We start from the raw sequence: 52,314 nt of genomic DNA on the forward strand, positions 1-52,314 counted from the left end.
GGAGGTGGGACGACGAAATCGAATTCTAACGAATTACCGATTTCTGTCCCACTCTTTCTCATAAACGATTCATTTGATGAGTTCCTTTAGTCATCAGACTCTGCAAATACTTGAGTGGCTTTGACTGCTTTCTTCCACCCCTTGTACAATTTCTCTTTGGGAGCTTCATCCATCTTGGGTTCAAAGATTTGGGCTGCTCCATGAAGAGATTTTAATTCATCTAAGTCCTTCCAATAGCCTACTGTCAGACCTGCTAGAAAGGCTGCCCCTAAAGCCGTCGTCTCCAAGTTTTTGGCACGAGCAATTGCAATTCCAAGAATATCTGCCTGAAACTGCATTAAGTAATCATTTTTCGCTGCTCCTCCGTCTACTTTTAGGACAGGGATAGGAGTTTTGGCATCTACCTGCATGGTGTCGATGATATCGCGAACTTGATAGGCAATGGATTGAAGGGTTGCTTTGATAAAGTCTTCCTTGGTCGTTCCTCGGGTAAGTCCAAAGACAGAACCACGCGCCTCTTGATTCCAGTATGGGGCTCCAAGACCCGTAAAGGCAGGGACAACATAGATTTCATCCTGGTTCTGAGACTTCAGAGCATAGGCCTCGGATTCAGGTGAATGATCGATCATACGCAGACCGTCACGGAGCCACTGAATAGCACTTCCAGCGATAAAGATCGATCCTTCAAGGGCATAGTAGACCTTGCCATTGATCCCATAACCAATCGTCGTTAGCAAGTTATTTTCTGATAACTGCATCTCTTCACCCGTATTCATAATGATGAAAGATCCAGTTCCATAGGTATTTTTGACCATACCAGGTTCAAAGGCCAATTGGCCAAAGAGGGCAGCTTGCTGGTCTCCTGCCATCCCTGCAATCGGCACTTGTCCACCGTAGAAATGGAAAGGCGCTGTCTTGCCATAAATCTCAGAGTTTGAACGCACCTCAGGAAGCATGGCTTTAGGAATGTTGAGGATTTCTAAGATTTCATCGTCCCATTTTAGTTCCTTGATATTGTAGAGCATGGTACGAGCAGCATTGGAATAGTCTGTCACATGGGCTGCTCCATCCGTCAGCTTCCAGACCAGCCAAGTATCAATGGTCCCAAAGAGCAATTCTCCTTTTTCCGCACGCTCTTGTGCTCCTTTAACATGATCCAAAATCCAACGAACTTTAGTTGCTGAAAAGTAAGCATCGATGACCAAACCTGTCTTTTGGTGGAAGGTTTCTACATAGCCTTGGTCTTTGAGCTCTTCAGCCAGTGGAGCAGTTTGCCGTGATTGCCAGACAATAGCATTGTAAATGGGAAGGCCCGTATTCTTATCCCAAACAACTGTCGTTTCCCGTTGATTGGTAATGCCGATCGCCTCGATTTGATTGGGCTTGATGCCACTTTCAATAAAGACTTCAGCGATCACCGACTGTACAGAGTTCCAAATCTCATTAGCATTGTGCTCCACCCAACCAGCCTGCGGAAAAATCTGAGTGAATTCCTTTTGACTAGAGCTAACTTGCTCGCCTTTTTTGTTAAAAATGATGGCCCGCGAACTAGTGGTTCCCTGGTCAATCGCCATGATATAGGTTTCTGGTGACATAAACTGTCCTCCTAAATTAGGTATTTAAACATCTTGTTCTTTCATAAACTAGTATACTCTATTTCATTTAGGATTTGTATCCATTTTTTTAATAAATTACAGTCTAAATTTTCCTTCTGCTTCTAACTCTATCAGATCAAATTAAAAGAGCCCTAAGGCTCTTCCTAGTATTTCACATGCTTATCAAGATCTGCTTTAATCCAACCGCTTTAAGAATTCCATGGTCGGACTGTTCTGGTAAAGCTCTTTTAGAGGAATCTTCTGATAGACAGCTATTTCGTCCGCAGTCACACCGTAACGAATTAATAGATCATAAATACGATTTAAATCATGACGTAATTCATCCGTAATGAGGACATTATCGCTCGTTTCTTTTCTTTTCCAATAATAAGATGGCAGAACTTCCTTGGTTTCTATTAAAATAGTTTGCAATAAAGTTCCCCCATGACTATCCTTCTGAGAGATATCTGCTCCAAGTTCTAACATTTTTTTAAAAACCTTGAAGGATTGGTCAGCCTTTTCCTTAGACGAATACATCTCATATTGACCATTCCAACGTTTGATCATGCGCCTGCAGTCAAATACAGCTCTTCCACCAGCAGTTTGGATGACCGGTTGACAGAATGGATTTAGCTCTGTAGGTTCTTCAATAAAGTTAAGATCTGCCCCTCTATCAATGAGTAAGTCCGCAATATCTAAATGTCCCGATTTAATAGCGACTTGAAGGAGGGATTGGCCTTGATCTCTTTTAGGTTTGTCACCCGAAATAGCATTGACTTCTTCAGGCTTTTTATCCAATATCTGACGGATTCCCTCTATATCTCCTCTTCGCAATAACTGAAAGGTTTTTTGCATGGTCTTTCCCCCTTAAATGATCGATAATCCTATCTCTGAGTTCTTCTTTAAACTAATTATATCATTTTACAGACTCCTATATGATGGAATGTGTCATTAGCTAAAAAGGTTTGATTATATCACCAAATAAAAAAACCTCTCACCGAAATTGGATGAGAGGTCAAACTCCATTTCTATGATTTTCGTATAGCCACTAGCCAAGAGGCTAGCAGGATTTCGAAAATAACTAGAAGGATAATCTGAGGAATAGAACTCTGAACCAGCATAAGGACAGCCAGACTATCGATCAGCATGTGAGCGAGGATACAAGGAACAGCACCTTTCGAGTACTCCTTGAGCGCTCCAAATAGGAAGGTATTCCCTAAAATCATCAGGTAAAAGATGAGATAGTTGGACGAACCTGCTGTAATCCAAGGGAGTTGATAAATAGGGATATGCCAGAGGAACCAGACAATGGAAAGAAGCATCATTTTAGGTATAAAGTGCTTACTAAAGGAAAGATGATCTTGTAAAAACCAACGCCACCCGACTTCTTCCAAACCGCCATATAATAAGGTCCAGGGGAAATAAAGGAAGAAGGCCAAGAGGGAGTTCCCAGTAAAGCGAACGTTCATAAGCAGGATGGAGATCCCATAATAGATGACGGGGATGAAGAATGCTAGGATCCATGACAGAGGACTTTCTTTTTGAAGAAAAACCTTTTTGAAAAAATCACCCAAGGATTTGACTTCACCCAGGACAAGAGAAAAGACCGCCGCAGTAATCAGGGGAATACAGTTCATTAGGATAAACAGTAGCGAGGCATCCATACTCCTCCCATCTGGAAAACACCAAAGGATCACTTGGCCTACTAGAAAGGTAGCTAGGAGGGCAGTCAGTGCATACCAGATAGAGACTGATTGTTTTGAAATAGATTTGCTCATTTTTCCTCCTTTAGAGTTACAGACTTCTTTCTTGCAATCATGATTGCTAAACTAATAATAAAAAATTTACTGACTAGAGATAGCCATCCATCTTCATTCACTAGAATCTGAGACAAGGAATTAATACAGGCATGAGTCATGACACAGATCCATAAATTTTTCGTTTTATGATACAAGGCCGATAAGATAAAACAGTTAGTTAGCAGTCCAACTAGAAACGGAAACAACTGAATGACAGCTAAAGAACCATCAATGTAAAAGTAAAAAAGATGCCAGCTAGACCAAGCTAAAAAGGTGATCAAAGTAGCTAAAAGATAAGGTATTCTTTCTTCCAAAGTTGGTTGAAAGAAATAACGCCAGCCAATTTCTTCAACTCCACCAAAAAGAAGAGCCTTGAAAAAAAGCACTACTGGCAAGACCAACGATTGAGTGGTGATCTGACCACCAAAGATAAAAGGGAAAAAGTCGAACAGCAAGAAAATGAGCACTAAACAATAATTTGCTAAACTGTCTTTGACTTGAAAAAAATCTTTTAGAACTTGTTTGAAACTAGATTGATGGTAACTAATGCTTGCAAGACTGCCCCACAAAGCTGATGACAAGCCACCTACAATAATAGCGATGATCCCAAATGGTGATGTAAAATCAACCTTGACTCCTCCTGCTCTTAAAAAACAAACCAGAAGGCTGACTCCTAATACTTGACCAAAGGTCCCTAACAAATACATAGATAGGGCTTGCTTTCTATTCATTCGTGATTCCTTTTTCTTTCAATTAATTTCCAGTGCTATCTACCTTAAACCCATACTTACCTGCATTTCGTTTGAGCTTCTCCACTAGCTCTTCATTCCGCTTACTTTTTCCAAAAAAGAAGGGAACGGTCTTTCCATTTCTGAGTTCAATATAGAAAGCATAGCGAGCCCCGCCACCAGATCGTCCACGAAAAATTACATACGTGATTCGCTTGATCTCTTTCAGTGGGATCATTCGCCGACTGAAACACAGAGCGACATGGATATAGAAGATTCCACGGTTAATATGGAAGGGAGCAAAGAAGGGACCACCACTACGTTTCACGATTGCCCTTCTTCTCAGGTAAAGTAGAAGACTGAAAAAGAGCAAGAAAACGAGCACATATAGAATCGGAGCATACTCCATTATCTTTCTGTATTCTAACACGCTGTCTTTCATCCTCTACTTCATCTCAACCCATTTTTCATTATCCATGATAAAGGGCTTAGCCAGACCTTCGCCTGTGTAGTCTTGGTACTTGGTCTCCAAGTATTTGTAGACATCTTCCTTGGTCGCAAACTTGATGGCTTGATAGGGTTCTTCAAAGGTCAGCTTTTCGACAAAGAGATAGCCGTCCTTGGCAGGAACTAAAACGCCGACATGGCCGACAAAAAGGGTATTTCCATCCAGGTTATCATGAACGATAACAGAAAGCATGCGCGCATTTTCATTGAACTTGAAATGAGCAAAATACTCTTCCATCTTCTTGGCATGGACCTTGACATCCGTTGTAGCCTCTGTCGGAACCCGTGAATACAGAATGTTAAAGGCTTCCTTGTCTGCCTCATCAAAGACTTTCCCTTTGTCAATGGCATCATTGTCCACGAATAAAAGTTCACTATCCGCTTTCATCTTAGGAATCTCTATGCGATTCTTCAGAAGAGTATAGCTATTGATCCGGCAGTTGGTCCCTACGAAATCGCCCTTCTGCTTGGTCCACAAGTCACTAATTTTTTCGACATTGTAATCTGTTTTCTTGAAGGTGCTGAAGTCACCCGTCAAGCCGACCGAGCCAACAATGCTATCGTAATCCGTTACTAAACCCAAAAATTTATCTACACTGTCCTTATCCAAATAAGCAGACAAAAGACTCCGCACTTCTTCGACACTTGCTTTGCTGTTGAGGTTGCTGTAGCTTCCCTTGTAGCGCTCCTTATCTGAACTAGATTTCTGTACAGTGGAACTTGCCTGCTTTTCCTTGGATTGCTTTTGGTTGCTACTACAAGCCACTAAAGCAAAGATCGCCAAGGCACAGCTAGTAAGGAGCATGAATTTTTTAGATGGTTTCATAAACTGGTTCCTTCTCTATTGATTAAAATGTTTGTTCTATAAATTTTTCATATCGATAATCCTTTTCCTCTATTATAGTTTAAAACTAGCTTTGCTCCAACTATTTTTTACGAAATGAGAAAAGTTTATAAGTAACAAAAAAGAGCTGGCAGACTGTCCAGCTCTTTAATATGTTACAAAAATCAAAATTAAAATTATCGTTTAATCAGACCAATCTATTTTGGCATGTTCTATTGCGTACTCCGCTTCCTCTTGAGTAAACTTTCTTATTTCAACAAGTTTTTCTAATAATCTTTCTTTCGAATAGTTGCCACCGCTTCCAAAAGATTCCACTGCTTTAACAGCTTCCTCTTTCCAATCAAAATGACCTTGCTCCACAGCATAGTCAGCCTCTTCTTGAGTAAATAGATCAAATTTTATAAGTTGATCAACTAACTTTTCTTTTGAATAATGATACATTTGATATGATTTTGCTTTTAAAAGTGCTTGCTCTTTCCAGTCTATATTAAGCTTATCGATAGCATACAGGGAAGCATCTTCTGAATACCTGTCATTCTTAGTAAGATCATTTTTAATTTGCTGCATCGATAAAGGAGATTTCTTTAAAAATTCTTTAGCTGTTGCATATGCACTTGTATATTCTGCATCTAGTAAAGGTAAAGGATAAACTCTTTTCTTAAACATATTCATTAATGATTCTAAATCATCCTTATTTTTTTTGTCACTTGAAGAAGCGTATTCTTGTTTTGATGATTCAAAATCATCCTTATTTCCATCAGTTGAAGAAGAGTATTTTTGTACAGGTTTAGTCAGCTGTGATCCTGAACGTGAATTTATCCATTTATTATAACTTATTTGATACTCAATTGCCATCAAAGCTAACATTCCTACCATCAATCCAAACATCGTAAAAATAAATATAACAAATTTTTTCATAATGAATACCTTTGCTTGTTTTTCTCCAATGGAATCTTTCATCCTCTTGAACTACTTTCATTAGTATTATATCATGAAATATTCTTCTTTTTTATTAACTAATGTAAAAGTCTTCATACTAGTAAACAAAAAAGCGACTGCAATAGTTCAACTGCAATCACTCGTTCATTTGTGAGATAAAAAATAACAAAGTGTTATAAAAGATTATTTGATCTTGTGTTTGTTCATCTTTTCTTCAAAAATGCCAGTCATAATTTTGCGGAGCTCTTCCCCTTCTTTTTCAGGAAGGTCTCCTTGGCGTTTGGCCACGGCATAAAGTTCAGGGTATTGCTTGGCTACACGCTCAACTGTCTTGGTCGTCGCATGCCCTCTAACAAAGAAAGGAATGCGTTTGATCCATTCTTGCGGTACAAGAGCAAGCAACTTCTTACCCGCTTCCTTATCAGAAATCTCAGCTGTACTCAAACCTTGGTTGATTTGTTCCTGTTCTTTTTCTGTAAAGTTCTAAAAGTTAAAAATGTTTTTATTGACAAATTTGTTTGTAATGGAAGAATATTTAGATAAAAACATATCACTATTATATTTTAGTCATCCTATTATATTTTAGTCATCCCAATCTATTTTGGCATGTTCTATTGCGTACTCCGCTTCCTCTTGAGTAAATTTTCTATTTTCAACAAGTATTTCTAATATCTTTTCTTTCGAAATTTTGCTACCGTTTGCATAAGATTCCGCTTCTTTCACAGCGTTCTCCTTCCAATCGAAATGAACTTGTTCTGCAGCATAGTCAGCCTCTTTTTGAGTAAATAAATCATCATTTACAAGTTGCCAAACTAACATTTCTTTTGAAAAATGAAATATTTGAAGTGATTTTGCTTTTAAAACAGCTTGCTCTTTCCAGTCTATATTAAGTTTATTCATAGCGTACTGGCAAGCATCCTCTGAATACCACCTTGTTAGATCTTGTTCAATTTTCTGTTTCGATAAATGAGAATTTTCTGACAAAACGAGAGCTTTTACATATGCATCTGTAGATTTATTTGAATTTTTATAATCATAATACTTCGTACTAGAACTTGAAGTCTTACTAGAACTTGAAGAAGAGTATTTTTTATAATCATAATAATTCGTACTAGAATTTGAAGAAGAGTATTCTTGTACAGGATAAGTTATCTTTGATCCTGAACGTGAATTTTTCCATTCATTATAACTTCTTTGATAACTATATACCATAATAGCTATCCATCCTACGAACAATCCAAACACCGAAAAAATAAATATCAAAAATCTTTTCATAGTGAATACCTTTACTTGTTTTCTCCAATGGAATACTTGATTCCTCTTGAACTACATTCATTAGTATTATACCATGAAATATTGTTCATTTTTATTTACTAGTGTAAAAGTCTTCATACTAGTGAATAAAAAAAGCGACTGCAATATTTCAACTGCAATCACTCGTTCAATTATGTGATAAAAAAATAACAAAGTATTATATAAGATTATTTAATCTTGTGTTTGTTCATCTTTTCTTCAAAGACTTCTGTCATGATGACACGCAATTCTTCCCGTTCTTTTTCAGGAAGGTCTCCTTGGCGCTTGGCCACGGCATAGAGTTCAGGATAGCGCATAGCCACACGTTCAATCGTCTTTGTTGTCGCATGCCCTCTGACAAAGAAAGGAATGCGCTTGATCCATTCTTGAGGTACAAGAGCAAGCAACTTCTTCGCCGCTTCTTTATCAGAAATCTCAGCTGTACTCAAACCTTGGTTGATTTGTTCTTGTTCTTTTTCTGTAAAATCTTTTAATTCCATAGTAAATTCCTCATTTGTTTATCTTAGGACACATTATACACCTATGTAGGATAAAGTACAACTAAAGGAACTGAAAAATAGAGCAAGGGCAAGTCATCCCTCACTCTATCTTTTAGTCGTTAAATCTTATGAAGTATAGTTATCTTCCATTTATTGTGGAGCATCTCCTTTTTGTTTTAAGTAATAGTTACTTGCCTCCGTTAGTTTTTTATAATAATGATCGTAACTCTTACTAAATTGTCTAATCAGCGGAATAGCGAGTTCATAGTAGTGATGGTTAATCAAAAATTTTTTCAGTTGATCTTGAATGTGTTTCATTGGACTTGTTTTGTAATCATCACTGTTCAAATAACGATCATAGATAGAAATCGTGTCCTTATGTTCATTATGCCACTTTTCATAATTTTCTACCGAAGCTATCTTAGCTTCATTAACTTCTTTTAAGGTCTTCATATTAAAACTAGAACTCAGTTCATCAACATAATCCTGTTCTTCTCTGCTTAACTCAAAGGTTGGAAGGCTATCTAAATACTGAATATACTTCTTAAATGCTTCTTCTCCACCTTTTGACAAGGGCTCCTGTAAAAAAGGTTGATAGGCAGCAAATAAGCATTGCCCCAAGTATCCTGGAAATGCTCTTTCGAGTCTCTTATAAATGGAATCCTCAGCTTCGATGACCGCAAGTTTTTCATTGATCAGATCCGTGTCTGCACCTTTTATATAGAGATCAAACACTACTTTCCGTTTCTCATCACTTTCTAGTTCTTGCTCTTTTCTTCTGAGAATACTAGATGCAGTAGCCCCATCTGACTTCAGACAGTCCTTTATTTCTGTTATGCTTAGCCCTAATTTTTTAAACAAGGCAATCTTATTCAGAATCTCCACATCCTTTTCCGAATATTCCCTATACCCATTTTCTAGTCTTCGAGGATGAATAAAACCTTTTTCTTCATAGTATTCTAGTGCTTTTCGAGTTAAACCTGTTATTCTTTGAATATCATTTCTTAACATAATCTTGCACCCCCTTAACTATATGATACTCCTGTCCCCAAGGTACATGTCAACCTTTACCTTATAAACAGAAGACAATCATTTTTCTAATCTCTTTTATCTCTTATTATAACAAGGTTCCACGAATATATCTGTCATAAAAAAAGAAAAACAGCCAACCATTGGGTTAACTGCTAAAAAAAGTTATCAAGTTAATTATTAGAAGAATCAGCGTTCAATTTCATTTTAAATCGTACTTCCAGTCTTCTCCATCTTGGTAGTAGAAAAATTCAGACAGGTCTTCTTCAAGGAAAATACGAAGCATATCTTCCATATCTAAGGAGAGGTCTAGATTTGGCAATTCTTTCAGGTCCTCCCACCAGACTTCCCCCTCTTCAGAGGATATTAGGTCTCCTTCAAACTTTTCTGTCTTATAAAAGAGAACTACATATCGAATACCGTCTTCTACCCAATTTTTCATTCCACACATCTGGGGAGAAGTAATCCTTAAGCCAGTTTCTTCCTTCACTTCACGGATTACTGCTTCCGTAAATGATTCTCCCGCTTCGACATGACCACCAGGAAAGGTTATGCCTGGCCAATCTTCTTTTTTACGATCAATAACAAGAACTCTATCGCCGTCTCTTACCATACAAAGATTTGTAAACTCAACAGTCTCATTCATACAGATACTCCCTAACTATGTTTGTCTTTTTCTTTAAGGATAGGATAAACAATCTCTACCCTATTCTTCTTTTAGTTGCACTTGCGTATGGGCTAGCAAGTCTCCTAGATGCCTCTTATCTTTCCGAAACATCGTCATTACCAGTAACACAACAGCGAGGAGAGTCGCCGAAATAGAGAGGATAATGGATAATCCATCAAAATTACTATAGAAGCCATGAATCGTGCCCATATGACCGAGTTGCCAAGGTAAAAATTTGATGATGTTTCTGATCAAACTAGCTTGCACTGTTTTTTTCTGGTAGACCAGCTCAAGTCCCGCTTTTGCCTTTCCAAAACTCCCATTTTTTGCATAATCCAAGAATGTGAACAGGAGCGTGATTGGCAAAACAGAGGTGAAAAATACAAGCCACTGTGACTGAATTTCTGTAAACTCTGGGACACCATTAAAAAAGATGATGTAAATAAGCATCGAACCTAAAAACAGAAGAACTAGGTAAGCTAAAATGAAAAGATAATCGAACAGAAATTCCATCATTCTTTTTTTAAACGAAATAGGATTGATTGCTAATATCTTCATCACTGTCTCCCCCTTTCTCATCTCCTATTATAATATAAGGGCACAAATAAAGAAACCATTTATAAAACAAGACTGAAATACCTAAATTCCAGTCTTCTTTCTTACTAATCTTCTCTATAAATAACAAAGCCATTTGGCTGAATGATCAAGCGATCATCAGAAATGCTTCCAAGACTGATCAGATCTGCCTGTCCTCTTTCTAAGACAACGTCTTTCTTCGACTGGTTAAAGTAGGCTTTGAGCATGTTACCTTCATGCTGCCATTCTACTGCCACCACATCCGGCTCAACCTCTGCTAGACTCACTTTACCATGTTGGATCAACTCAGCTACTTCTTTTCGGAGCTGGATCAATTCCTTCATAAAGTTGAGCATGTCATTGTCCGCTGATACGCGCTCCCATGGCATGACACGGCGGCAATCTGGGTCTGGACCACCGATGAGGGCTAGCTCCGTTCCATAATAAATACATGGCGTACCCCGTTGTAGATGGAGGAAGGCGAGAGCAGACTTGACAGACTGTAGATCGCCTTTGGCCGTCGTCAAAATGCGCTCTGTATCATGGGAGTCCAAGAGGTTAAACATGACCTCAGAGATTTGTTGCCTATAGTACATGGACTGGCTATTGATTTCCCAAATGAAGCGTTGCGTCTCCTTATGCCCCCGCAGGAAATAATCCTTGATACTTTCAGAGAGGGGATAGTTCATCACCGCATGGAACTCATCGCCCTTGAGCCAAGGTTGGGACGAATGCCAGATTTCCCCAAGGATATAGAGATCCGGCTTCTTGGCCAAGACCGCCTTACGGAAATCCCGCCAGAATTGATGGTCAATTTCATTGGCCACATCCAGTCGCCAAGCATCAATATCAAACTCTTCAATCCAGTAAGTCGCCACCTTCAAGAGATAGGCCTTCACCTCAGGATTAGCCGTATTGAGCTTAGGCATATAGCCTGCAAAGGCAAAAGTATGGTAAGACAAGTCGCGACTATTCCACAGATTTTCTGAGGAGACAGGAAACTCCTTAATATGGAACCAGTCCTTGTAAATCGAATCCTCCCCGTATTTGACCACATCCTGCCATTGGGGTGAATCATAGCCAATATGGTTAAAGACGGCATCCAGCATAATCTTCATCCCACGCGCATGGGCCTCTTTCACTAGCTGGCGGAAGGTCTCCTTATCTCCAAAATGTCGATCAATTTCAAAATAATCAATGGTATCGTATTTGTGGTTGCTTGGAGATTCAAAAATCGGGCAAAGGTAGAGCCCTGTAATTCCTAACTCCTGCAAGTAGTCCAGATGATCGATGATCCCTTGCAAATCACCACCAAAGAAATCCAATACTTGAGGAGCAATAGAGGCATCCCAAGGACGAACACCTTCTGGTGAAATGGCTGGATTCCCATTGGCAAAGCGCTCAGGAAAAATCTGATACCAAACCGTCTGCGCCACCCAGTCCGGTACAGCACACCCATCAATCTCATGGATAAAAGGAAGCTTAAAACCGTTCATGACGAAGTCCAGGTTCTCCTTGTTGTAGGCTGCCACACCCCGATCTCCGTACAAGACCTTATCTCCTTTTGTATCTTCTAATTCAAAGAGGTACTGGATCCTTGCATGGTGGACAGATACCGACACTTGCCAATAATCAAAGAGGTCGTCTGTCGTCACCTTGTCCATTTCCTTAGTTGCCTCATAAAGATCCTCTATAAAAATAAAGGGATCCCCATAGTGCAAGACAATCCGTTTGATATCCTCTTTCTTGGTCCGGATGCGAATGTGAAGCTGGCCGTCCTTATAAAGATAGGCGTACTCCGATTCAGGCCGGTGGTAAATCGCTGTTAATTCCATCTGTCTCGTCTCCTACTTTCCTTTCTTTTCATCATTTACCAATTTATGCAAACGATTACACAAAACTCATTCTAGTATACTACTTTATAAAAACGTTTGCAAGATTCTGAGAGATTATTTTAGACTACTCACTTTTTAAGATTGTAATGCCACACAAAAAGCCCAGTATTTGGGCTTTCTCATCATCTAAATGACTGATCCTCATTCCTTACTTGTATGCCGCTTTCCAAGGCTTAGCGCTTGCTCTTCTGACATCTGAACCACCTTAGAAAAATTGGTATTGCGAGGCATACTGTCCAAAGAGTACCAATAAACCTCTGCACTTCCATTTCTGGCCACATAAACAACTGGAGCCAGTTGACGAGTTGGCTCTGTAGGTTCTACAGGTTGAACGGGCTGTGCAGGTACTGCTGGCTGACTCGGTTGAGGGGCTTGACTTGGTTGCGTCTCTACAGAAGGACTAGCAGGTTGTGGTTGACTACTTGGTTCTGTTGGCACCAAGGATGGAGTCGCTGTCCCCTTCAGATAGTCAATGGTCGCATTCTTGGAATAATTCTCCAAGGTAACAGTGGTGATCCCATAAGCATCTACCGACTCTTTGGAACTACTTAAATTGATTGGTAGAAGGTTGCCATCTCGATCAATTCCTACATATTGCAAGGTCACCTGCCGAGGAATCAATTCATCCCCCGTATAGACAGGCGTTACCTTATAATCCAGCCAATAATTGGGGTGGGTGGCCAGCCAGCTATCGAGCCGTTTCTCGTAGTAGAGCATGCCTTCCACATTGCTATCTGCTGTCCCTTTATAATTCCCCGTATTGGTCCAAGCAGTTAGCGGAACCAGATTTTTCCCTTCATTGGTCAGTCCACTAAATTGATAGCCAATCAGATGCCCTCTATGGAACAGCCAGGCCTTCTTTCCCTTGTTTCCATATGCAATCTTATAATTGTGCCAGCCAACCGGATTATAGTTGAGACGTGGTTCTCTTTTCTTCTTTGGCTCATCCTTGTCCTGAAGCTGAATATGGGCTGAGGTCGCACGACCTAAATGATCAAAATCCCCCAGTACGAGCTGCTTACTGCCATTAAAAGGCAGTAGATGAAGACTCTGGTAATCAAGTCCAGTTTGCTCAGATTGAGCCCCTTGAACAAAAGCCAAGGACATAAAAACCGAGACCATCGCAACAATAACATTTTTAAAAAACCGTTTTGTAACCATGATTGAAACTCCCACATTTCTATCTAGTGATATTATAGCAGAAAAAGCGGTTACAGACATAGAAGATAGATAATTTCTTCTCCTATTTCAATTATATGTTTTTAATGAGTTTATTCTCACTTTAATATTCTTTAGTATATAAAATACGGACTATTATTTAAATACATAAAATAATACACAGCTTTCTTAAATCAACTTATATTCATACCACTCTTCATCTACTTTCTGAAATCCCAAAGCCAAAAACATTCTTTGACTTTGAGTATTAAAAGGATAAATTTGAGCAGTTACCTTAACCATTTCTTTCTCTTTGGCCATCTGTATCATTTCAGAAATACACCGTCTTCCGATCTGTAAATTCTGATACTCTTTGCTGATCACTATAGAAAGCTCTGAATTATCTTGAAGAGTCACATCTCCAACTAACACTCCCTCATATTGGATATAAAAGCAAGAACCATGTGAAATTAGATAATCATACATTTTATGAAGTTTTGTTAGATTGTAAATCTGATCAGTATTATCCACTTGTTTGCAAATCTCACTATCTTGATACCAAAGAAGGGAGATGTCATCATTCCTATAATAAGGAATAAGCGTTATCTGATCGTCTACTATTCTATTCATCCTTATTTTTCCTTATTTCTATTTAGACGCTTCTTCCGATACTTCAATATTCCCCATCAACCAATTGTACATCTTTTTGCCCTTGTCTTTATAAGGGTTAGGAGGAAACAAGGTGAAAGGGGGGATGCTGGCATCTGGGAAGAATAGTTCTACGCTTATCGTTCGCTCGCGATTATGATTGACGTAGGCTGTAAAATAGATATGGTAATGTCCACTCACATCACCACCATTATCATACTCGCCCCTAGCAGTATTTGGTAATAAGGTCACAGATTCTATGTCCTGCTTTTCCTGGGCTAAGTGTGCGATGATCTCACTCTTAATAGCAGCCTCATGATTTCTGACGAAATTCCCATCATCACTGTATCCAGGATGCTCACTAAGAGAATAGAAAACAATGACCATCAGAAAGGGGAGAGAAATTAAAAAAATGATTAGCTTATTGGATTTTAACATGGGGGTTCCTCATTCATTTTTCTTTTGAAAGCTCCTCAATTTTAATCAAAGATAAGGTTTTATAGTACTCTGGGATTTGTGGCATTCTCATGATCACAAAACCGAACCACGATATAAGGCCATTCACAATCAATAATGCCCCTTCAGTTCCATTATTAGTTCCGATAAAAAAACTCAAACAAACAATATTGGCCACTACTGTGATATACCAATCGATCATTCGTTTCCCTTTTGGTTCAAAAACAAGACAGTATGATTTGCTATCTTTAGGAATTCTCGAGTCAAATGTCCGTTTGGCACGTTTTCCATACCAAACCGCCATTAGATAGGATAAAAGCATAGAGAAAGCAAATATACCTAATTTCAAAATAATTTGTTGACTGACTCCCCAGCTGATAAACGCCTTTTTCATGAACCTATAGGAAATACCGACCAGTGGTTGAACCATAATGGCTATTGTAGATGTTCCTAACCGAGTTTTAGATTTTATTTCAAAACTGTCATTGGAAGGAGATAACTCAACCATATTTGCAGTAACTTTCTTAGGAAGCCAACCCAAGAAATAGGTTTTTCCTTTTATCGAAGTAGAATCTAAAATAAATTTTTTATTGTTATACTCAACGATTCTAAAAACTGCTATATTCGAATATTTAAATTTTAAATCCATATTTATCTTTCTAACTTTATCAGAGTCAAATTACCCCTGAGTTAAAAGAATTTATTCAATTTCACGAATACCTTCAAATGTGACAATTCCAATTTTATAATGCATCCGATAATACTGCAGACATTTCAACTCGGCGATTACTCTTTTCAATTTCGTTCATGGAAACCTCATTCTTTTTCAAAAATAACACTACTAATTTGCACAATCTTTTGATTAGATTTTAGTTGAATAGTTACTCTATATATAGTTGAGCTAGAATGATTTACTAATACTATACATGTTGTTTCCTCTGGTAAATCATATTTGCTTTTTAGATGTTTATAGAGGTCAGAGTTATTTTCTGGCTGATATACAATCTCACGAAGTTCTGTTTCTGCACTCTTAAAGGTCTCCTTTACATCTAAAGAAGTAAAGAAATCTCTTTGTACCACTAAATTAAGAATTTCTTCATCATATAAAGGAGTTACCTCCGACCCATAATTTAACTTCCCATTAGAATATGTAACCGGAACAGTTTTGTTATCCTCGCCAAGTGTTATTGTATAATCACCTTTAATATCAGATTGAGTGATATCTAAATCTACTTCGTATTTTTTTACTTCATCTTGATTTTTTATATAAACTCTACTAGTGTATGCCTTTAATCCTGTAAACTCCTTCTTATCTTGCTCCAAAAATTTAAACAAAGGTTCAAACGTTTTTTCAAATTCGTACTGTTCCTTTGTTCTGTTTTTGGGAATGGTTTCACCACCAAATCCATTAAGGAATGCTAAAGTATACAGAGCAATTCCTACAAACATTATCCATAAAAGCCATTTAAATTTTTTCATATTTCCTTATTACTCTCTTTTAAACACAAAGTCCTTCAATCTACTTATAAAAAATCTTGACCCAATCCTGCTTTGCACTGAGGATACGAGCAACATACACTGTATGCTTCTCCATATAATAAAATGCGAGATAGTTCTCTATTGGCATATAACGATAGGGTTTCCCATCATTCGTCATCTCACCATAGCCCCGGCTTGATACCAGAGGACAGGCTTCTGGAAACAGTTCTAGGGTCTCAAGAGCACTTAATAGCAAATCAACTTTGCCATCTGCAGCTTGCTGGCTATAAAAATTCACAAGAATATAGTCGTGAATGCCACGCAAGTCCTGCTTAGCCTGATCTGCAAGAAAGACCTGATAGCGTTTCAACTTAGTCAAGACCAAATTCCTTTCTCACATCGGCTACAGAAGTGACTTTCCCTTGAGCAATTTCCTGGTGCCCAACTAAAATCTCCTTCTTCAAATCCTCAAAGGCCACTTGATACTGCGTGTTCTGCAAATCACTTGAAACAAATTCTCTTGGATCCACAGTCCCGTTAGCAATTTTTCGAAGTGCTGCATTTAGGACATCTGACACAGAAATTTTTTGATCCGCAAGTACCTCTTTTGTTTTCTGGTAAAACATCTCATCTGCTCGAAAATTCACTGCTTTCGTGTTTGCCATTTCTACCTCTCCTTTGTACATACAATTTGTATATACATTCTACCATACATAAGAGAAGGGATTCAAGTGAAAAATGGATTCCTCTTTCACTAAATAAAAGTTGTAAGAGATAAGAAATTTGAGTGCGTAACTGGTGACAAATAGTTTTAAAACGGAAAAAGGTGATAGATTGTTCTGTCTATCACCTTGTGTTTGCTATTGATTATCTTGTACTTGTGCTTTGCTTTTCTAAATCATGACACATACAGATCCATAATATTCTAAAGGGTCGGAATTACGTCAATATTTAGGACTTATTATGTCACATGCTTCTTTTTTCTCTGAAGTCTCTTTCTTTTCTCGAAAATAAAAAAGTTTTTGTCAAGGAAATTTTATTAAAAATCCTTGTTCATGACCTTACGTAACGATGTATAATAGGTATGAGGAGGTGGGTAATGATGGCTAAATATAGAGCAATTCCGGAAGGATTTATGACAGTGGGGGAACTTGCTAAGAAAATGGGCATTACCATCCGTACTCTACAATATTACGATAAAGAGGGGCTACTTTCCCCATCGGCAGAAAGTGAGGGAGGTCGCAGGCTTTATACCGATAAAGATATAGTGCTACTCCATCAGATTCTATCATTAAAATCATTAGGCTTTTCTCTCAAGGATATAAAGGGGCGTTTGATCTCTTTGAAAACACCTGATGATGTTGCCAATGCTCTTACAGAGCAAGCAGATATTCTTCGTAAAAATATTGAACAACTTAAGGATTCTTTAGTCGCAATAGAGCAGTTAAAGGCAGAAGTTTTACAAATACAGACGGTCAATTTTAAGAAGTATGCAGACATTATTGTCAATCTACAGTTGAAGAATGACTCCTACTCTCTCATTAAGCGCTTTGATGATGATACGCTCGACCAGATACGCAGTCGATTTGACAAGAAAAGCGGGCAAGATTTTATGGATAGGTTGAACCGCCTAAGTGATCAAATCGTGGAGCTTCAGAAAGAAAACGTACCAGCTGAAAGCGAACAATGCCAACAGGTTGTGCAAGAATACTGGAGCTTGATTATGGAGTTTACAAATGGTGATATGAGCATGCTTCCGAAGTTGATGGAGATAGGGAATATCGATACCGCCTCAAACGCTTGGGAAGAAAAGCAAAAAATCGTTAATGATTATTTAGGGCCTGCTTTACAAGTCTATTTTTCAAGGCTTGGAACAAATCCCTTTGAGGAGGTAGAACCATGAAAGACGCAATAGAGGTTTCTGGATTAAAGAAAAGTTATGGTAGCAATATGGTTCTTAGAGGTCTCGATTTTCAAATCAAACAAGGAGAAATCTTTGCTCTGCTCGGAGTGAACGGAGCTGGTAAAACAACCACGCTTGAATGTATCGAAGGTCTGAGAAAATATGATGAAGGCACTATAATTGTAAACGGGAAAACCGGAATTCAACTACAGTCCTCCTCTCTACCCATCCACATCAAACCGATGGAAGCCATAAAGCTCTTTGCAAAATGGAATCATACATACATTGATGATGCTATGCTAAAGGCCCTTGGCATAAAAGAAATGAAAGAGTCGCAATACATAGAATTATCCACCGGTCAAAAAAGAAGATTACATCTTGCTCTTGCACTTATCAGTAATCCGGATATTATTTTTCTCGATGAACCGACAGCGGGACTTGATGTTGAAGGAAGACTATCCCTCCATGAACAAATCCGAAAGCTCAAATCACGGGGCAAGACAATTGTTTTGGCAAGTCACGATATGGCCGAAGTTGAAACCTTATGTGACCGCATTGCTATTTTGAATAGTGGAAAGATTGTCTTTTGTGGTACTCCTTCAGAACTGACAGACAGGTTGGGAAGAAAATATTTCATCCATTTAAAGACCCGGGACGGAGAGGAATCTTTTGAAACAGATACGATCGAGGACACTTTGATTTCATTATTGGAAGAATGCAAACAGAAACATATCCAGATATTGGATATTAAGGTTGATCGTGGCACACTGGAGCAGCATTTCATCGAAATGGCAAGGAGGGGATCGGAATGAATGGTTTTTTATATAGCCTAGCATTACAGTGGAAATTGGACATACGAAGTAAGTCTCTCCTGGTTACTTACTATATTGTACCGCTTATTTTCTTTCTTCTCATGGGTGGTATTTTTACTTCCGTTATACCTGATATGGGTAGCACACTCATACAGTCAATGATTGTCATGAGTGTTTCCATGGGGGCCTTTCTCGGCTTACCGCCTTCCTTGATTGAAACATACGGAAGCGACATAAAAAAGATTTATAAAGCAAATGGTGTGCCTATTCACTTAGGACTGGTGACCATGGTTCTCTCTGCCTTTGTTCATTTGATAATGACCTGCATAGTGATCCTACTACTTGCTCCAATTTTATTTAAAGCAAGTCTACCGAGTCAACTTTCCCTATTCTTTCTCGCACTGGGCATCTACATTTTCGTATCGTTGAGTATCGGAAGTATACTGGGCCTTACTGTAAAAAATCAAGCAAAGCTTACCATGGTAGAGCAACTTGTCTTTTTACCCTCAATTATGCTTTCAGGAATCATGTTTCCTAGCAACTTACTACCTGATTTTCTTCAAGCAATCGGGCGTCTTTTCCCCGCTTCTTGGGGATACCGCTTGATGCTAGATCGTGGCTTTGGTCTTGAAAATCTTTGGTATCTGATTCTTGTATCCTGTATCTCAGTAATGACTTGTATCCTCCTCTTGAATCAGCAAAAATCTAACTAAGTGCCTGAATAAATCCATAGCAACATTAACTATAAAGCAAAAAGCGACGAGATTGTTACTTATCTCGTCGCTTTAGTGTTTTTGGTTGTCTTTATCTAATCTCTGTTATGTTATTGAAACTTCTTGCTCCCATCGTCTGAGGACATCCTTTAAAGGCTCATCAAGATAGGTATAGGCCTTATCTTTAATCCAATCTGGGATCCCATAAGCTGCTTCGGCGATACTTCCTGTGATGGCAGCAAGAGTATCACTATCCCCACCAAGAGAAATGGCATTTCGAATAGCATCTTCAAAGTCTGTACTTTCAAGAAAGGCAATGATGGCCTGAGGTACCGTATCCTGGCAAGTTTCATTGAAACGATAAGTAGGACGAATTTCATCTAGTGTTTGAGAAAGATTATATCCATACTCTTGCTCTATGTATTCCTTGATGAGTCTCTTGCACTTTGTAGGGTTATCGTTGATCGGTTTTCCATAGTCACCACTGTAACCTCCAAAGTAATAACGACACATAAAGATAGCATCAGACGTCGCCATAGCTCCCTTGACCCCCTCTGGATGGTTATGAGTCACCTCTGCAGAAAGTCGTGCAAGAGTTCTTCTGGACGGCCAGGCTCCCGTTCGTGCACAAAAACTACAATCCATGGTCCAGGCACATGGAGAAACACGCATTGCTGAGCCATTTCCAAAGCTATTATAAGGGGAGCAATCATTGCTTTGAATCCATGTATTAAACCTAGGCCCGTACCCAGCATCGGGATACATTCTACCATATTTCTTCATGGCATTAATAAAGTCATCCTTCTGACCACCGTTCATGATGGCTTCAGCAACAGCACAGGTCATAACCGTATCATCAGTGAAAAAACAATCCTCACGAAATAATGGAAAGTCTTTCGTTTTAATATTATCCCATTCGTAAACAGAACCAACAATGTCTCCAACTATTGCCCCTAGCATCAGATTTCTCCTTACAGCATATCAGATTTCCAATGGGTCGCTCTTTAAAAATGGTAGCACCAACTCAATCCACTCTTGAGGCAGGTAAGTTGATAAATAGCCGTGGTTATAGCCCTTAGCTTCATACAAGATCGTATTGGGATGGAGCTGCTGAAATAATTTAGCCGATGCTTTCACACAGTTTAATTCTTTTTCACCGTAGATATACAGAACCTGCGCCTTGCTAGCAGAAATCGTGTCCTTCAGCTTGTAACGCCCCATATAGGTTTTGTAAATAGTCACTAATGTTTTGATAGGCGTCCTTGGCAGATCCTCCAAATAATAAGCTTTTATCTCCTCTGGATAAGCCAGTTTAGGATAGAGCTTGTTCATCATGCTTAACTGGAGTTTACAAGAGAATTTACTGAACATCAGTTTACCAAATAGGGATACTAGAAAGATGCTGAGTTTAGCTAACCCTGGTTGAGGAATACAGAGGCTTCCGTCTATAATGGCCTTCTCAGCTATCTCGCTGTCTAAGGACAAAAGCTCCATAGCAATTTGACCGCCAAGCGAAACGCCACCGATCGCAAACACCTTTCCACCACAGTTTGCTTTGATATAGTCTAGGATCTCCAAAGCGGAATCTTCAGTAGAAACATAATCGAGTGGATATTCTTCGCCGTGGCCATTCAAAGTAGGTAAAATAACACGGTATTCTTCTGATAAGATCCTTGCTTGACGAAGATAATTCCACCAAGAACTGCCACCACCGTGTATGAGCAAGATAGGAGGTGAATTCTTATCCCCAAATTCATGGAATTTCATGTTTAAACTCCTTACTGTAGGACTTTAACTCGTAGTGATAAAAATCATCTGTTTTAAAGATAGTTAGACATATTTGAAATTGAGCAAATAATCCCGACATTTCTTCAAATTGATATTCCAACGTTTACATTATTCAGTCTTCTTCTTGTTCGAATACCAACTAGGAATGATTTGCTTCATATCATCATACCATTCTAAAATCTCCTTAGCTTGATGTTGCATTACTGCTATTTCTTCAACTCCGTATGGTACAGACCATGACAGAGCACCAACTATGTTATTTAGAATATAGATAGCGAGAAGCTTCCAAAATAAATCCGGAACCTTATGATCAAAATATCCATCTATCATACCAGACGCAAAAAAGGGAGAGACTTGAGCAGACCATACAATACGATTGAATTCCTCCCAAGGATCTCCAAGATCAAATCGATCAAAGTCAATGACATAAATTTTACGATCTACACCAATCATGAAATTTCCTATATGATAATCTCCATGTTGGAAAACCTGAGGTCTATCTTTTAACAATTCTCGATTTGCATTTAAAAAATCAATAAAGATCTGACCATTTTCATATTGAACGGGACATTCTTTGTATTTGGAGATTTTGTCATCAATTTTTCGATTATAAAAGACCTCCCAATCTTCACGAACTTCTGTAACAGGAAGTGAATGAATTTTTCGAAGTATACTTCCTGCTTCTACTCCATAAGTATATTGTTGTTCTTTCGAAACAGTTAAAATGGTTTCTCGAGCATCTTTCCCGTCTATCCATTCGTGTAAAGAATGTACTTCGTCATCGCAGAGTTCTATGCTAATTGGCTTACACATCGGAATTCCAAGAGAAGCCACTTTCTCCATCATATCAAATTCAAATTTTTTAGAATCTAACTTCTCCTTATCAGAAACACGCAAGAAATATTTTTGCTGATTTTGATCTGTCACACAATATTTTTTATCATCTGACCAGCCTTTATTTATGGCTATCTTACTACTAAAATTCATCACGCACTCTCCGATTCACTTTCCAACACTTCTTGCAGTTTTCACTAGTAACCCATCCAGTTTGTCTACACTTTAGTTACCTAGATCAAGATTTAGATAATGAAAACTAGTCAATTTTCTCAATAATGTTTCCAAGTTTATCCAATACAAGACATGAATGATCATTTAGTGGAATTATGGGAACATGAACGAGTTCTTCAGCTCTATCCTTATTAGCTTTATCATTCCAGGAATCATAATGGACACTAATTAAAAACTGACTAAAGAGTCCTAATCCATTTTTTATCTTTATCTGATGATCTGAATGATCATTAGGTGAAACATAGACTTTTTCTCCTAATAATAGGGCTCCTGCAGAAAATCCCATAACTTTCGCCCCTTTATTCAGCATACGATCGATATAATTTTTGAACTGCTGATTGACGTAAGTAGCTAAATACTTTTCCGTATTTCCACCACCGATAATAATTAGATCAGCATCTAGATAGCTATCAAAATTAATCTGCTCAGTGTCCAAGAGTAAGTAATCAGTGTTTAGATTAGGACATTGACTTCGGAAAACTTCCGTGTACTTTTTCATATACGGTTCCCAATTTTCTCGATAAACTGTAAAAATGACAATTCTTTCGATCTTCCTTGATGACACAATTTTATTAACAACCGTATGGTTCTTTATCGGCGGATTTCCACCCATTAAAAAAATTTGTGTTTCCATTTTTTCTTTGTCCTTTCTCAAAAACGAGGCAAAGATGGTACTCCAACTTTTAATCTGTCCATACAAGTTTTGCCGATAGCTCTCAGAAACTCTTCGCATCTACCGAATTTCAGAACAAAAGCAGCTCCTTCTGATTTCATATCAGCCTCTCGTAATAGCCTGTCTTATATTTGCTTTTACCTATCTTTTTCCTTTCCTAGATTCTCTAGTTCCTCGATAGAATGACGATGCCTGTGCTTCTCTTCTGTTAGATAATGCTTGTGGACATGCGAATGCCTTACCGTATGCGTGTGGGTACTTCCGCCATGGCTATGCGTGAATGTATGCTGGTGTTCATGGTCATGTTGGCGAATAAGCGTATCGACTACCACTAAAGCAGAACCAATGACCATCACGATCAAGGCGATCACATACATCCAGGATAAGGATTCACTTAAAAATACAAAAGCAAGGAGAGCTCCGATCAACGGATTGACAGCATAATAGGCACTAGTTTTAGCTGCTCCGAGAACATTCTGGGCTCTCACATACATGAAAATGCTGAGTCCGTAAGCCACAAAACCTAAAGCCAAGGCAATGGCGATATAGCCGATTCCTGGAAAGGACTCTCTTTTTATCAGAGCAATGACCAGAGCGCCAAGACCAGAGCATAGGCCTTTTAGCATCACAATTTGATAGGTGCTCTTTGATGATAGTTCTCTAGTGCAGTTATTTTCAAGTCCCCAGCAAACGGTAGCCATGATCACCAGCAAAGAACCATAAGAGAAATGAAAGCTGTCTGTTCCTTCAAACGACAGTAAGATGCTTGACAGGGTGATTAGCCCAATAGCTACCCATAATCTTTTGGTTACAGCTTCTTTGAAGAGAATCAGTGCAATGACCGTCGTCGCCACAATTTCAAAATTCCCAAGAAGCGAGGCATTAGCTGAGGAACCATAGCTGATTCCAAGCATCAGAAAAATCGGTGCAGCAATATCGAGAACAATCATTCCGACAATATAGGGAAGTTCCGCTTTTGTCAGGCTCTCAGCTTTCTCCCTGTCCTTCTTATTAAAGAGTGACATCATCCCAATACCAATCCCAGCACCAAGATACAACAATGCTGCCATTGTAGTCGGGCCCACATGCTGCAAAAGAACCTTTGATATCGGTACATTTATGGCATAAAAAACAGCTGCCAGAAAGGCAAACATAATTGCTTTGAGCTTATTTTGCTCCATCAATTTTACTCCTCTATTTCATTAATTATGGTCATGGCATCTATATCACAGCCCAGATCCAAACCAAAGTATCACTCCATCCAAACAGGAATTCGCTTAGAACTCAAAAGGTTTGGGGAGTTCAAAGCTCCAGTGGAGCTTTGAAACCTCTCGCCTTGAAATGTCAAAGCGAGTGGTTTAACTGCGTTTTATTAACAAACTTACACACTCAACATGCGCAGTCATCGAGAACATATTCACATACTTTTTAACGATCGCATAAGGTTATCGTTAAATGGTATTTACGTAGATAAACTGAGATTTTATTATTTCTTTTTATTTGGTTTTGGTGCAGGTAACTCATCATACATTGAATTAAATAAGCCGGTTAAATATTCTTTGTTGTCAACATCATCTACCAATAGCATTTCCTTTGCACCTTCATACGGCAATTCGTATTCTACATTCGGCATATACGCTATTGCAGATTTGACAGGCTTCACTAAAAATCTATCATCATAAATTCTACCTATGATTTTCCCTCGATAATAAATTATATACTCACCCATCATTGCTCTATATGATATTTCTTCTAACTCGGACAATTGTTCTAAAATGAAATCTAAATATTCTTTACTTGAAGCCATTTTTGCTATCTCCCTTAATTACTAAAATTTCAATAGTCCATTTTCATCAAATTGAAAATTGGGTCCCCAAGAAACTTCCCAATAATATCCATCTAAATCCGAAAAATATGCGTGATATCCACCCCAGAAAAGTACCTGTGGCTCTTTTACAGTTTTTCCACCTGCTTTTCATTACTAATTCTATTACTAGCCAATATAGTATAAATTAAATGACCAATAAAAATGAAGATAAAATAACATAGCAGCCAGTCTTACAACTTACTACTTTTCATATGATAATTTACAAATGTCTTTCCAGCCACTCGATCTTTTTAAAATCCTTATTGTTATTGTGATCATTTCGATAGGAGTCTTGAGAAGAAGCTTTGTAAATACTTAGATACTGCTCCAGACTTGGAAGACGAAAAGTGATACTTTCAGTGTGAATAAGCTCTATATCCGATTCCGAAACTCCTGCAAAATCAGGTAAGGAATCGATACTTCCAAATTCAACACTCACTCGATCCTTTTGGAATTCATGCTCATGAATATCTATTAAGACGTAGCCTAAGTCTTTCATCGCTTTCATTATCTTGTCCCAATCATAAATTCTGAGATGATCAGGTGCTTCCCAACCTCTAGGGTCACCAGGCACATGAATGTCAATGTCAGACGGCCCCCAATTTTCTTTCGTTCTAAACTCCAATCCCAAAGACCCCATCAGTGTCGGTGTAATTCCGACTCGATTTAAATGGAAACAAATGGTTTTAAATTCTTCAAATAAGAGACTCATGTTTACTCTATGCCTTTCATATAAATGTTCGTTATTTCTACTTTATTACCTTGAACATAATCATCTTCATTTTCTAGAGTATATCCAGTTATTTTGGATACAAATTCTTTTCCTTACTAATTCTATTACTCGCCAATATTGTATAAATTAAATAAGCAATAAAAATGATAATAAAAATAACATTAATTTTTAACACAAAATAGAGATTTAACAAATTTGCGAACGTATGGAATAATAGACAGTATCCCACAGATTTCGTTTGACGGTAAAGAAGCCCTAAAATAAAGCTTAAAAACAATGTATATAAAAAAAATAAAATAAAAGGAAATCCTTGATGACTTTCTCCAACTATAAACCATAAAGGCAGATGCCATATTCCCCAAATTGATCCTACAATCAAATTAGATTGCCAATAAGTATATTTTTTATCAAGTAACGGCTGTAATATTCCTCTCCATCCTAATTCTTCATGTCCACCACCAAAAAAAATTAGTTGTATAAAGAATAATGGCATCAGATAAATTGATACTTCATTTAATTCTAAGGAAGATACAGAAAATAGTATCAAAATTGCTAACAGGTGAATAATGAAATAAATACTACTATTTTTTCTTTTATTAAATACAAAATGTTTAAATTTTATATTATTCCTTTTCAAATAAAAGCCACTTGCAATAGCTGGACCAAGTGCACCTACTATATGTAATGTTCTACCTATAATCGTTTCTAATCCAAAAATATCAGATTGTGTAAATATGGCAAGAAGACCCCAAGCTATATAAGTAATTCCAAATGTAATATAAAGATAATTTTTTAAATTCCTTTTATCAATTTCTGTCATTTTATCTTCCTTATTTTGATTATTCTATATATAATATTTTTCTGCTTATTAGTTGCTCTCGATTATAACTACCTATATTCTATCACAAAAATGCAAAAAAAGCCTTACAATCAAGGCTTTTGATTATCCCTTTTGTTACAAGGTTTCTAGGCTTTTACGAGTAAAGATACACACTCGGCGGTTCGCTGTTGCCGTATCGTTTCGTCGTAAACTCCTTACTCTACGACAGCTATCGCATGGGCGGAACATCTCCTTCTACTACGCTGATGCCTCAGCTCGTACAAGCAGTGATACCGCCTCAACATGTGCTGAGAGCTTTCTTCTATACTAATAGACGAAAGGGTGTGAAAATGATTTTTAAATGATACTGTGGAACGGAACAGTAGCCCTAGTATTGACTACTGTCGTTTCTATTCATATTGGCTATTCTAGGACTGAGATGAAAAAATCTATAAATGCTCAGAATAAAATTGAACCCGCAAATCTCCCCAAAACAATGGTGAGTCATGTACTTGTATTATTCCGAAAAAATACACCTCTGGTGCAGTGAGACAAATTGGTGTATCTTATAGTGGCTTCGTAGATGAAAGCTATACTCTACTATCACTCTTTGATGATGTAGAACAAATTGAAAAAGATAATAGACTTCAGACAGCTATTGATGTTGTCAGAGAACAGTTTGGTTTTTTAGCCATACAAAAAGGAACCGTCCTAACTGAAGGTTCCAGAAATATTGAACGCAGTAAACTTATCGGTGGTCATTCCGCGGGTGGATTGGAGGGATTAAAATGAAACAAGAAAAAAATACAGTACAATTTTCAGAAATCCGTAGCAAAGGATGTAATGATATTGAAATGCTTGAAAGATTTTTACATGGAATCGTTGAAACAGCAACTTCAAAACTTCGTCAGAGAAAACTCAAAACAACTGAAATATCGATACGACTAGTACATGCTAAATCTGAAAACCGATTACCATTGGAATTTACATTTAGCATTAAGCCAACAAGCTCATCTGTGATAATCTATACTGAGGTAATCAATCGCTTTAAAGAATGTTACACAGGTGGGGGAATTCAAGGTTTTACGATTCAATTTGATAAAAATACCCTTGCCTCTGCATAGAAAGGATTTGATATGATTGACCGTTCATATTTACCATTTCAATCAGCAAGAGAGTACCAGGATACAAAGATGCAAAAATGGATGGGCTTTTTCCTATCTGAACATGCATCAGCACTCTCTGATGATACAAACAAAGTAACGTACATGTCTGACTTATCACTAGAGAAGAAATTATTACTCCTCAGTCAAGTATACGCCGGGCAGCTACGCACACGCATTCAAGTGATTGAAAAAAACAAGCGTGTTTCCTACACTGGAACAATACCAAGTCTGACCAAAGATTTCATTTTGATAAAAACTACAACAGGTCACATCAATTTGAAATTAAAAGACATTATTAGTATTGAACTTGTCGAGGAGGTGCTCTATGAATCAGCTTTAGTTTCAGCGTAATCACCTACAAATGGACTATTATAGCGAGAGCTACCAAGATTTTGAACGTGACTTCTACCGCTACTCTAACATGAATATTCCATTGACCTTCCTAACTGATGATATCCTAAAAACAATGGCGACTTCACGTAAGAATTACTTTGTCCTCAATAAGGAAAAGTCCAGAGATAACCGCGATCACTTCTTCATATTTGAAGTAAGTACCGTAGATGAGAATCCGCTAATCTATCATTATACATATAAGAAAACTACAATATATTTAGCAGAAAAATAGGAGCAGTTCAATTGACTGTTCCTATTTTTAATATTCATAAAATCTAAAGTCTTTATACTCTTTAACAATGGAGTCGCCAACCAGAACAGACTATACTGACCAGCGACTACCTTAAATTTAATGTTTCAGATTTATTTTCTTATCTCTAATTTCATAAACTACATCTGCTACATTTTCGAGTAATCGTTTATCGTGGGTGATAAACACGATAGTTCCGGTGTACTCCTTCATTAGTATTTCCAAAGCCTCTAAACTTGGTATGTCAAGGAAGTTACTGGGTTCATCCATTATTAGGATGTTATATCTACCCATGAGCATTTTAGCAAGCAACAATTTTATAATTTCTCCACCGCTTAAAACAGATAAACTTTTTCCAATATCGTTCTGTTTGAACCCCATAGATGCTAGCACTGAACGAATTTCTGATATATTGTAGTCACAATCCTTCTGCATAAACTCCATAACATTCTGATTACTGTTGTACTTGTAACCATTCTGTGCAAAGTAACCTATTTTTGCCTTAGGCGAAATAGAAATTCCTTCTTCATGGTTTAAGATCATTTGGATTAAAGTTGTTTTTCCGATTCCATTACCACCAGTTAACGCCACTTTTGCTCCTAACGGAATTTGAAAAGATGCATTTTCAAACAGAGCCTTATCCCCAAATACTTTATTAATTTCTGCACCGACTATAGGGTATGGATTATGGAGCTCCAATGCTTTACTTTGCCTGAAACGAATTCTGCGAATGCCTTCCGGAGCTTCTACTTTTCCTAAGGCCGCAATCCTGTGCTCTAGGGTTTTAGCAGCATTATACATCTTTTTTTCCTTACTTCCTATTGATTTTTGATGAGCTAAACGCCCTCCGTCTTCAGTACTTTTTTTCTTTGAAGAACCTTTTGCCTTCTGTTCTATTTTACGAGCCTGTTTTCGCTTTTCCTCCGCAGCCCTTTCCAATCGGGCACGTTCCGCAATAAATTGTTCGTATTCTGCAGCTTGGCTCTTACGTTCTTCCTCTTTCTGACGAAGATAATCAGAATAGTTTCCCCAATACTCAGTGATTTTGCCATCTTTCAGTTCCCATATTTTATCTACTATTTCATCAAGAAAATAGCGGTCATGGCTAATAACTAACAGTGCACCTGTAAAATATTTTAGCTGTCCTATTAGAAAATCAATTCCTTCACGGTCTAAATGGCTCGTAGGTTCATCCGCTAAAATACCATGAACCTGTGCCGATAAGGCCTGTGCTATTTTAAGCCTTGTTTCTTCACCACCGCTCATAGTCTGTATATTTAATTGCTCAACACCTAGCTTGCCTACAAGTGCAAAATCTTTTTCCTCCTGCAGAGTTACTTCGTCCAACTGGGGAATATAGGCAAGTTCACCCAGACGATTCATTTTACATCCTGGGGGAGTTAATTCTCCTAAAAGTACCCTGAGTAAAGTGCTTTTTCCAGCACCATTTGCTCCTACTAAACCAATACGGTCATAATCATATACTTCTAATTCATTTATATCTAAAACATCGCGTCCTTTGAATTCCACACGAATGTCTTTTGCTTTTAATATTAATTCCATAACATTTCCTCCTGTCTATAATCGCATGCTTTCATTTGCTTGTATGCAGGGAAAACCCTGCGATTTTAGCAGGAAGAGTTACATGAAAATAAGATACATAAATATTCCTCCAATATTGTTTATTTTAAATCTAATTTTCTAACCTCAGTTATCATTTGGCAAACTATAGCAATGCCAATAATTAAAATACCTGATAGTAAAAACCAATGATTTACACCGATTTTATCAGCAAAGAATCCAGAAAGAATTAACCCAATTGGCATAGCAAGTGACATGATACTTCCGATCAAAGAAAATACACGTCCTAAATATTCAGGCTTAATTTTCTCCTGAAAAAGAGCTGTTTGCACACCGCTATAAAATGGCACCGAAAGCCCCATTATTGCACAGCAAACTACGAATATTACAAATCCATTTGGAGGAAGTATTCCCGAAACGGCTAAACTGGTCCCCATTATAAAAAATGAACTTGTTATTAGTAATACATGCTTTTCGAAGCCCCCTAATCTTCCTAATAATAAGCCTCCTGCTAGCATCCCAAATGCAAAGGAAATTTCCGTAATAGAAATATGCACAGGCGTTCCATTAAAGTGTTCCATGCTTATTAAAGGAAATAGTGCATTGATTGGCATATAAACAAAAGTATATAGTGTTCCTAAGAGTAATAAGGCAAACAATCCTTTGTTTTGTCTCAGAACCACAACTCCTTCTTTCATCTCCCTTATGAAATTTGGTTCTAAACTTTGCACTTGATTACCCAGCTTAGGTATACGTACAATTGCTACCGTAATAGATGCAATCACAGCACCCAATACGTCGATGGCAATAATAGCATTTAAATCCCAAACGGAGTATAAGAGTGCTGCAACTGCCGGACTAACAATATAGCTTATAGACTGCAAAGACTGACTATAGCCTGCGCATTTCGTTAGCTGTTCTTCTGGTACTAAAAGTGGTGTAACCGCATTGAGTGCTGGGGTATGAAAAGCTGTTCCAATGCTACGGATAAACAATACTATCATAATCATCCAGACAGGTAGCTCCATACAGAATGCAACAATAGCAAGCACTGCACCAGCTGCTGCGATAATTAAATCGGCACCAATCATTATCTTCTTCCTATCATGACGATCCACTAGCACACCAATGGCAGGTCCCAAAATCGCATAGGGTAAAAAACCTACTAATGAAGCCATAGACAAGACCATCGCAGATCCTGTTTTTTCTGTAAGGTAAAAAATAATCGCCATTTGCAGGATGGCACTAGTGATTAATGATACTGCTTGCCCTGCCCATATTGCATAAAATTTTCGTTTCCAATTGTTGTATTTTTCCATTTATATTATCTCCTGCATATTATTTTGCTTGAATTTCTATTTTGAATAGCATTCTAGGCAATAAAAAATGCAGGCCAAACCCCACAATGTGGCTTTTGGTCTGCATACATACAATTTGGAAACATTCATATTAAAGACATAGTTAAATAAAGGTATAGTTAAATAACCAATATCCTCACCGTAACTAATGAATGCTCAATATCGTATAAATAAGCACAACAAAAAAGCCTATCATCGGGTATAGATTCTGCTTTTTTTATTGCCAGCTTATCTTAAACGCATTGAGGCTGTCATAGTTTCGGTTCCTCCTACATCTTTGTTTATATCAATTTATAGTATAACACAACAAGATGATATGTTCAATATAAAAGTTATGGAATGAGACTCATACTTCCAATTCGATGCCAGATTTAAAGGATATGACGAAGTTTTCTTCATAGACTGTAACGCTCTGGATTATCTTCCTTAGTAGCAAGCGATTAGCTTTCACAAAATCTTCTGTTTGTAGTTTTAAAAATTCATCAGGATTTTCTAACTCAACCTCAAAATATTTCATTTTACATTCCCTCATTTCATTTATTGATAAATTGAGTTTGCAAAAAAGAGTGGACAATTTTTGTCTACTCTTAACCTTTAAAATAGTTTTTTTTAATCGATTTGAAGTTGCCTAAATTATTACTTATTCGGTAAAATGAAGTATTGCTTTCAACAGATTTCCTTCAACTACACTTCACTTGATTCAAACAAGGTGGGTACATTTCTATTCCCACAAACTCCTTGTCAATGGAAACAAACACGTACCCACAGGGTAAATGGAAATAGAAACTGATAATTTCTAGCTATCACTTCTACTCATTCCAAAAATTTTCTCACTCTGATACTTACCCACCATAAAGCAAAAAGCCTTGCAATCAAGGCTTTCATTATCCCTTTCGTTCAAAGGTTTCTAAGCTTTTACGAGCAGAGCGACACACTCAGCGGTTCGCTATCTCCGTTCTGTCTGCGTGCTAGCACTTGTCAATCACGGACAGCTATCGCATGGGCGGAAGTAAATGCTAATCTTCGTCGTTTTACTCCTTGACTAGCAAACTTACCGCCTCAACATGGTGCGTTTGCGGAAAAAGGTCCACCGGCTGGACTTTTTTCAATTCGTATCCCAACTCTTGATAGAGTTTGATATCACGCGCCATGGTTGCGACATTACATGAGATATAGGCGATGCGATCAGCTCCTGTTTGGGCACTTGCTTTGATGAAGCTTTCGGTCAAACCCTTGCGTGGTGGGTCGACTAGGATGGCGGTTGGTTGGATCCCCTCCTTGAGCCAATTTTTCATGGCATTTTCAGCTGTATCACAGACATAGTGGGCATTGGTGATGCCATTTATACTAGCATTTTTCTGGCTATTTTCAACAGCTTCTGGGATGACTTCGACACCATAAACTTCCTTGACATGCTTAGCAACAGATAATCCAATAGTTCCGATTCCTGAGTAGGCATCGATCACCACATCCTCTTCTCTTAACTCCGCAAAATCAATAGCTGTCTGATAAAGCTTCTCTGCCATTTCGGTATTGACCTGATAAAAGGCTGGTCCAGAAATTTGGAAGCTATTCCCCAACATTTGGTCCGTAATGTAATCTTGACCATAGAGAACTCGCCATTCTTTTCCAAAAATGGCATTAGTATTCTGGTCATTGATATTTTGCATGACAGACACAATCTCTGGGAACTGCTTGATGACTTGTTCAATCAACTGTTCAACTCGGAAAATTTTAGGACGAGTGGTGACCAAAATGACCATGATTTCTCCAGAATGATGTCCTCGACGAACGACAAGGTTACGAATCAAGCCGGACTGTTCCTTCTCATCATAGGGTTTTAAGTCATAGCGACGAAGCAAATCACGTAAAGCCACAATAACTTGATCAATGACTGGATCTTGGATATAAAAATCTTCAAGAGGCATAAGATCATGAGAATTCTTACGGAAGAAACCAGTCTCCAGAACACCATTGACACGACGAACAGGAACTTGGGCTTTGTTGCGGTATTGGACAGGATGGTCCATCCCCAAGGTCAGGGGGACTCCGAAATCAGAGATTCCCGCCATCTTGTAGAGGCTATCCTTGACCTGCTTGGCCTTGAATTTCAGTTGCTCGGGATAAGCCAGGTGCCCTAAGTCGGCGATTCCGCTTCGTAAATAGGCAAGATCAAGCTCTTCATTACGATGAGGAGATTTTTCTAGGTACTCCTCTACTTTTCCGTAGCCAATCTTTTTGTTGACTTTAAGCACGCGCATGCGGATGACTTCTCCTGGCAGGGCATTCTCCACAAAAAAGACCAGGCCATCGACCTTAGCCACTCCTGCTCCTTCGTGGGTCAAATCGACAATCTCAACGGTTACAATTTCATTTTTCTTTAACATGGTGTTCTATCTTTCTACAAATTAAAAGGGGTGGAGTCCAAAACTCCTATCCCCTTATTATATCATCTCAGTCCCATTTGGTACAATTTCTTTTTATAAGCATCGAAATCGACCAGCAAGCCTTGGCCCCCATACATATCGTAGGCATCGACCCAATCCCCGTTTTCTGGGATGGTCACTCGTTCAATTCCTTTTCCAGCACTTCCAACCAGGCCAAGTCCATTGGTCAATAGGAAGGAGAAAGGTACATTGGTAGACGTCATAGCAAAGACTTTCCCAAGGGCTTCTGATCCCGTAAAGAGTTTGGTTGGATCCTTGATCTGGTGCATAATGGCAGACATGACCTCTTGTTGGCGACGGGTCCGACCAAAGTCCCCTTCATCATCCTTACGGAAACGCGAGTAATTGAGAAGAGTCCGGCCATCCATCCGTTGTTTTCCAACCTTGATGGTTTGTTGCGGAACGACACCGTCTTTCATGTTCAAATCATCTGGTACTTCTACTTCACTGACCTTTTCGCCATCAACCGTTGAAAACTGCGCATTCATCTCGACCCCATTTGGGAAGAGGGTATCGATCGCTGTCGCAAAGGTCTTGAAATCGACCATTGCATAATATTGGATGTCAATGTCAAAGTTATCTTTGAGCATCTGACGCACCAATTCAGCCCCTTGGTTGTTATTTTGCTCCCCGATGGTGAAGGCAGTATTGAGCTTCTGGTCATAGTAGCCATCATATTCAGGAATATTTTGCTGGCTCACTCCATCAATATGGACCAGTGTATCCCGCATGAAGCTGACCATCTTGATCTTGCCTTCTTTGTTATTGACATTGACCACCATGATGGAGTCTGTCCGAGTCTCATCTGATTTCTCACCGATCCGACCATCTGTCCCCAAGATCAGGATATTGACCCCATCTCGCGACTTCTTGCCGTTAAATTTCTCGACGACAGCAGGCTTGGCATCTTTACCAGCTGGTTTACTGTTGAGGCCTTTCACAAACATAAAGACCATGCCACCGATAATGAGCAAGAAAAAGAGAGCTATCCACTTGAGGATCCGCTTGACGCGGATCTTTTTCCGTGGTTTCTTAGGTAGATCGCTCGTCGCAGCAACTGCTTTTTTCTTTGTTTTTTTGCTACGTGATTGGTAAACAGGAAGGTCACCAATCGGTTCAGTAATCTCCCCTTGCACTTCTTCAGTAGCAGCTACTTCAGGCTGTTGAAGGGCTTCTGTTTCCTCATAAACTCCTTGGCTTTTTTGGAGCAAATAATTGTATTCTAGTTGTTCTCGTTCATTCAAATAATGAAAATTTGAGTATAAGTACTCTAATCGCTTTCGCTCATGGTGAGATAGAAAGTTGGATTCGTTACTCATCTTTTCTCCATTCCGTTATCTTTTATAGTATAGACCTGATACTGACCCAAGACTTTTGTCTGAATGCCCAGACTGTCTAATTCTTGATAGGCAAAGTGCACAAGATCAGGCGCTTCATTTAGGAGGTCAATAATGAAAAAGTATTCTCCTAAAGCTGTTTTTAGGGGGCGACTTTCAATCTTGGTTAAATTGATCCCCCGCCAAGCAAAAGTAGACAAGCCTTTATAGAGGGCTCCTGCCAAGTTACTTGGTAAGGTCAAGGCCAAGCTAACTTTTTGCAGTCCCGGACTTAAAGTTTCTGAGATTGCTGGCTCTTTGGCTCCTAAAATCCAAAAACGTGTATAATTGTCCTCGATTTCTTGGATGTCTTTGGCCTGGACTTCCAAGCCGTACTCACTGGCTGCTGCCAGAGGGGCAATCGCCGCAATTTCCAAGTCTGGATGCTCTGCCACATAGCGGGCCGCATAGGCTGTCGAAGCCGTCATTTCCATGGCCACATCCGGATAATGAGCCCTTAGAAAAGCCTTCCCTTGGGCCAAGGCCTGTGGATGCGAATAGACCGTTCGAATGGGGCGGTCTTTTTTAGCCACCAAGAGCTGTTGCTTGATGGGATAGACCACTTCTGCAACGGCCTGAATGGTCCCTTGATGAAAGAGGTAATCAATGGTCTCATGGACACTACCTTCAATCGAGTTTTCAACTGGGACAACCGCAAAATCGATCTCGTGATTCTCATAAGCCTTGATGACATCTGTGATCGTCCGATAGGCAATGCGTTCAGAAGTTGGAAAGCTATGTGTCGCCACATCATGGGTAAAAGATCCCTTGGGACCAAGATAGCCTACAAGCATCGAATGATCTCCGCAATTTCTTCAGGTGTTTTGTCCTCGACATCCACAATATGGGTAGCAATATCCTCATACAAAGTCAAACGTCCTTCAAAAATCTTCTTGAATTCTTCTTTGGTGTGGTTTAAAAAGAGGGGGCGTTGCATAGCTTTGTCATTTTGAATGCGGCTGTACAAGGTTTCAAAATCTACCCGCAGATAAATGTTGTGAGGATTTTTTTCCAAGAGCGCACGGTTATGAGGATTGACCACAATCCCACCTCCAGGGGAAATAATGGCTGCCTCGTTTTCCAACAAACGCTCCAGCATTTCAGCTTCGCGACGACGAAAGGCAGCTTCTCCTTCCACTTCAAAATAGTCATTGATTGACATACCGATCTCTTCAACAATTAATTCATCCATATCATGGAACTTTGGATCAAGAATGCGACCAACGGTCGTTTTACCTGTTCCCATAAAACCAAGTAAAATTTTAGCCATGCAGTAAGGTCTCCAAATCTTCAAAATAACTAGGGTAACTGGTGTTGATGGCCTCTGCACGATCCAACACCACATTTCCATCACTCACCAATAAGGCAGCAATGGCAACCATCATCCCAACTCGGTGATCTCCAAAGGTCCCTAAGTCTGCTCCATGTAGAGGAGTCGGTCCAGTGATGATCATGCCGTCTTCCGTTGGCACGACATTGGCTCCCATAGCATTGAGGCTATCTGCTACGACCTGGATGCGGTCCGTTTCTTTCACACGAAGCTCTTCAGCATCCGCAATCACGGTCTGACCATTTGCTTGTGTCGCTAGTAAAGCAATAATCGGCAATTCATCAATCAAGCGTGGAATCAATTCCCCATCAATCCGGATCCCTTTTAAGGACGAAGTCTTGACAGTGAGACTTGCAGAGACCGCTTTTTCATCGCGATCGTCAATGGTGAGATCTCCCCCCATTTCTTGAATCACATCGAGAATCCCTGTCCGCGTTTGGTTGATGCCAACATTTTCAATCTTGATCACACTATCTGGCAGAATGAGGCCAGCCACTAACCAAAAGGCTGCACTGGAAATATCTCCAGGAACGATGACTTCTTGACCTTGGAACTCTTGTCCACCTTGGATGCGGATGGTTTTTCCGTCCACCTGGATCTCTCCGCCAAATTGGCGAATCATATCCTCCGTATGGTCACGCGTCTTTTCCTTCTCGATAATCGTCGATTCACCTTCAGCTTGTAGAGCGGCAAAAATGAGAGCAGACTTGACTTGAGCCGATGCCACTGGCAAACGGTAATGAATCGGTTGGAGCTGACGGGTCCCTTTTTCATGTAAAGGTGGGCAATCGCGATCTCCCTGACCAGCAATCTCAACTCCCATCTGACGCAGTGGGATCGCGACACGATCCATGGGCCGTTTGGAAAGACTGTCGTCTCCGACCATGGTCACTGCAAAATCCTGACCTGCTAGGACACCAGATATCAAACGAATAGAAGTTCCTGAATTGCCCATATCAAGGGGAGATGTCGGGGCTTGAAGACCTTGAAAGCCTACTCCTTGAATCCGAATCACATCCCCGTCATCTTGGATGGAGACTCCTAATTCTCTAAACACCTGGATGGTAGAAAGCACATCTTCGCCTCGCAAGATATCATAGACCTTAGTTTCGCCCTTTGCAAGACTTCCAAAAATAATGGATCGGTGACTGATGGATTTGTCACCAGGGACTCGAATGGTTCCCTTTAGACCCTTGCTATTGGTTCTTAATTTCATTGCCATCTCCAGAGTGCTTTTCCACATATTCTATCATAAATAGGACATGAATTCAATTTTTGATCAAAAATTTGGAACAAAAAACGAATGTTTCCAAGCATTTTTTGAGCTTGTTTTCCTCTAGTGGCGAACGAAAATACCAGAGTCGAAATGACAACTCTGGTAGTCTTTCTATTTGTATAAATCTTGAATTGGCTCAAAGATAATCTTTTCAAGATCTGCAAGATAAATAGACAATTGTTGTTGTTTGGTGAAGAATTCATTCACAATCGGACTTGCTTGGATTTTTTCCATATAGTCCTTCATTTCTTGTTGCACAGCTTCTGTTGGAAGTTGACCGGATTGCATCAAGCCTTGTAGTTGATTTTGGAAAGCGACGTATTCGTCAAACAGCGTTTTCGCTTCTGGATTTGCTTCGATCGCTTGCTTGCTTTCTACGACAGCCTTATATTCAGGAAGGTCTCGCAGAGTCCGAGAGAGTTCGTTTGCTACATCATAAATATTTGCCATTTTCTAGGCTCCTTTACTGATAAGATACTTCTATTATACTGCTTTTCCTTCAATATTCCTAAAATGAAGCAGGCCTTTTGATGCAAATCCTTCTGTAGACCTAGCGAGCAAGGACGGTATAAGACGTCGCTTGGCTGATCAATGTTTGAGCCCGCTCTTGATCCTCTGCATTTTTAAAGGTCAGCTGCAAAATTCCGTGGATATCCTCCCGATTTTCTTCATTGATGTGAATATTGACCAAGGAAATCCCTTGTAGGAGTTGTAAGATTTCGAGGATCACACCTTCCTGATCGGGGACATCGATAAAGAGATCATAGGCACTATCGCGCCCAGGACGCTGATGGATCTGCATTTCTTTTCGGTGCTTACGTCCCTCATGGAAAAAGGACCAAATGGCCTCTTCGTTATCTGCTTGAATGGTTTCAGCCACTTGGTCCAAGCGCTCTTTAAAATCTGCAATCCGCTCTAATATAGCTTGAGGATTGGACAAGAGAATAGAGGTCCACATACCTGGCTCACTTTCTGCAATCCGTGTCATATCCCGAAAGCCACCAGCCGCAAAACGTCGGGTCATTTCATGCTCTTCTCCATAAGCTACGGCCTGCTCGACTAAGGTCGATGCTAAAATATGAGGAAAATGACTGATCTGGGAGGTTACCCGATCGTGTTCCTCAGCATCGATTTCGATAAAGCGGGATCCTAATCCACTCAAGAGATCTTTCAACTCTTCCATGGCACCTCTTCTAGTCAAGCTGGAAGGAGTAAAAATATAATAGGCATTTTCAAATAAGGTGGCATCCGCTGCTGCTGCACCTGTCTTATGACTACCAGCCATGGGGTGTCCTCCCACAAAGCGTACATCCTTATCTGAAAACACTTTTTCAGCTTGTGCGACAATTTCTGCCTTGGTAGAGCCTGCATCTGTCACCAGTACCCGGTCTTTCAAATTCAGGCCAGCTAAGGTTTCTAAGTAAGACTTGGTTTGCTTGATGGGAAGCGCCAAAATAATGATATCCGCTAAAGGGGCAAAGGCTGCGAAATCATCCGTCACTTGATCCACCATTCCTCTTTCAAGGGCGATAGTTCGAGAGGCTTCACTACGATTGTACCCAAGAACAGTCACGTTTGGGTGGTCTCTCTTAATGCCTAGCGCGAGTGAAGCACCAATCAAGCCCAAGCCTGCAATATATACAACTTTCTTCTCCAAAGGAAAACTCTTTCTCTTAAAAATTCTTCGTAAATTCCCGGTGCTTAGCAACGGCTTCTTTCAATTCTTCCAAGTTATCGGATGAGAATTTTTCAAGCACTTCTGTAGCAAGGACTATTGCGACCACTGCTTCCATTACCACACCTGCAGCTGGCAGAGCTGTTGGGTCGCTGCGCTCAACTGTTGCCTTATAAGGCTCATGGGTTTCAATATCCACACTCATCAAAGGTTTGTAGAGGGTCGGAATAGGCTTCATGACGCCACGAACCAGAATGGGCTCACCATTGGTCATGCCCCCTTCAAAACCACCAAGATTATTGGTGCGACGGGTATATCCAGTGTCCTGAGACCAGATGATCTCATCCATGACTTGACTCCCTTTTAGGCGACCTGCTTCAAAACCAAGGCCAAACTCAACACCCTTAAAGGCATTGATAGAGACCACTCCTTGAGCGATTTTGGCATCCAATTTCTTGTCCCATTGCACATAGGATCCTAGTCCAACAGGCACACCGCCAACCAAGGTTTCCACAATTCCCCCTATGGTATCGCCATCTTTTTTCACTTGGTCAATATAGGCCTTAACGGCTTCTTCTTGTTCTGGCACAACGATCGAAACTTCCGACTGACCTGCCTTTTCCTTGATTTCTGAAACGGTTAGATTCTCGGGAATTGCAATCTCGATTCCCCCAAAATTCACAATGTGGCTGGCTACTTCAAAGCCGATCTCTTCTAAAATCCGTTTAGCAACTGCACCAACGGCTACACGCATGGTCGTCTCACGTGCAGAAGAACGCTCTAAGGAATTACGGAGATCATCGAAACGGTATTTCATCCCTCCGACTAGATCGGCATGACCAGGACGTGGCTTGGTGATCTTACGCAGATTTTTCTTTTTCTCTTCGACCGGTGCTACATTCATGATCTCTAGCCATTTTTGATGATCCAGATTGGTCACGTTCAGAGTAATCGGACCTCCCATGGTCAAGCCATGACGGACCCCTGATGTGATCTCGACCCGGTCACTCTCAATTTTCATCCGAGCACCACGACCATAGCCACCTTGTCGACGTTTGAGCTCTTTATTAATATCCTCTTCAGATAAAGGAAGGCCTGCTGGAACCCCCTCGATGATGGCTGTTAGTCGAGGCCCATGGGACTCTCCTGCTGTTAAATATCTCATACGACCTTATACCTTTCTTTCTAAAAAGTCCTTCATTTCTTGAAGAGGGATTTGATGAATCGCTGCTTGCCCCAACTCTGGAACAATGACTAATTTCAAGTTCGTCCCACGAGCTTTTTTGTCATGAGTCAAGGCTTGATAAAGGGCTTCTTTATCCCAGTTCTCATAGGTCACCGGAAGGCCAAATTTCCGGCACATTTCTTCGATTTGTTGGCTGATTCCTTTTGGCATCAAGCCCTTTTCTTCTGAAACTCGGGAGAGCTGCACCATGCCCATACTGACGGCTTCTCCATGCATAACCTGCCCATAACCAGCTGTCGCTTCAATTGCATGTCCAATAGTATGCCCAAAGTTGAGATACAGGCGAATGCCATTGTCCAGCTCGTCTGCCACAACATGGTCTCGCTTCACCAAGCAAGAATGAGAAATGATGCTCTCTGCATGCTCTAAAATACTCTGGACAGAACCATCCATGGCTTCCAATTCTTCCCAAAGTTCCGTATCTTGGATGAGACCGTACTTGATGACTTCGCCCATCCCCTCGATCAATTCACGTTGCCCTAAAGTGCTCAACACTTCAGGATCAATAAACACACCATCTGGTTGAGCAAAGGTCCCTACCATGTTTTTAGCAAGTGCTGTGTTGACTCCCGTCTTTCCCCCGATAGAAGAATCCACCTGTGCAGTCAAGCTAGTTGGGATCTGAACAAAGGAAATTCCCCGCATATAGGTCGAGGCAGCAAAACCAGCCAAATCACCAACTACGCCACCCCCAAGAGCAACGATTCCATCACTGCGCGTCATGCCCCGGGTAGCTAGAAAGTCATAGACTTTTGAAACAGTGGTTAGATTCTTACTGGCTTCCCCTTGAAGAAACTCAAAGCGCACCACTTGAAAACCAGCTTTCTCCAGGCTCTTCTCTACGATAGAGGCATATAGCTTAGCCACCCGGTTATCGGAAATAATAGCGACTTTTTTATCGCCCCAAAGAGTGCGCAACCAGTCTCCAACTTGGTTGAGACCACCTCTTTCAATCACAACATCATAGGAATGTCCTGGAATAGGTACCGATACGTTCATAGGAATCTCCTTCACGTTTTTCTTTGATTCTATCTTATCATGAAATAAGGCACATGTCTCAATCAAAATGAAAAAGAGACTAGAGCAAGACTGTTTTTTTTAAAATCAGTTCTTGTTCTAATCTCTTAAAGCTTTTTCAATAGGAAAAGGTAAAACCCTCTCTTAGTCACATACAAATTGGCGATATTCTGTTGTCAATGCTTCCCATACAGACTCTGTAGGAAATACTTTCCCAGTCATTAATTCAAAGGCTGCTTCAGCTTGATAAAAGAGCATTCCCAGCCCATTTACCCTCTGGTTTCCTTGATTCACTGCTAATTGCAGAAAGGGGGTCACTGCCGGATAGTAGGCCATCTCTACGATTAAGACATGTGGCGGAAAGGTCAAGTGACTCGCTATTGGAAGAGACTGACCATCCATTCCAACACCAGTGGCATTTAAGATGAGATCAGCTTGATGAAAAGAGTTTTGAACATCTTCATCTTTCTCAATCGCATACAATTCTATCAAGAAATCAAAGCCTTCTTCAACCAACTGAACTATTGAACGATAATGAACCAATCTTTCCTCTCTCACAAAGACAAGGATACGTTTCACACCTAGATGAATCGCCTGTGCAATAATCGCTAAAGCTGCACCACCTGCACCTAAGAGAACCATTGTTTTTCCCTTAATAGAGAAAGCAGGAGGTAAACTACGAAAGAAACCAATTCCATCCGTATTATAGCCTTTAAGCTTGCCATCACGGTGAACAATGGTATTGACAGAACCGATCTTTCGGGCCATCTCATCCACTTCATCTAGATAAGGAAAGACCTTCTGCTTATAGGGCATGGAGATATTGGCCCCAATCATATCTAACTTACGAATTTGGCTGATGGTGCTTTCTAAGTCTTCTTCAGCAATATCCCAAGCTAGATAAGCAGCATTGGTCGCTGTTAATTCATAGGCTAGATTATGGATGAAAGGAGAAATACTATGACGAATGGGATGGGCAATGACCGCTGCCATCCGAGTATATCCGTCAATCTTCATTTAATAACTTCCGAATTCTTCTCATATTTTCAAGAGGAATTTGACCTGGAGCACTTTCATCTCCGACTCTAGCATAAGACCAAGAAGAGCCTGTCAAATCAGCTGTCAAGCGCGAAATCTTCCCGACCTTGCCCATGGAAATCGTTACATATTCTTGCTCAGGGTTCAGTGTCTTGAAACCACGCGTATAATTCATCAAGTCAAGAACATCTTGTTCATTGTGGGCCATGACAGATACTTTGACTAATTTTGGAGAAAAACTGGTCAATTCCGATAAGATCTCCATCATATTTTCCGGAGTTTCTTGGAAGTTATGGTAGCTGAGAACAAGATTTGAAAATTCCAACATCTCTTCAAAGACTTCACGGTGACTATAATACTCGAAATCGATATAATCCGGATGATAGATGGATTGAATATCTTTCAGGATCCCAACATATTCTTCATTAGTCAGCTCCATCCCTCCACCTTCAGCTCGAGTCCGCAAGGTGAATAAAATTTCGCGTCCAGCAAATTTTTCAAAAACTGCAGGAGCAACGGTTAAGATCTCGCTTTTTTCTAAAAAGTCCGCACGCCACTCAATAACATCTGCATCCTCGTAACGCGAACTATCTAGTTGTTGCGCCTCTTCTAAGGAGCGAGGCATAATCGAAACAACTAACTTCATACATCCACCCTAATCGTAAATACTTTCAAGTAATTACTACTTTCTTCTTTCTTGTTCCATCGAAAATCTCCCGGAAGTCCGTATTCCGCTAGATAGCGATGCTTACGGCCTTGAAATCCCTTTTCGATTTGTTTTTTAAATTTTTCTTTGGTCACATTTGCCGCATTGGTACTGAGAATCAAGGTCCCACCTGGATTTAAAATCTCAAGGGCCTCGCTGACCAACCGATGGTAATCTTTAGCGACTGAAAATGTCCGTTTTTTATTCCGCGCAAAGCTAGGCGGATCGAGCACGATCACATCATAGCTTAAGTCATGGCGTTTGGCATATTTGTAATAGTCAAAGACATCCATCACGACAAAACGATGAGCATCCAGCGCCAAGCCATTTGCCACAAAATGCGCTTCTGATAGTTCTCTACTTCTCTTAGCCAGATCGACCGATGTTGTCTCAACTGCTCCACCCATTGCCGCAGCCACAGAGAAGGCTGCCGTATAGGAGAACATATTGAGCAAAGACTTACCAGCCGCTAATCCCTCTACCAAGCTACCTCGGACTTCATGCTGGTCCAAAAAGATCCCCGTCATCAAGCCATCATTGAGAAAGACTTGGTAAAAGACCCCATTTTCAAGAATCAAAAATTCTTGCGGAGCTTCTTCTCCATAGATATGAGCCGATTCATAATCTAATCCTTTAAAGCGAATCTTTTCATAGCCGCCTCGAACTTCTGGAAAAGCCTCTTGAAAGGCCGCTAGAATGGTTTCCGTGATCTGAAATACGAAGGGATTGTACCAAGAAAAAACAACAAACTCACCATATAAGTCAACCGTAAAGCCACCAAAACCATCTCCATCTTGGTTAAAGAGACGAAAGGCCGTCGTCGTTTCATCCGCATAATAAGAACGACGGTATTGCTTGGCTTTGATGAAAAGCTTTTTAAAAAAGTCTTGATCAAAAGCGACCAACTCTTGTGAAACAAACCATCCAATCCCTTTATTTTGTTCAGATAAGTATCCGACTCCGAGGTATTGTCCATCTCCTGAAAGAAATTGAACCTCTTGATCCAAAGCAGGAAGTGACTCAAAATCTTGCTTTTCAAGAAGGGATTGTCCTTGTTTTAATTTTCGAGCTACTTGGCGACTGACTGTGAGTTTTTTCATATCCTCTATTATAGCAAAAGTCTGCAGTTTTCACAAAGAGAGGCTTTATTTACTGGAACTTTTTTTACCGTTTTATCCTAGCTTTCATCATTTAGCTTCAAATGATATAAAATGCCGGATCTTTCCTATTTCTTTCCTCTCCTTTACAGTCATTTTTTTCTTTCTCCATAAAATTGTGGTATACTTGTATATGAAAATTTTTAGGAAATAAGACAAGGAAGTAACATTTTGTGAAAAAAATTACGAATTCGATACTCAATTTCATGAGTACCAGACTAGGATTTGTCTTGACCCTTCTGTTGCTCTACTGGTTCAAAACCATGTGGGCCTATTCAGTTGATTTTAATTTAGACATTCAGGGACCGTATCAGATTTTTCTAGCAGTGATCAACCCATTGCCGATCAGTCTGCTCTTCATCGGTCTAGCACTCTATATCAAACGAACCAAGCTCTTTTATAGTTTGGCCTTTGGGATCTACCTTCTCTTATTTATTTGGTTGATTTCCAATTCCATCTATTATCGAGAGTTTACAGACTTCGTAACGGTCAATACCATGTTGGCTTCCAGCAAGGTTTCTGCCGGTCTCGGAGCTGCTGCTTTAGAATTGTTCCGCCCTTGGGATGTGATCTACATTCTAGATTTCCCTATCCTCGCTTTCTTCTTCTTTAAGAAATGGATTCGAATGGACAATCGTCCCTTCAATAAACGAGCTAGTTTTGCGGTTACCTCTTTATCGGCTATGCTCTTTTCGGCCAACCTTTTCCTCGCAGAAATTGACCGACCTGAGCTCTTGACTCGTGGGTTCTCAAACTACTATGTCGTTCGTGCCCTAGGATTACCAGCCTTTCTGGGGTATAGCGCTAATCAGACCTATGCTGCCAACAAAGAACGTTCCAAAGCCTCCGAAGCAGATCTAAAACCGGTGGAAGAATATATCCAACAGCATTACGCCAAGCCTAATCCTGAGTACTTTGGAATGGCCAAAGGCCGTAACGTCATCTACATTCACTTGGAAAGTTTCCAACAATTCTTGATCGATTACAAGTTGAAAGTAGACGATAAAGAATATGAAGTGACACCTTTCTTAAACTCACTTTACCACTCGAAAGAAACCTTTGCCTTTTCAAACGTCTTTAACCAAGTCAAGGCAGGGAAAACGTCCGATGCGGAGACCATGATTGAAACAGGCCTCTTCGGACTCAACCAAGGTTCCTTTATGGTGAACTATGGTGGAACCAATACCCAACAGGCTGCACCATTTATTCTTTCAAAAAATGGTTACAACTCGAGCGCTGTTTTCCACGGGAATGCTGGAAGTTTCTGGAACCGGAATACTGCTTATAAACAATGGGGCTACAATTACTTCTTTGATGCTAGCTACTTCACCAAACAAAACAGCAGCAACTCCTTCCAGTATGGTCTTAATGACAAATACATGCTCAAGGATTCCATTAAATACCTAGAAAGATTGCAACAACCTTTCTATACGAAGTTCATTACGGTTTCCAACCACTATCCTTATACAACCAGCTTGTCAGGAGATGATCTTGGCTTCCCTCTAGCTAAGACTCAGGACGAAACCATCAATGGCTATTTTGCGACCGCTAACTACCTAGATTCTTCGATCAAGGCCTTCTTTGATTACCTGAAAGAATCTGGTCTTTACAAAAATTCCATCATCGTTCTCTATGGGGACCACTACGGAATTTCAAACTCCCGCAACCCAGCTCTTGCTCCTCTACTTGGTAAGAACTCTGAAACGTGGTCAAGCTATGACAATGCCATGTTGCAACGCGTTCCTTATATGGTAGTTATTCCTGGAATGGACAAGGGAGGCATTATCAATACCTATGGTGGCGAAATTGATATGCTCCCAACCTTGGAACATTTGCTAGGCATTGAATCCAACAAATTCCTCCAAGTTGGTCAAGATATGCTCTCACCAGATCATGATCAAATCGTCGCCTTCCGCTCCGCTAACTACTTTGTAACTCCAGAGTATACGAGCTATAGTGGCCGGACCTATTACACCAAAACAGGTGAGGAAATCACGAACCCAGACGAAAAAACCAAGGAAGAACTGGACAAGATTAGGGAGGCTGCTAACCTGCAATTGAAGATTAGCGATAGCATCCAGACCGGTGACCTCCTTCGCTTCTTCAAGGGCAATGATCTTGGAAAAGTCAATCCAGATGATTATTCCTACACTAATTCCTTCAAGGCATTGAAGAAGATTGAAAAGGAAAAAGGTGACAAATCAACCAGCCTTTATAACCAACGTGGCAATCAGTCCACCGTTGATCTCTTCAAGGCACCTACTTATAAAGAATTGCACCCAGAAGACGATAGTTCTTCCTCAACAGAGACCAGTAGCAGTTCTTCTAAATAAAAAGAATCCCTGAGTTTTTAAACTCAGGGATTTTGTGATTCCTTTAAAAAGAACTTAGTCTAGGACTTCAAAAACAGAAGCCGTTAAATTCTCCACATAGAATGGCCGTTTATGACGACTATTTCCAACCATCAATTTCAATTTATCTGAATTTTGGAGGTAATATGGAAGTCCGCTGGCGTTGAAGATGACCAAGTACTTCTTGTCTCCTGTTAGTTCAAATATCAGAAGTCCACTACAATCAGTTGCAGATTGGATAAAGACTTGTTGGTAGATTTTATCATAGCTTTCAAGCCCTAAGACAGGAAGACTTGTCTTCAAATTGATCAAGCTTCGGATATAGGCAATTGATTCCTTGTTTTGACTGACCAGATCCCAGTTGACCTGATTCACAAAATCTGGAGCATTGTAGGAATTCATGGCCCGCTCACGATCCAAAGGTGTGATCTCTCCATCAGGACCTGTCGCTACCAATTTAGTCCGCATAAACTCTTGACCCAATTGCATAAAGGTCATACCCTGGAAGAGCAGGTTCATGGCCGTAGCCAACTCTGAGCGCTTGACTAAGCCTGCTACTTCTTCATTTGGATGGAGGGTCTGAAGCAAGTCATAGAGATTATAATTGTCATGAGCCTCCACATAATTCAAAACCTGATTCGGACTTAAATAATGACCCAGCTCTGCACTGCCTAGAACAGCACGCGCAACGATATTCTCTGTTGATTTTCGGCTGACAAAGCCACGTTTGATGGAACCATAAACCTCAGCTCCTTTAATAGCATCGCGCTCCGTGTCGTTAAAGAATCCAATACGTGGCAATTGCGCCGCATTGTCTTTCTTAGCCTTATCCTCTGGTGCGAGACCGGTTCCCATATCCCAACCTTCTCCATAAAGGAGAATGCGAGGATCCAGAGCATCCATCGCCTCCCGAATAGCATTCATTGTCGTCACATCGTGAATGCCCATCAAATCAAAGCGGAAACCATCGATCTGGTACTCTTTGACCCAGTGCGTAAGGGAATCAATCATGTACTTGCGGTACATTTCATGCTCACTTGCCGTCTCATTTCCGACACCTGTCCCATTTTGGAAGCGCCCATCTGGCTCCATCCGGTAATAATAATCCGGAACTGTATTTTGGAAAGGACCATGCTCAGTTGAGTAGGTATGATTGTAGACCACATCTATGACTACCGAAATCCCAGCGTCATGATAAGCCCGGATCATAGTTTTAAGCTCTTTCATGGTTTGTTTGGGATTGGATGGATCCGTTGAAAAACTCGTTTCTGGTGCGGAATAATTTTGAACATCGTAACCCCAATTGTAGGTCACACGGCCTTCTTCGTCGTACTGTTTAAAGCGATCAGAAATGGGCTGCAGTTGCACGACATTGACTCCTAACTGACGGATATAATCAAAGGCAGTTGCATCACCATGGCTATTGACGGTTCCTTCTTGGCAAGCGCCCAGATAGGTTCCACGCAAAGACTCGTCCACACCTGAAGTCGGTGATTTGGTCAAATCTCGAAGGTGCATCTCATAAATCACTGCTTGACAAGGATTGTCCAAGCGCCAAGGAGTCGCATCGGCTCCTTTTTTAGGACCCCAATCAAACTGACGATCTGCTCTTGAAAGAATGGCAGTGCGCATCCCGTCCGCTGTCGTTGCAATGCTATAAGGATCGCTCGTCACTTGAGTATGGTGTTCAAAATTCACACGATATTGATAAGCCATGCCACTTAAATTTCCTAGAAAATCTAAAATCCAAACACCATGGGTATTTTCTGGGTGGTAGCTAGACTCTTGTTTGCCACGCATCATCGGAATAGTTTTCCAAATAGGCGCATCCAATTCTGTTGATTGATAGAGTAACAATTCAACTTTCTTAGCAGTAGGAGCCCACAGTTTAAAGCAATGCTCTCCTTCTTCCTCCCGATGACCGAGCCATCCTTGATATGCCCACTTGGCATCAAACTCTCGAGGGCGCATCGCCATATCGTAGGCATGAGGCTGACGATGGCTGTATGCATGACTCGTCAAAGCAGCTTGCAAAGAATAATAGACTGTATCGTCTCCATCAAGAATCCACACTTCTCGAACATGCCCTTCTGGTAAGAGTTCGATTTCAAAGTCCCGGGTCTTAGTGAGCCAATCCCCTTCTTTAACTAGGACATGGCCCCGGTTCAAGGCATCCTTACTCTCGTATACCAGATTTCCCTCCACTCCAAAATAATCCAACTTGGAGAAAGAGACTGATTTTCCTTCTACTTGATCCTGCCATTGCCACATATCATAGGCAAAATAATTTCCTTTTTGCTTATGAAAATGAAGCTTTACATGGTATTGTCGCATAACATTTTCCTATTTCCAATTTAATACCGAAGGAACCATCCGCTTTCAAAACACGTAATGGACTCCAACTATTTGTTTTTATTCTTCAGATGGGTGAACCAAAGCATCGTTGTTGATTTCATCAATATTTGCAAAGAATTCCAAGTGATTATGGAAGACTTCCAATTCAACCGGAGTATCTCCCCCGTATTCCCCATCTAGATTGATGCGGAACGGTTGAGCATTTTTTCCTAACATTTCGATCGTCAACTTCTTGGTCTTGAGATATTCTACATTTTCATCGTGCACATGCTTGCCTCCATTAATGGCCTGAATCATCAGGGACAACATGTTAAAGAGCTTAGCAGTTTTTACGATAATCAAGGTAAAGTTCCCATCATCAAGCTTAGCATCTGGCGCGACACTTTCAAAACCAGCAATCGAGTTGGTCAAGGCCACAAAAATCATAGACGCTGGCCCTTCAAAGACACCATTGTCGTGCTCAATCCGCACCTTACGAGCCTTGTTTCGTGGCAACATTTTAGCAGCTTCTGCCACATAGGCAAAGTAACCCAAGCGAGATTTAACACTACTTGGAACACTGAAGGTCAATTCTGTCATGGTTCCTGCTGCAGCAATATTGATGAAATACTTGCTGCCATAGGCACGACCAATATCCATCTGAATGGTTTGATTCTTTTCGATAATGCGGGCAGCCGCCACAGGATCTCCCATCGGGATCTTCAAGGCACGCGCATAGTCATTGGTGGTACCGGTCGGAATAAAGGCCATCTGCGGACGATTTTCCAGACCTGCGACCCCATTGACCACTTCGTTAATCGTACCATCTCCACCAGCGGCAATGATTAAATCAAAGCCTGCTTTAGCGGCTCTTTCTGCTTCATTTTGGGCAGAAAATGGTTCTGGAGTCGTTTGATAAGCGCTGGTTTCATAGCCCACGTCTTCGAGTACGTCCAAGACTTCCGCAATATTTTTCTTGATAATTTCTTGCCCAGAGGTCGGATTATAAATTAAACGGGCTTTTTTGATTCGTTCTACCATAAAGATCCTCTATAAACTTTCAAGCCAGGCCTCATCTTCTACCTGGATTCCTAATTCTTGTGCTTTGGTTAACTTGCTACCAGCGTCACTGCCTGCAACGACTAAATCTGTTTTTTTGGAAACCGATCCAGTTACCTTAGCGCCCAAACTTTCTAATTTTGCCTTAGCTTCTGAACGCGTGAGTCGCTCTAGCTTCCCAGTCAAAACGACTGTCATTCCTGATAGGGCCGCATCAGCAGCGACTTTCTCACCAAGATAAGCCATATTGACGCCAGCTTCTTTAAGCTCTTGCAGTAGGCGCTTGGATCCTTCTTGCGCGAAATAACGCTTGAGGCTTTCAGCCACGACCATACCGAGACTGTCAATGCCAGCAATTCGTTCTGGATCAGCTGTAGCCAATTGATCGAGGTCATGGAATTCTTGGAGCAAGATTTGACTAACCTTGCTACCGACATGGCGGATCCCCAAACCAAAGAGTAATTTCTCAGCTGAATTCTCTTTTGAAGCTTGAATGGCTTCATAGAGTTTTTCAGCAGATTTTTCTTTAAAGCCTTCTAAGGTCAATAGATCCTCGACTGTCAGACGATAGATCCCAGCTACATCCTCTACCAACTGAGCTGCGAAGAGTTTCTCTACAACAGCTGGACCCAAGCCTGTAATATTCATAGCATCCCGACTGGCAAAGTGGTTCAATCCCTCCTTAATCTGTGCTGGACAGAGCGGATTGATACAGCGAAGGGCCACCTCATCCTCAAAATGAAGCAACTCACTCTGGCAGCTCGGACAATGAGTTGGAATGGCTAATGCTTGATCAGATACCCGTTTATCTTTGACGACACGCAAGACCGCTGGAATGATATCACCCGCCTTGTAGACAATGACGGTATCATCCTGATGAATGTCTTTTTCAGCAATATAGTCCACATTGTGCAAGGTTGCCCGACTAACAGTGGTTCCGGCTAGCTGGACTGGAGTTAGATTGGCAGTTGGGGTCACAACTCCGGTCCGTCCAACCGTCCAATCCACCGATAAGATTTTCGCTTCTTTTTCTTCAGCTGGAAACTTATAGGCGACAGCCCATTTAGGAGCTTTTACGGTAAAGCCTAGTTCTTCTTGAACAGCTAGGTCATTGACCTTGATGACGATCCCATCGATATCGTAGGGAAGATCCTCTCGAAGCTGAGCTACTTTTTGGATGAAGTCCCAAATTTGCTCCATATCCTCAGCCAGCACTCGCTCTTGGTTCACGACAAAGCCTAAGCGGGCTAATTTCTCAAGCACGCCTTCCTGACTGCTTTGATCTGTCGGGCTCACTTCTTGATACAAGAAAGTTGCAAGATTTCGCTTGGCCACGATTTTCGTATCCAATTGGCGAAGCGTTCCTGCAGCAGCATTCCTCGGATTAGCAAACTCCGGCTCGCCGTTTTCTTGACGGATCTGATTGACCCGATCAAAGGAAGCCCGTGGCATGTAGCACTCGCCTCGAACCGTGATGTTCACTTGCTCTGGTAACACCAAAGGAATGTCCTTGACCCTCTTGAGGTTCTCTGTAATATCCTCACCGACAGAACCATCCCCACGTGTTGCGCCCGTTACGAGGACACCATTTTCATAGGTGAGGGAAATGGACAAGCCATCGATTTTCAGCTCACATACATAGCTGATAAAAGGAAATTCCTTACGGACACGCTGATCAAAGGCTTCTAATTCTTCACGCGAAAAAGCATCCTGCAAACTATAAAGGGGATACTGGTGCTGGTATTTGGTAAAGCCTTTTAAAACCACCCCACCTACACGGTGAGTTGGACTCTCTGGTGAGATCTCATCAGGATGAGCGGTTTCTAGTTCCACCAACTCCCGATATAATTGATCATATTCACTATCCGAAACAGATGGAGCGTCTTTTGTGTAATACTCGTAAGCATATCGATTGAGTAATTCCACTAATTCTTTCATTCTGGTTTTCATGTTCTTATTTTATCATAAAATCTTAATTTAGCCTTGAATTTACTGCATTCTTAGCATGAAAAAAAGAGGCTGGGACAAAAGTCCTAGCCTCTCAATTATTTTTGGATTGTCGAG

The 52,314-nt window shown here is 40.3% G+C and carries 55 protein-coding genes and 1 pseudogene; 8 read left to right on the top strand and 48 right to left on the bottom strand.

The features are described from left to right. Positions 1 to 86: 86 nt before the first annotated feature. The 21 genes from glpK to LIZ08_RS06790 form a co-directional block, all read right to left on the bottom strand. Positions 87 to 1,595: a glycerol kinase GlpK gene (gene glpK / locus LIZ08_RS06690; protein ID WP_227038533.1), complete on the bottom strand. Its 1,509-nt coding sequence runs from the start codon at positions 1,593 to 1,595 to the stop codon at positions 87 to 89. 195 nt (positions 1,596 to 1,790) lie between these two features. Continuing rightward, positions 1,791 to 2,450 carry an ankyrin repeat domain-containing protein gene (locus tag LIZ08_RS06695; RefSeq protein WP_227038534.1) on the bottom strand — a complete coding sequence of 220 codons (660 nt, stop codon included), beginning with the start codon at positions 2,448 to 2,450 and terminating at the stop codon, positions 1,791 to 1,793. Positions 2,451 to 2,623: 173 nt separating this feature from the next. Then, a complete protein-coding gene (locus LIZ08_RS06700) occupies positions 2,624 to 3,373 on the bottom strand; it encodes a CPBP family intramembrane glutamic endopeptidase (protein WP_227038535.1) in 750 nt (249 codons plus the stop codon). Next, on the bottom strand, positions 3,370 to 4,125 hold the full coding sequence (locus LIZ08_RS06705; RefSeq protein ID WP_070589160.1) for a CPBP family intramembrane glutamic endopeptidase: 756 nt from the start codon (positions 4,123 to 4,125) through the stop codon (positions 3,370 to 3,372). The genes LIZ08_RS06700 and LIZ08_RS06705 overlap by 4 nt, the downstream gene beginning before the upstream one ends. Before the next feature lie 22 nt (positions 4,126 to 4,147). Then, positions 4,148 to 4,564 carry a hypothetical protein gene (locus LIZ08_RS06710; RefSeq protein ID WP_070589162.1) on the bottom strand — a complete coding sequence of 139 codons (417 nt, stop codon included), beginning with the start codon at positions 4,562 to 4,564 and terminating at the stop codon, positions 4,148 to 4,150. A 3-nt stretch (positions 4,565 to 4,567) separates the two neighbouring features. Beyond that, the gene (locus tag LIZ08_RS06715; protein ID WP_227038536.1) at positions 4,568 to 5,455 is read right to left on the bottom strand and encodes a DUF4300 family protein; all 888 of its coding nucleotides are present in this window, start codon (positions 5,453 to 5,455) and stop codon (positions 4,568 to 4,570) included. Between the two features lie 201 nt (positions 5,456 to 5,656). Beyond that, positions 5,657 to 6,433 (bottom strand): Ltp family lipoprotein, encoded by a 777-nt coding sequence (locus tag LIZ08_RS06720; protein WP_227038537.1) that lies wholly within the window; start codon positions 6,431 to 6,433, stop codon positions 5,657 to 5,659. Between the two features lie 162 nt (positions 6,434 to 6,595). Beyond that, on the bottom strand, positions 6,596 to 6,868 hold the full coding sequence (locus LIZ08_RS06725; protein WP_070589166.1) for a hypothetical protein: 273 nt from the start codon (positions 6,866 to 6,868) through the stop codon (positions 6,596 to 6,598). Positions 6,869 to 6,994: 126 nt separating this feature from the next. Beyond that, on the bottom strand, positions 6,995 to 7,624 hold the full coding sequence (locus tag LIZ08_RS06730; RefSeq protein WP_227038538.1) for an Ltp family lipoprotein: 630 nt from the start codon (positions 7,622 to 7,624) through the stop codon (positions 6,995 to 6,997). Positions 7,625 to 7,893: 269 nt separating this feature from the next. After that, positions 7,894 to 8,205, bottom strand: coding sequence for a hypothetical protein (locus LIZ08_RS06735; protein ID WP_006597213.1), 312 nt, complete (start codon positions 8,203 to 8,205; stop codon positions 7,894 to 7,896). Between the two features lie 150 nt (positions 8,206 to 8,355). Continuing rightward, complete coding sequence (locus tag LIZ08_RS06740; protein WP_227038539.1) at positions 8,356 to 9,216, bottom strand: MerR family transcriptional regulator; 861 nt, start codon at positions 9,214 to 9,216, stop codon at positions 8,356 to 8,358. A 220-nt stretch (positions 9,217 to 9,436) separates the two neighbouring features. After that, positions 9,437 to 9,880: an 8-oxo-dGTP diphosphatase gene (locus tag LIZ08_RS06745; protein ID WP_227038540.1), complete on the bottom strand. Its 444-nt coding sequence runs from the start codon at positions 9,878 to 9,880 to the stop codon at positions 9,437 to 9,439. 60 nt (positions 9,881 to 9,940) lie between these two features. Further along, a complete protein-coding gene (locus LIZ08_RS06750; RefSeq protein WP_227038541.1) occupies positions 9,941 to 10,480 on the bottom strand; it encodes an RDD family protein in 540 nt (179 codons plus the stop codon). A gap of 83 nt (positions 10,481 to 10,563) precedes the next feature. Next, positions 10,564 to 12,312 (bottom strand): glycoside hydrolase family 13 protein, encoded by a 1,749-nt coding sequence (locus LIZ08_RS06755; protein ID WP_227038542.1) that lies wholly within the window; start codon positions 12,310 to 12,312, stop codon positions 10,564 to 10,566. A gap of 201 nt (positions 12,313 to 12,513) precedes the next feature. Further along, positions 12,514 to 13,533: a DNA/RNA non-specific endonuclease gene (locus tag LIZ08_RS06760; RefSeq protein ID WP_227038543.1), complete on the bottom strand. Its 1,020-nt coding sequence runs from the start codon at positions 13,531 to 13,533 to the stop codon at positions 12,514 to 12,516. Between the two features lie 186 nt (positions 13,534 to 13,719). Beyond that, complete coding sequence (locus tag LIZ08_RS06765) at positions 13,720 to 14,160, bottom strand: GNAT family N-acetyltransferase (RefSeq protein WP_195189761.1); 441 nt, start codon at positions 14,158 to 14,160, stop codon at positions 13,720 to 13,722. Between the two features lie 18 nt (positions 14,161 to 14,178). Next, the gene (locus LIZ08_RS06770) at positions 14,179 to 14,616 is read right to left on the bottom strand and encodes a hypothetical protein (protein WP_195189760.1); all 438 of its coding nucleotides are present in this window, start codon (positions 14,614 to 14,616) and stop codon (positions 14,179 to 14,181) included. Positions 14,617 to 14,629: 13 nt separating this feature from the next. Further along, positions 14,630 to 15,283 carry a DUF443 family protein gene (locus LIZ08_RS06775; RefSeq protein WP_195189759.1) on the bottom strand — a complete coding sequence of 218 codons (654 nt, stop codon included), beginning with the start codon at positions 15,281 to 15,283 and terminating at the stop codon, positions 14,630 to 14,632. A gap of 167 nt (positions 15,284 to 15,450) precedes the next feature. After that, positions 15,451 to 16,113 carry a hypothetical protein gene (locus LIZ08_RS06780; protein WP_195189758.1) on the bottom strand — a complete coding sequence of 221 codons (663 nt, stop codon included), beginning with the start codon at positions 16,111 to 16,113 and terminating at the stop codon, positions 15,451 to 15,453. Positions 16,114 to 16,153: 40 nt separating this feature from the next. After that, on the bottom strand, positions 16,154 to 16,492 hold the full coding sequence (locus LIZ08_RS06785) for a type II toxin-antitoxin system RelE/ParE family toxin (RefSeq protein WP_070589729.1): 339 nt from the start codon (positions 16,490 to 16,492) through the stop codon (positions 16,154 to 16,156). After that, complete coding sequence (locus tag LIZ08_RS06790; RefSeq protein WP_070589185.1) at positions 16,485 to 16,778, bottom strand: antitoxin; 294 nt, start codon at positions 16,776 to 16,778, stop codon at positions 16,485 to 16,487. The genes LIZ08_RS06785 and LIZ08_RS06790 overlap by 8 nt, the downstream gene beginning before the upstream one ends. Before the next feature lie 434 nt (positions 16,779 to 17,212). On the opposite strand from LIZ08_RS06790, the gene LIZ08_RS06795 reads away from it, so the two are divergent. The 3 genes from LIZ08_RS06795 to LIZ08_RS06805 are packed head-to-tail and all read left to right on the top strand — an operon-like array spanning position 17,213 to position 19,541. Then, positions 17,213 to 18,016: a MerR family transcriptional regulator gene (locus LIZ08_RS06795; RefSeq protein ID WP_227038544.1), complete on the top strand. Its 804-nt coding sequence runs from the start codon at positions 17,213 to 17,215 to the stop codon at positions 18,014 to 18,016. Beyond that, the gene (locus tag LIZ08_RS06800; RefSeq protein ID WP_227038545.1) at positions 18,013 to 18,828 is read left to right on the top strand and encodes an ABC transporter ATP-binding protein; all 816 of its coding nucleotides are present in this window, start codon (positions 18,013 to 18,015) and stop codon (positions 18,826 to 18,828) included. Before LIZ08_RS06795 ends, LIZ08_RS06800 begins: the two co-directional genes overlap by 4 nt. Beyond that, positions 18,825 to 19,541, top strand: a complete 717-nt coding sequence (locus tag LIZ08_RS06805; protein ID WP_227038546.1) for an ABC transporter permease — start codon at positions 18,825 to 18,827, stop codon at positions 19,539 to 19,541. The genes LIZ08_RS06800 and LIZ08_RS06805 overlap by 4 nt, the downstream gene beginning before the upstream one ends. A gap of 105 nt (positions 19,542 to 19,646) precedes the next feature. Here the strand turns inward: LIZ08_RS06805 and LIZ08_RS06810 are convergent, their stop codons facing one another. The 9 genes and pseudogenes from LIZ08_RS06810 to LIZ08_RS06850 form a co-directional block, all read right to left on the bottom strand. Next, positions 19,647 to 20,501, bottom strand: a complete 855-nt coding sequence (locus LIZ08_RS06810; protein WP_227038547.1) for an ADP-ribosylglycohydrolase family protein — start codon at positions 20,499 to 20,501, stop codon at positions 19,647 to 19,649. Between the two features lie 21 nt (positions 20,502 to 20,522). Further along, the gene (locus LIZ08_RS06815) at positions 20,523 to 21,308 is read right to left on the bottom strand and encodes an alpha/beta fold hydrolase (protein WP_227038548.1); all 786 of its coding nucleotides are present in this window, start codon (positions 21,306 to 21,308) and stop codon (positions 20,523 to 20,525) included. 129 nt (positions 21,309 to 21,437) lie between these two features. Further along, positions 21,438 to 22,316, bottom strand: a complete 879-nt coding sequence (locus tag LIZ08_RS06820) for an aminoglycoside phosphotransferase family protein (protein ID WP_227038549.1) — start codon at positions 22,314 to 22,316, stop codon at positions 21,438 to 21,440. A 106-nt stretch (positions 22,317 to 22,422) separates the two neighbouring features. Then, a complete protein-coding gene (locus tag LIZ08_RS06825; RefSeq protein WP_227038550.1) occupies positions 22,423 to 23,031 on the bottom strand; it encodes a Type 1 glutamine amidotransferase-like domain-containing protein in 609 nt (202 codons plus the stop codon). Between the two features lie 176 nt (positions 23,032 to 23,207). After that, on the bottom strand, positions 23,208 to 24,251 hold the full coding sequence (locus LIZ08_RS06830; protein WP_227038551.1) for a DMT family transporter: 1,044 nt from the start codon (positions 24,249 to 24,251) through the stop codon (positions 23,208 to 23,210). A gap of 305 nt (positions 24,252 to 24,556) precedes the next feature. Beyond that, complete coding sequence (locus LIZ08_RS06835) at positions 24,557 to 24,877, bottom strand: TfoX/Sxy family protein (protein ID WP_227038552.1); 321 nt, start codon at positions 24,875 to 24,877, stop codon at positions 24,557 to 24,559. Positions 24,878 to 24,898: 21 nt separating this feature from the next. Continuing rightward, positions 24,899 to 25,039: pseudogene (locus LIZ08_RS06840) on the bottom strand (VOC family protein); the annotation flags it as partial. A gap of 118 nt (positions 25,040 to 25,157) precedes the next feature. After that, on the bottom strand, positions 25,158 to 25,649 hold the full coding sequence (locus LIZ08_RS06845) for a phosphoribosylanthranilate isomerase (RefSeq protein WP_227038553.1): 492 nt from the start codon (positions 25,647 to 25,649) through the stop codon (positions 25,158 to 25,160). 88 nt (positions 25,650 to 25,737) lie between these two features. Continuing rightward, entirely contained in the window at positions 25,738 to 26,490 is a 753-nt protein-coding gene (locus tag LIZ08_RS06850) for a CPBP family intramembrane glutamic endopeptidase (RefSeq protein ID WP_227038554.1), read from the bottom strand. A gap of 546 nt (positions 26,491 to 27,036) precedes the next feature. On the opposite strand from LIZ08_RS06850, the gene LIZ08_RS06855 reads away from it, so the two are divergent. From LIZ08_RS06855 to LIZ08_RS06870, 4 genes are read left to right on the top strand one after another with little or no spacing between them, the layout of a single operon-like run. Then, the gene (locus tag LIZ08_RS06855) at positions 27,037 to 27,282 is read left to right on the top strand and encodes a hypothetical protein (RefSeq protein ID WP_001813542.1); all 246 of its coding nucleotides are present in this window, start codon (positions 27,037 to 27,039) and stop codon (positions 27,280 to 27,282) included. After that, a complete protein-coding gene (locus LIZ08_RS06860) occupies positions 27,279 to 27,614 on the top strand; it encodes a hypothetical protein (RefSeq protein WP_000806926.1) in 336 nt (111 codons plus the stop codon). The genes LIZ08_RS06855 and LIZ08_RS06860 overlap by 4 nt, the downstream gene beginning before the upstream one ends. Positions 27,615 to 27,626: 12 nt before the next feature. Then, the gene (locus LIZ08_RS06865; protein WP_227038555.1) at positions 27,627 to 28,007 is read left to right on the top strand and encodes a hypothetical protein; all 381 of its coding nucleotides are present in this window, start codon (positions 27,627 to 27,629) and stop codon (positions 28,005 to 28,007) included. Between the two features lie 10 nt (positions 28,008 to 28,017). Then, positions 28,018 to 28,281, top strand: coding sequence for a DUF5960 family protein (locus LIZ08_RS06870; RefSeq protein WP_001821895.1), 264 nt, complete (start codon positions 28,018 to 28,020; stop codon positions 28,279 to 28,281). Positions 28,282 to 28,398: 117 nt separating this feature from the next. Here LIZ08_RS06870 and msr(D) read toward each other — a convergent pair whose 3' ends face one another. The 15 genes from msr(D) to LIZ08_RS06945 form a co-directional block, all read right to left on the bottom strand. Further along, positions 28,399 to 29,862, bottom strand: coding sequence for an ABC-F type ribosomal protection protein Msr(D) (gene msr(D) / locus LIZ08_RS06875; protein ID WP_000420313.1), 1,464 nt, complete (start codon positions 29,860 to 29,862; stop codon positions 28,399 to 28,401). A gap of 119 nt (positions 29,863 to 29,981) precedes the next feature. Then, positions 29,982 to 31,199, bottom strand: a complete 1,218-nt coding sequence (mef(A), locus tag LIZ08_RS06880; protein WP_000417519.1) for a macrolide efflux MFS transporter Mef(A) — start codon at positions 31,197 to 31,199, stop codon at positions 29,982 to 29,984. Positions 31,200 to 31,584: 385 nt separating this feature from the next. Then, the gene (locus LIZ08_RS06885; RefSeq protein WP_000873143.1) at positions 31,585 to 31,755 is read right to left on the bottom strand and encodes a hypothetical protein; all 171 of its coding nucleotides are present in this window, start codon (positions 31,753 to 31,755) and stop codon (positions 31,585 to 31,587) included. 514 nt (positions 31,756 to 32,269) lie between these two features. Further along, positions 32,270 to 33,625 carry a 23S rRNA (uracil(1939)-C(5))-methyltransferase RlmD gene (gene rlmD / locus LIZ08_RS06890; protein ID WP_227038556.1) on the bottom strand — a complete coding sequence of 452 codons (1,356 nt, stop codon included), beginning with the start codon at positions 33,623 to 33,625 and terminating at the stop codon, positions 32,270 to 32,272. Positions 33,626 to 33,687: 62 nt separating this feature from the next. After that, entirely contained in the window at positions 33,688 to 35,004 is a 1,317-nt protein-coding gene (locus tag LIZ08_RS06895) for an LCP family protein (RefSeq protein WP_227038557.1), read from the bottom strand. Further along, positions 35,001 to 35,855 (bottom strand): prephenate dehydratase, encoded by an 855-nt coding sequence (gene pheA, locus LIZ08_RS06900; RefSeq protein WP_227038558.1) that lies wholly within the window; start codon positions 35,853 to 35,855, stop codon positions 35,001 to 35,003. Before pheA ends, LIZ08_RS06895 begins: the two co-directional genes overlap by 4 nt. Then, a complete protein-coding gene (locus LIZ08_RS06905) occupies positions 35,846 to 36,331 on the bottom strand; it encodes a shikimate kinase (protein WP_049474744.1) in 486 nt (161 codons plus the stop codon). Before LIZ08_RS06905 ends, pheA begins: the two co-directional genes overlap by 10 nt. Continuing rightward, on the bottom strand, positions 36,324 to 37,607 hold the full coding sequence (gene aroA, locus LIZ08_RS06910) for a 3-phosphoshikimate 1-carboxyvinyltransferase (RefSeq protein ID WP_227038559.1): 1,284 nt from the start codon (positions 37,605 to 37,607) through the stop codon (positions 36,324 to 36,326). The genes LIZ08_RS06905 and aroA overlap by 8 nt, the downstream gene beginning before the upstream one ends. 171 nt (positions 37,608 to 37,778) lie before the next feature. Continuing rightward, the gene (locus LIZ08_RS06915; protein ID WP_003014453.1) at positions 37,779 to 38,117 is read right to left on the bottom strand and encodes a YlbF/YmcA family competence regulator; all 339 of its coding nucleotides are present in this window, start codon (positions 38,115 to 38,117) and stop codon (positions 37,779 to 37,781) included. A gap of 100 nt (positions 38,118 to 38,217) precedes the next feature. After that, complete coding sequence (locus LIZ08_RS06920; RefSeq protein ID WP_227038560.1) at positions 38,218 to 39,324, bottom strand: prephenate dehydrogenase; 1,107 nt, start codon at positions 39,322 to 39,324, stop codon at positions 38,218 to 38,220. Positions 39,325 to 39,340: 16 nt separating this feature from the next. After that, a complete protein-coding gene (gene aroC, locus LIZ08_RS06925) occupies positions 39,341 to 40,507 on the bottom strand; it encodes a chorismate synthase (protein WP_227038561.1) in 1,167 nt (388 codons plus the stop codon). Positions 40,508 to 40,513: 6 nt separating this feature from the next. Then, entirely contained in the window at positions 40,514 to 41,587 is a 1,074-nt protein-coding gene (gene aroB / locus LIZ08_RS06930) for a 3-dehydroquinate synthase (protein WP_227038562.1), read from the bottom strand. Positions 41,588 to 41,749: 162 nt separating this feature from the next. Then, a complete protein-coding gene (aroE, locus tag LIZ08_RS06935; protein ID WP_227038563.1) occupies positions 41,750 to 42,622 on the bottom strand; it encodes a shikimate dehydrogenase in 873 nt (290 codons plus the stop codon). Next, positions 42,612 to 43,289: a type I 3-dehydroquinate dehydratase gene (aroD, locus tag LIZ08_RS06940; RefSeq protein WP_227038564.1), complete on the bottom strand. Its 678-nt coding sequence runs from the start codon at positions 43,287 to 43,289 to the stop codon at positions 42,612 to 42,614. The genes aroE and aroD overlap by 11 nt, the downstream gene beginning before the upstream one ends. Continuing rightward, on the bottom strand, positions 43,286 to 44,449 hold the full coding sequence (locus LIZ08_RS06945) for a class I SAM-dependent rRNA methyltransferase (RefSeq protein WP_227038565.1): 1,164 nt from the start codon (positions 44,447 to 44,449) through the stop codon (positions 43,286 to 43,288). The genes aroD and LIZ08_RS06945 overlap by 4 nt, the downstream gene beginning before the upstream one ends. A 230-nt stretch (positions 44,450 to 44,679) precedes the next feature. On the opposite strand from LIZ08_RS06945, the gene LIZ08_RS06950 reads away from it, so the two are divergent. After that, the gene (locus tag LIZ08_RS06950) at positions 44,680 to 46,839 is read left to right on the top strand and encodes an LTA synthase family protein (protein WP_049474753.1); all 2,160 of its coding nucleotides are present in this window, start codon (positions 44,680 to 44,682) and stop codon (positions 46,837 to 46,839) included. A 54-nt stretch (positions 46,840 to 46,893) separates the two neighbouring features. On the opposite strand, the gene pulA is transcribed toward LIZ08_RS06950, so the two are convergent. The 3 genes from pulA to ligA form a co-directional block, all read right to left on the bottom strand. After that, positions 46,894 to 49,191: a type I pullulanase gene (gene pulA, locus LIZ08_RS06955; protein WP_227038566.1), complete on the bottom strand. Its 2,298-nt coding sequence runs from the start codon at positions 49,189 to 49,191 to the stop codon at positions 46,894 to 46,896. Positions 49,192 to 49,269: 78 nt separating this feature from the next. Continuing rightward, the gene (locus tag LIZ08_RS06960; RefSeq protein ID WP_003006748.1) at positions 49,270 to 50,232 is read right to left on the bottom strand and encodes a diacylglycerol kinase family lipid kinase; all 963 of its coding nucleotides are present in this window, start codon (positions 50,230 to 50,232) and stop codon (positions 49,270 to 49,272) included. A 9-nt stretch (positions 50,233 to 50,241) separates the two neighbouring features. Beyond that, positions 50,242 to 52,200 (bottom strand): NAD-dependent DNA ligase LigA, encoded by a 1,959-nt coding sequence (ligA, locus tag LIZ08_RS06965; protein ID WP_227038567.1) that lies wholly within the window; start codon positions 52,198 to 52,200, stop codon positions 50,242 to 50,244. Positions 52,201 to 52,314 lie beyond the last annotated feature (114 nt).

This window comes from Streptococcus sp. 210928-DFI.4.42 (assembly GCF_020554365.1).
GTDB lineage: Bacteria > Bacillota > Bacilli > Lactobacillales > Streptococcaceae > Streptococcus > Streptococcus parasanguinis_S.

Bases quoted from the DNA above. Each gene is read 5' to 3' on its own strand.
- glpK (WP_227038533.1), bottom strand. From the start codon at position 1,595: ATGTCACCAGAAACCTATATCATGGCGATTGACCAGGGAACCACTAGT.
- LIZ08_RS06720 (WP_227038537.1), bottom strand. From the start codon at position 6,433: ATGAAAGATTCCATTGGAGAAAAACAAGCAAAGGTATTCATTATGAAA.
- LIZ08_RS06705 (WP_070589160.1), bottom strand. From the start codon at position 4,125: ATGAATAGAAAGCAAGCCCTATCTATGTATTTGTTAGGGACCTTTGGT.
- LIZ08_RS06710 (WP_070589162.1), bottom strand. From the start codon at position 4,564: ATGAAAGACAGCGTGTTAGAATACAGAAAGATAATGGAGTATGCTCCG.
- LIZ08_RS06755 (WP_227038542.1), bottom strand. From the start codon at position 12,312: ATGGAATTAACAGCGATTTACCACCGGCCTGAATCGGAGTACGCCTAT.
- LIZ08_RS06780 (WP_195189758.1), bottom strand. From the start codon at position 16,113: ATGAAAAAATTTAAATGGCTTTTATGGATAATGTTTGTAGGAATTGCT.
- LIZ08_RS06750 (WP_227038541.1), bottom strand. From the start codon at position 10,480: ATGAGAAAGGGGGAGACAGTGATGAAGATATTAGCAATCAATCCTATT.
- aroA (WP_227038559.1), bottom strand. From the start codon at position 37,607: ATGAAATTAAGAACCAATAGCAAGGGTCTAAAGGGAACCATTCGAGTC.
- LIZ08_RS06945 (WP_227038565.1), bottom strand. From the start codon at position 44,449: ATGAAAAAACTCACAGTCAGTCGCCAAGTAGCTCGAAAATTAAAACAA.
- LIZ08_RS06765 (WP_195189761.1), bottom strand. From the start codon at position 14,160: ATGAATAGAATAGTAGACGATCAGATAACGCTTATTCCTTATTATAGG.
- rlmD (WP_227038556.1), bottom strand. From the start codon at position 33,625: ATGTTAAAGAAAAATGAAATTGTAACCGTTGAGATTGTCGATTTGACC.
- LIZ08_RS06775 (WP_195189759.1), bottom strand. From the start codon at position 15,283: ATGGATTTAAAATTTAAATATTCGAATATAGCAGTTTTTAGAATCGTT.
- ligA (WP_227038567.1), bottom strand. From the start codon at position 52,200: ATGAAAACCAGAATGAAAGAATTAGTGGAATTACTCAATCGATATGCT.
- LIZ08_RS06795 (WP_227038544.1), top strand. From the start codon at position 17,213: ATGATGGCTAAATATAGAGCAATTCCGGAAGGATTTATGACAGTGGGG.
- LIZ08_RS06810 (WP_227038547.1), bottom strand. From the start codon at position 20,501: ATGCTAGGGGCAATAGTTGGAGACATTGTTGGTTCTGTTTACGAATGG.
- LIZ08_RS06865 (WP_227038555.1), top strand. From the start codon at position 27,627: ATGATTGACCGTTCATATTTACCATTTCAATCAGCAAGAGAGTACCAG.
- LIZ08_RS06960 (WP_003006748.1), bottom strand. From the start codon at position 50,232: ATGGTAGAACGAATCAAAAAAGCCCGTTTAATTTATAATCCGACCTCT.
- LIZ08_RS06770 (WP_195189760.1), bottom strand. From the start codon at position 14,616: ATGTTAAAATCCAATAAGCTAATCATTTTTTTAATTTCTCTCCCCTTT.
- pulA (WP_227038566.1), bottom strand. From the start codon at position 49,191: ATGCGACAATACCATGTAAAGCTTCATTTTCATAAGCAAAAAGGAAAT.
- LIZ08_RS06905 (WP_049474744.1), bottom strand. From the start codon at position 36,331: ATGGCTAAAATTTTACTTGGTTTTATGGGAACAGGTAAAACGACCGTT.
- pheA (WP_227038558.1), bottom strand. From the start codon at position 35,855: ATGCTTGTAGGCTATCTTGGTCCCAAGGGATCTTTTACCCATGATGTG.
- LIZ08_RS06800 (WP_227038545.1), top strand. From the start codon at position 18,013: ATGAAAGACGCAATAGAGGTTTCTGGATTAAAGAAAAGTTATGGTAGC.
- aroB (WP_227038562.1), bottom strand. From the start codon at position 41,587: ATGAACGTATCGGTACCTATTCCAGGACATTCCTATGATGTTGTGATT.
- LIZ08_RS06850 (WP_227038554.1), bottom strand. From the start codon at position 26,490: ATGACAGAAATTGATAAAAGGAATTTAAAAAATTATCTTTATATTACA.
- LIZ08_RS06820 (WP_227038549.1), bottom strand. From the start codon at position 22,316: ATGAATTTTAGTAGTAAGATAGCCATAAATAAAGGCTGGTCAGATGAT.
- LIZ08_RS06745 (WP_227038540.1), bottom strand. From the start codon at position 9,880: ATGAATGAGACTGTTGAGTTTACAAATCTTTGTATGGTAAGAGACGGC.
- LIZ08_RS06760 (WP_227038543.1), bottom strand. From the start codon at position 13,533: ATGGTTACAAAACGGTTTTTTAAAAATGTTATTGTTGCGATGGTCTCG.
- LIZ08_RS06815 (WP_227038548.1), bottom strand. From the start codon at position 21,308: ATGAAATTCCATGAATTTGGGGATAAGAATTCACCTCCTATCTTGCTC.
- LIZ08_RS06830 (WP_227038551.1), bottom strand. From the start codon at position 24,251: ATGGAGCAAAATAAGCTCAAAGCAATTATGTTTGCCTTTCTGGCAGCT.
- LIZ08_RS06715 (WP_227038536.1), bottom strand. From the start codon at position 5,455: ATGAAACCATCTAAAAAATTCATGCTCCTTACTAGCTGTGCCTTGGCG.
- aroD (WP_227038564.1), bottom strand. From the start codon at position 43,289: ATGAAGTTAGTTGTTTCGATTATGCCTCGCTCCTTAGAAGAGGCGCAA.
- LIZ08_RS06825 (WP_227038550.1), bottom strand. From the start codon at position 23,031: ATGGAAACACAAATTTTTTTAATGGGTGGAAATCCGCCGATAAAGAAC.
- aroE (WP_227038563.1), bottom strand. From the start codon at position 42,622: ATGAAGATTGACGGATATACTCGGATGGCAGCGGTCATTGCCCATCCC.
- LIZ08_RS06835 (WP_227038552.1), bottom strand. From the start codon at position 24,877: ATGGCTTCAAGTAAAGAATATTTAGATTTCATTTTAGAACAATTGTCC.
- LIZ08_RS06915 (WP_003014453.1), bottom strand. From the start codon at position 38,117: ATGGCAAATATTTATGATGTAGCAAACGAACTCTCTCGGACTCTGCGA.
- LIZ08_RS06845 (WP_227038553.1), bottom strand. From the start codon at position 25,649: ATGAGTCTCTTATTTGAAGAATTTAAAACCATTTGTTTCCATTTAAAT.
- LIZ08_RS06805 (WP_227038546.1), top strand. From the start codon at position 18,825: ATGAATGGTTTTTTATATAGCCTAGCATTACAGTGGAAATTGGACATA.
- LIZ08_RS06740 (WP_227038539.1), bottom strand. From the start codon at position 9,216: ATGTTAAGAAATGATATTCAAAGAATAACAGGTTTAACTCGAAAAGCA.
- LIZ08_RS06700 (WP_227038535.1), bottom strand. From the start codon at position 3,373: ATGAGCAAATCTATTTCAAAACAATCAGTCTCTATCTGGTATGCACTG.
- LIZ08_RS06730 (WP_227038538.1), bottom strand. From the start codon at position 7,624: ATGGTATATAGTTATCAAAGAAGTTATAATGAATGGAAAAATTCACGT.
- LIZ08_RS06735 (WP_006597213.1), bottom strand. From the start codon at position 8,205: ATGGAATTAAAAGATTTTACAGAAAAAGAACAAGAACAAATCAACCAA.
- LIZ08_RS06895 (WP_227038557.1), bottom strand. From the start codon at position 35,004: ATGAGTAACGAATCCAACTTTCTATCTCACCATGAGCGAAAGCGATTA.
- aroC (WP_227038561.1), bottom strand. From the start codon at position 40,507: ATGAGATATTTAACAGCAGGAGAGTCCCATGGGCCTCGACTAACAGCC.
- LIZ08_RS06860 (WP_000806926.1), top strand. From the start codon at position 27,279: ATGAAACAAGAAAAAAATACAGTACAATTTTCAGAAATCCGTAGCAAA.
- LIZ08_RS06870 (WP_001821895.1), top strand. From the start codon at position 28,018: ATGGACTATTATAGCGAGAGCTACCAAGATTTTGAACGTGACTTCTAC.
- LIZ08_RS06885 (WP_000873143.1), bottom strand. From the start codon at position 31,755: ATGAAATATTTTGAGGTTGAGTTAGAAAATCCTGATGAATTTTTAAAA.
- LIZ08_RS06790 (WP_070589185.1), bottom strand. From the start codon at position 16,778: ATGGCAAACACGAAAGCAGTGAATTTTCGAGCAGATGAGATGTTTTAC.
- LIZ08_RS06695 (WP_227038534.1), bottom strand. From the start codon at position 2,450: ATGCAAAAAACCTTTCAGTTATTGCGAAGAGGAGATATAGAGGGAATC.